Origin of the sequence: Streptomyces sp. NPDC015032, from assembly GCF_043080425.1 — a bacterium.
Taxonomy (GTDB): Bacteria; Actinomycetota; Actinomycetes; order Streptomycetales; family Streptomycetaceae; genus Streptomyces.
Genome location: NZ_JBIBVN010000024.1, coordinates 1 through 56,798 on the forward strand (window position 1 = coordinate 1; position 56,798 = coordinate 56,798).

Here is a 56,798-nt window from a genome sequence, read left to right on the forward strand (position 1 = left end):
CCGCACCCGAACCAGCCACTTCGCAGCACTTCGCTCCGCCGATCGCCAGATCGACGGAGCGAAGCAGACGGGCCCCGAATAAACCAACAGCATCCTGAAGGAGTGCGGGGCCTCACGCGCTGCGGGTGTCCGTCAGCCCTGCCAGGAGTGCGGGGCGCGGAAGCCCGGGGTGCGTTCCAGGCGGCGCCAGCCGGCGGTGCTGCGTCCGCGGTGGGCAGGGGTCGCGGCGGGCTGGGCGGCTGCGCGGGCGAGCAGGACCGCGGTTATGGCGGCCAGCTCCTCGGGGTCGGCAAGACCCTTCTCGACACGCAGCACGGACTCGGCGGCTGTGCTCATGGGTGGTTTCTCCGTCTTCTCGGCAGGTCTTCGCGGGTCCGGCAGGGGCGCTGCGAGGGCCGCGGACTACTGCGGGGGGTTGCCGTGCTTGCGGGACGGCAGGTCGGCGTGCTTGGTCCGGAGCATGGCGAGCGAGGCGATCAGCACCTCGCGGGTCTCGGCAGGGTCGATGACGTCGTCGACCAGGCCGCGCTCGGCGGCGTAGTACGGGTGCATCAGTTCGGCCTTGTACTCCTTGACCATGCGGGTCCGCATGGCTTCCGGGTCCTCGGCGTCGGCGATCTGCCGACGGAAGATGACGTTCGCCGCGCCTTCGGCGCCCATCACCGCGATCTCGTTGGTCGGCCAGGCGTACGTCAGGTCGGCACCGATGGACTGGCTGTCCATCACGATGTACGCACCGCCGTAGGCCTTGCGCAGGATCAGCGAGATCCTCGGCACGGTGGCGTTGCAGTACGCGTAGAGCAGCTTCGCACCGTGTCGAATGATTCCACCGTGCTCCTGGTCGACCCCGGGCAGAAAGCCGGGTACGTCCAAAAGAGTGATGATGGGAATGTTGAATGCATCACACATCTGGACGAACCGGGCCGCCTTCTCCGACGCCTCGATGTCCAGGACACCGGCGAGGGACTGCGGCTGGTTGGCGACGATGCCCACGACCTGGCCGTCCAGGCGGGCCAGGGCGCAGATGATGTTGCGGGCCCAGCGCTCGTGGATCTCCAGGTAGTCGCCGTCGTCGACGAGCTCCTCGATGACCTTGTGCATGTCGTACGGGCGGTTGCCGTCGGCCGGGACCAGGTCCAGCAGGACGTCGCCGCGCCGGTCGGCCGGGTCGTCGCTCGCCACGGTGGGCGGGTTCTCCCGGTTGTTGGACGGCAGCATCCCGATCAGGTAGCGGACCTCGGCGATGCAGGTCTCCTCGTCGTCGTACGCGAAGTGCGCGACGCCCGAGGTCTCGGCGTGCACGTCGGCGCCGCCGAGGCCGTTCTGGGTGATCTCCTCGCCGGTGACCGCCTTCACGACGTCCGGTCCGGTGATGAACATCTGGGAGGTGTCGCGCACCATGAACACGAAGTCGGTGAGCGCCGGGGAGTAGGCCGCGCCGCCCGCGCAGGGGCCGAGCATCACGCTGATCTGCGGGATGACTCCGGAGGCCCGGGTGTTGCGCTGGAAGATGCCGCCGTATCCGGCGAGTGCGCTGACGCCCTCCTGGATACGGGCGCCCGCGCCGTCGTTCAGCGAGACCAGCGGGGCGCCGGCCGAGATGGCCATGTCCATGATCTTGTGGATCTTGGTGGCGTGCGCCTCGCCCAGGGCGCCGCCGAAGATCCGGAAGTCGTGCGCGTAGAGGAAGACCGTACGGCCGTCGACCGTGCCCCAGCCGGTGATGACACCGTCGGTGTACGGCTTCTTCGCCTCCAGGCCGAAGCCGGTCGCCCGGTGCCGGCGCAGCTGCTCGACCTCCTTGAACGACCCCGGGTCGACCAGCAGCTCGATGCGCTCACGCGCCGTCAGCTTGCCCTTGGCGTGCTGCGCCTCGGTCGCCCGGTCACTCGGTCCGCGGCGGGCCTGCTCGCGCAGTGCCAGCAGTTCGGCCACACGGCCACGGGTGTCGCTCGGCTCGCCCGGGGTTTCGTCCACAACGGTCATGTGTCGACCCTACGAAGCCCGGCAAGTAAATCCTGCCGTCGACTCCGTACAGTCTCCTGACCCGTTTCCTGGTGGAGCCTGACAGAAGTTCGGCTCCATGCAGTCGAAGTACCAGCCTCCGCGGGTCCGTCTTTGTAGGGGACCGACAAAGGCTCACTGTGGTCTGCTGCACACTCTTGTCAGCCTCGGGGTGTCCTCCGGTTGGGCGTCCTGCACCCTCGGCTGGGCGTCCTGCACCTTCTGGATGGCCGCCAGACGCGGCCGCACCGGGTCATCGGGGTGAGCGATCGTCAGCAGCACCGCCTCGTAGAACGCGTCCCGCACGGCGGCCGGCATGACGTCGGAGGCGTCCAGGCAGAGGGGCACCCGGTGGTCGGTGAGCCGGCTGCTGATCTGCTTCTCGACCGCTCCGTTCTTGGCGTGCACGGCGGAGTTCGGGGAGAATACCCCGGCCTTGCGGCCCCACTCCGCCTGGGCCTTGCGCGAGGTGAGCCGCCTGAGCAGCTCGCGGGCCTGTACGGACCTGCCGAACAGGGCGGCGAAGTCGGCGGACACCTCCCGGCCCTTCAGCGAAGGGCCGCCGGGCAGCAGCCGCGCGGAGTCCGTGAAGGCGGCGCGCTCCTTCAGGTCCCCGTAGAACGAACGGGCGAACGAGCCCTGGTGTTCCAGATCACAGCCGCCGCCGAAGAGCAGCCCGTGGCCACCGGGACCGCCCCGGTGGTCGGAGAGCAGGGCTCGCTCGGCGGCCGCCGGATCCTGGGCCAGCAGCCCGGCCCATCTGGTCCAGGCGTCGGCCACCGGGGCGTCCGTCCATGCGATGTCCCCGGTCGCCCATCGTTCGTACAGCACCGGCCCCGCGCTCTGCAGTATCAGGTCCTCGATCCAGTCGCTGCCCGCCCAGCCGGAGGCGCCGTCGTCGCCCATGCCGATGCACCAGGAGGCCAGCGGCGCGGGGGAGGAGGGCGGGGGCCGGTCCTTGCGGTACCAGACGATGCTCTTGAGGTCGGCCTTGAGCGGCACCCACAGGTCGTCGGCGACGCCCCGCGCCTCGGGCTGCCAGGGCTTGCCGTACTCCTCCGGCTCGTACAGCCCGCGCAGGGAGCGCAGCCGTTTCTCGGCGGCGTACTCGACGAGTTCCCCGACGCCCGGCAGGATCGCGATGTCGGGCGGGTTGCCCGCCTGCACCTCGGCGAGCAGGACTTCCCGGGTCGCGGCGGTGCCCTGATAGGTGTAGGGGATGCCGAGCCCGTCCAGGACGTCCTTGAACTGGTTCTCCTGGCTGTCGGTCCAGGGGCCGAGGATCGTCACCTTCGGCTGTTCGTCGCTGCCGCCCGGGGCGGCGAGCCCGCAGCCCGCCGCGGCCAGGACCAGGGCCACCACGAGCAGGAGCGCGCGGGTGCGCGGGATCATCCGGCCCTCCAGTAGTCGGCGTTGAGGCGCCTTCCGATACCGACGGCGGGCAGCAGGACGATCAGCGCGGAACCGCCCAGCGCCCCGTAGTAGGTCCAGCTCTGCCATGTCCGGGCGGCCAGATGGGCGCGCACACCCGCCGATTCGTCGGTGACGTACTGCTGGGACCCGGCCAGGTCGTGGTGGCCGCGGGCCCGTTGCTCGATGCCGACGAGACCGGTGTGGGCCGTGCTCAGCCGGTGCTGGGTGAGGGTGGTCGCCCACAGCGGGAACACGGCCAGCGCCACCGTGGCCAGCAGCGCGGTCAGCAGCCAGGGGTCGAGGCTGCGCCCGCAGCGGCGGCGCAGCACCCGGAGCGCGGACAGTGTGATCAGCGCCATGACCAGCAGGGCGAGCTCGGCGATCGCCCAGCCGGTCCGCTGGAGGGTGCCCAGGGAGCTGACGTGGTCGATCCGTTCCATCTGGTGTTTCTGGAGGACGTCGAGGCGGGGCACCACACCGGTGCCGTCGCGGCTGAGGATCGTCCTGGCCTCGGCGAACTTCTCGCGCTGCATCCGGTCGTCCGACACGTACTTCACCGCGCCGGGGGTGATGGAGCTGCTGTACGAGGTCAGCAGGCCGTTGACGGTTTCGAGCACCCCGCGGCCGCGGTCCCCGTCGATCTGTACGTCGTTGAGCCGGGAGAGACCCTGGGCGGCGGCGGAGAGCTGGTTCTCGTACCGCGCACCGGCCCCGACCACGTTGTCGATGTCCTGGTCGACGGAGTGCCGGGCCTCCTGGTGGGCGCGCAGCAGGGCGAGCTGGGTGGCGGCCACCCCCTGTACGGCGGGCGCGCCACGGGTGCGCATCTCGCCCGCCGAGATCTGTACTTCGCGGTACGAGACGAGCAGGACGCTCACCGAGACCAGGGCGGCCGCGAGCATCGCGGTCAGATGCCGCTCCAGGAGCCGCCGGGTCCGTGACCCGTCAAAGCGGCGGGTCCGCAGCGCCCGGATCCACCGGGTCGGGCCGGGCATCACAGCCGCCTCCCGCAGGCGATGCAGAACTGGGCGGCGTGGCCGGCCGGGTGATCGCACTGCGGGCAGCGGGCCGTGGCCCCGGCCGGGCCGTCGGGCGGTTCCACCAGGTGGGCGGAGGCGATGCTCAGCCGCCCCCGGCGGACGGTGCCCCGGTCGACGGTCGGCCCGATCCTGACCCGCCCCTCCCGCTCGTCGACGATCTCGGCGATGTTGCGGACCTCGGCCGGAACCCAGGTGGCACCGATCCCGGCGGCCAGCCGCACCGCGCGTCCGAACTGTTCCTCGGCCTCCCCGCGCCGCTCCAGGTCGAGGGCGTCGTACGCGCGCCTGAGGGCGGTCCTTATCTCGGTGGAGGCGTTCATGGCGTGGACGCTCCGGTCCGCGCCGCCGGAGTGCCCCGCCGTGGCCGCCGCGGCTCCCGCGGACAGCCAGCGGATCACGACCGGTTCGGTGATGTCGCCGACGGTGACGGTGGCGAGCTGGAGCGGCACCCCGAGGGGGTCGTTGTCCGCGTCCACCCGGAGGGAGAGGAGGTAGTCACGGGCCTCCGGCTTCCACTGATGGGTGAGGAACTCCAGCCGGCGCGGATCGTCCCCGCCGCCGGCCGGGTCGAGCCGCTGCTGGCGTGGGGCGGTCTCGGTGAGGGTCACCTCGCGGACCGCCGGACGTACGGTGACCGTGACGGGAAGCGCGGGGCTGCGGATCCGGCGCAGTCGGCGGACGGCCGCGTCGACGGCGGGGGCGAACGCATCGGGTGCGTACGCGGCGTCGCCGTGCAGCCGCTCGGCGACGGCGAGCAGCGGTGCCGGGTCCCAGGACTCCCCCACGGCCAGCACGTCCGCGGTGAACTCTCCTTCGCAGCGGGCGAGTTCGGTGCGCAGCGCGCTGTCCTCGCGGTAGGCGTCGTCCCCCTCGCCGCGGCCGCTCCCGTCGGTGATCAGCACCAGATGCCGTACCGGGAGGGCGCTCTCGGCGAACCGTTCGCGCGCCTCGGCCAGCCAGCGGGTGTATCCGGCCGGACGGCGCCCGGCGGGGGCCGCGGCGATCCGGCCGACGCTGAACGCGGCGCGGCGCCGGTCGTCCGCATCGGCGGTCGCCCACCGGCCGTGCAGGGGGTAGCACCGGGAGGCTTCGCCGCCCAGCACCGTGTAGGAGATTCCGTCGGCCAGCGCGCCCACGGTGTCGGCGAGCGCGGCGACGGCCGTGGCGCGCCGCGACGCGGCGACGTCCACCGCGATGACGAGGGCGAGTTCGGCGGCGGGAATCGCGTCCCGGGGGCCGACGGCGACCGTCTCGATCCTCACGTGGGCTTCGATCCTGACGTCGCGGCCCGGCGGGTGCTTCTCGGGGACCTCGACGAGCAGACCGGGTTCGAGGCCGGGCGAGGGAGCGGTGCGGCCCATTGAGCTGCCTCCAGGGTTGCGGCGTCGGGTTCGGGTTCAGAAGCGGGTCTGCGGGCGGACCGCGTGCGAGAGATCGATCAGCCGCTCGTACTCGGCGGGATTCTGGCGCTGCCGGGCCAGCCAGCGGTAGCACTGCTCCAGTTCCTCGCGTACGGCCCGTTCCCCGGGGACCGGTGGCGGGGGCAGCCCGCGCCACTGCCGGCCGCGCCGTGCGCCGGGGGCGGCGGCCCGGACGACGTCGAGCTTCCACTCGAAGAGTTCGGTGCGCAGCAGCCGTGCCGCTTCGTCGCCCGACACCGCGGAGGCCGGGTCCGGGCCGCCCGCGCGGAGCGGGACCGCGGCGAGACTGGCGTCGATCTCCCGCGGCCCGGGCAGCGGCCGCTCCCCCGTCGCGAGCCGCGCCGCCCGGATGCGCAGTGCGGCCACGCGGGCGACGGCGTGGTCCCGCGACTCGTCGGGCACCCGGTCCAGGACCCCGGCCGCCGCTTCCCGGTCGCCGCGTGCCAGGGCCAGCCTGGCCAGTCCCAGCGCGGCACCGACGTGCGAGGGGTTGCGGGCGTGCACGGCCCGGAAGAGTTCGTACGCCGACGGGGCCACCCCGGCCGGGAGGTCCGGGCCGAGCTGTTCCGCGACGTACGCGAGCGCCAGTTTCGCCGCGTACTCGCCGGACAGCGCGCGGTGGACGGCCGCGAAGTGCTTCAGGGCGGCCTCCAGCATCTGCCGCCGGTCGTCCAGTACATCGGCGCTGCGCAGCGCGACGAGCCCCCAGTGCCAGCTGAGCCGCCACTGCCGCACCGGGCCGGGGCCCGGTATGGCGTTCGCCTCCTGGACCTGCCGGCGCGCCCCGGCCAGCGCTTCCGCGTCCTCCTGGCCGAGCAGCAGGCGGGCGTTGTGCAGACAGATCTCCACCGACCGTTCCCCCTCGGCGGGCTGGGTCAGCGGCCGGCCGGGGTCGTAGCTGCTGACCAGGAACCGGGCGGCCGCCGGGTCTCCCGGGTAGGGCCTCGGCACCGGCAGCCGCCGGGCGATCTCGGTGGGGGTGGGCAGCCCGGAGTCCAGGGCCGGGGCGTCGGGCGGCTCGTGGCGGCGGTAGAGGGGGCGGCGCAGCCAGTGCGTGTAGTCGGGTACGGAGCCCAGCCGCGCGCCGAGCAGTTCGGTGGACGGGGTGAAGTGGGCGGAGGGCTCGGGCTGGTCCCGTTTCCCGCGCAGCGCCCGGATCTCGCGCAGCACGCCGCGGAGCTGGCCGGCCATCTCGTCGGCGGCGGCGAACCGGCGTTCCGGGTCGCGGGCCGTGGCGCGTTCCACGACCAGCCGGAAGGAGCTGATGCCGAGGCCGGGCACGTCGTCGCCGACCGCCCAGCCGGCGAGTTCGGCCAGGGTCGTCCCGACGGTGTGGATGTCGTGGGCGACGGTCAGCGGTCTGCCGCTGTCCGTCTCGGGTGCCGCGAATCCGCGGGTGATCACGGGGGGTGGTTCGGTGGCCCCGCTCTTGCGCACCCCGCCGAGGTCGATGACCTTGATGCCGTCGTGCCGGTGGACCACATTGGACGGCTTCATGTCCCCGTACAGGAATCCCATGCCGTGCAGATGGGCGAGGGCTTCGAGGATCTGGCAGCCGTAGGTGATGACGTGCTCGATGTCGAGGACGAAGGTGCCCTGCCGGGTCGATTCGACGACCGCGGAGAGCGTACGGTCGCCGACGTCGTCCATCACGATGTAGCCGCCGGAGACCGTGCCGTCCTCTCCGCGGGTGCTGATGAAGTCCCGGATGCGGACGATGCGTTCGTGGCGGATGGCGACGAGGCTGCGGCGCTCCTCGTCGGCCTGGGCGGCGCCCCGTTCCGCGTAACGGTTGAGGAGTCCCTTCACGGCGACGTACTCCTCCAGGTGGGTGTCCTCGGCGAGGTAGACCCAGCCCTGGCCGCCGTGGGCGATGGGGCCGCGGATCCGGTACTGGTCCTGGAGCAGCGGCCCGTCCTCGGTGAGTTCGGGCCGGTAGGCGTACGGGGCACCGCACTTGGGGCAGTGGCCGGTGTCCGGGGGCGGGGCGGCGGTGTACGGGGGGATGAAGTAGGTGGCGCAGGACTTGGCCGAGCAGCTCATCAGGACGCGTACCTGCGAGGTGGCGGCGTCCAGCCGCTGGTCGGGGCCGCTCGGTTCGAGCGGGGGCAGTTCCAGCAGGCCGGCGGGGCCGTACTTCTCCGGGTCGGTGGGCAGCGGCGGGAGTCCGGGGCCGTTCCTGGAGCGGCCGCAGGTGTCGCAGTAGCCGGTGGGCTGTACGGCGCCGCCGCAGGGGGCTCCGGTAAACCGGCGGTGCGGGCAGTCGGTCCTCATCGGCGCTCCGTCCGTCCCCGGTCGGTACGCTGCCCCGGAACGTCCGCCCGGCCGGCCCGGGTGTGCCGGTCCAGGTCCTCCTCCAGCTCGCGCGACAGGGTGCGCAGGGCGGTGAGCTGTTCCTTCGGGTCGGCGAGCGCACGCAGCCGCTCCAGCTGTTGGTGGCGGCGGGCCGAGCCGGTCCGGGGCGGCGGGGCCAGCGAGGCGGATTCCACCATGCCGTTCAGCACGGCCCAGTTCCGCTCGATGGATTCCACGCGGCCCAGGAGTAAGGCCGCCCGCTCGTCGAGGGCCGGTACGAGCAGCTGCCGCGCCACCTCGCTCACGCCGTCGCCCGCGCCGTCCCGGACGACGACCAGCAGCCGGAAGCCGAGCGTCCGCACCCGGACGAGTAACGACACCAGCCGGCGCGGCTGCCGGTCCTCGTCGAGTCCGATCACGGCGAGGGTGGGCCCGGCGATCCCGGGGAGTCCGCCCGCCGCCCGGTCCGGCGGGGCGCCGCCGTCCAGCAGCCAGTCGCGGTAGGCCCTCAGCTGGTGGCGCGGCAGCCGCAGCCGCGCCACCAGCTCCCCGACGAACTCCTCGGGCGTGGTGCGGCCGCCCCGGTAGACCAAGTGGGCGCGGTACAGCTGGTGGCGCAGGGTCCGCTCGCGGCCGCCGCCGCGCGGCACGACGCTGAAGCGCACCGCGGGCTGCTCGCCGCCGGCGAACCAGTCCCGCAGCCGTCGGGCGAGGCCGGGGTCCCAGCCGTCCGGCCCGCTCAACTCGGCGACGAGCGGCACGAGTTCGGCGATCCGGTCGATCGAGACCATGTACGAGAACGCCAGGTCGTTGTCGCGGGGGACCGCCAGGTCCAGGTCGCCGCGCCGGCTGACCACCATGCCGACGACCCGCTCCGGCCGCCCGTCGCCGTCACCGCGCGCCTGGACGGCGGCACCGCTGAACCCCGGCCGCACCACCTGTTCGTTGCGCCGGGCGTCGAGCTGGATCCACCCGCCGTGTGCCCCGCCGATCCGGCCGGTCAGCCACATGCCGTCGGCGAAGTTCTGCGCGTACCCGCCGATCCACACCTCGCCGTTCCGCTCCAGTCTCCGGTCGAGCGTCGCGGGGGTGGCCTGCGGGCGCGGGCTGTCCAGGGCGAGCACGGCGATGTCCTCGCGGGTCGCGCCGAGGCCGGGCAGCCAGCCGTCCTCGGCGACCCGTGCCCCGACCGGGGCGATGCCGGGGTTCTCGGCGAACTCCACCCACATCCGGGCGTCCGGCGCGCCGACGACATGGGAGCAGGTCAGCGCCCGGTCCTGGGTGAGCAGCACTCCGGCGCCGCACACCAGCCCGTGCGGCCCACCGCGACGCAGCCGGAGCCGCCAGTCCGCCTTCAACTCCCCCATAGCGCATGAGGGTACGCGCGCAACCGGCACGGCTCCCAGTCCTCGGACATACTCCGGTCAACCGGTGTCTACCGGACGTCACACCGCAGGGTGCGTCCCTCCGTTCCCGGTTCGGCCCGGAGCACCAGGCGGCGGCCGGTGGACCGCACCTCGATGCCCGGGTCCGCCGAGACGACCTCGCGCACCGGCCGCTCCCAGACGAGGTCCACCGGCGCACCCGTCCGGTCGGGGCCGCTGACGCACACCGTCGTCGTGCCCCGCACCTCCCGTACGAGCACGCTCGCCGGGGCCGTGACGGAGAGCGGACCGGCCGCGCCGGGCTGCCAGAAGTTGGCGGCGGTCACGCCCGGCGAGCGGACGGCGACCGCCTGCGCGGCGGCCGTGTTGGCGAGCACGGTCAGCCACTGCCGGTCGGCGGCGCGGGCGGTGACGGTGCGGCGGGAGGCGCCGGGCATCAGCAGGTAGACATGGCCGGCGTCGACCGGGTCGGTGCCGTGGTCGAGCCAGAGGGTCTGGTAGCGGCGGGTTTGGCGCTCGGTGGAGCTGGTGGTGTTGATGTCGGACCAGGCGCCGGTGCGGTCCTCGCGCAGGGTGTGCAGGTCGGCGCCGCCGGGGAACACCCAGCCGCCGTGGCCCTCCAGGTGGGCCCAGCGCGGAGCGGTGCGGTCGTCGACGGTGAGCCGGTCCGTGCCGCCCTCGCCGAGCATGCGGTTGTCGACGATCGTCTCGACGGGCACCTGGTCGCTGCTGGTGATACCGGCGCCGAGGCAGACGACCGTGTCGGCGAAGCAGAACCACGACGTGCGGGCCTCCAGGGTCGAGCCGAGCCCCCTGAGGTGCTGGCCCACCGCGCCGAATTCGCCGTCCGTGGCGCCGCCGACCCATTTCGCGGCGGGTTTGGCGGCGCCCCATTCGCCGCCCGCCCGGTCGGCGAGCCGCTTGGTGGAGACGGTCGTCCCGGGCAGGCGATAGGGGTCGACGGTCGGCCAGAACCAGTCGGTGTACTGGTCGTTCTCCTTCTCGCCCGGCCACCAGCAGAGCATTCCGGCACCGGTGTGCCAGCCGCGCGGATTCTCTCCGTTGCCGCACTCGTAGTACGAGATCCGGTCCGAGGACATGGAGATGCCCGCGGCCCAGCCGGGGCGCCGGTGGACGGCGCGGGCCATACTGGCGAAGAGGTGGTGGCCCACCCGTTCGGGCGCGGCGGGCACGGCGGTGGCCTGGACCGCGTGCAGCCGGGACAGGTCCGCGATGCCGAACTGGCGGGCGGTGAGGATCGGGCTGACGCGGTCGCGGGCGATCCAGCCCTTGATCATGCCGTGCCACCGGTCGCGCTCGGCCGCCGATGCCCCGGAGGCGAGGAGGGCGATCCCGGCGATGATGCCCTGTCCGTGAAAGTGGTCGCTGCGCATCACCTTCAGATCGTCGTTCTTCAGGTAACCGCGGCTGATGGCCCGGCCGTTGACGCTGTCCATGACCAGGCCGTTGTGGATCAGCGGCGCGTAGGCGCGCTCGACGCTGTCCAGGATGATCTGCCGGTTCGGGTCGGTGACGGCCCAGGCCGATCCGGCGAGCAGGGCGAAGAGACGGCCGAGGCCGTCGAGCATGACCTGACCGTAGGTGCCGGAGTAGGCGACGGTGGTGTGCTGGATGAACGACCCGTCCGCGTACAGGCCGTCTCCCTTGGTGACGTACGGGAAGACGGGGGACAGCGCGTCCCTGGCCAGGGCGATCTTCGCGGGCGCCCGGCCGACGACGCCGCGCAGGGCGACGGAGCGGCACAGGTCGACGCGGTTGGCGCCGGTGGAGGTGCCGCTGTAGTCGCGGAGCACGGAATCCGGGATGAAGTGGTCGACGGCGGCGCAGGATGCCTCGACGCGGGCCGCGCCCAGCTGCTCGTACAGCACGGACGTGATGTCCATGAGGAGGCGCGGGCTGCCGATCTGCCACTCCCACCAGTTGCCGTACGGGGTGACGGAGGCGTGGTACGCGGTCGTGGCGAGGTGGTCGTGGCCGCGGAGGATGTCGGCGAGGAGGGCCGCGTCGCCGGTCGATCCGGTGCCGTCCTGGGCGTACGCCTGGGTCATCGTCCACAGGCGGCTGTAGCTCTGGGTGATGCCGGACGGCTGGTCGAAGGTGATGCCGGGCCACAACGAGCCGGCGGCCGGGCTCATCGAGGCCCGGAACCCGCGGGCGAGCGTGCCGATTTCGGCGAGGCGGGAGACGAAGGGTTCGGCGGTCGCGTCGAAGCCGGCGCCGAGCGTGATACCGGCCCAGCGCATCCGGAGCGCGTCGAATTCGTCGGCCCCGGCGGCGGTCGCGGCCGTCGCGGAAGCCGGGAGGGAGATCGCCAGTGCGGTGGCGGCCGAGAAAGCGAGCAGCGTGCGGCGTGACATTTCGGACGGGTTCGGCATGTGCGGCTCCGGATCGTGAGAGGGGGACGCCCGCGCGGGAGGGGGCGGGCCGGACGGACGCTCGCATGGAAAGGGGGCGGGGTGGGTCGACGCCCGCGTGCGAGAGGGCGGGGTGGGTGCTCGCCGTGGGGCACCCACCCCGCATCCTGTGGTCTCAGCCACCGCAGTGGAAGCGTGCGTCACCCCAGTCCGCGTGGTCGTTTCCGTTGCCGTCGCCGCCGTCGCCGACGATCAGTTCGACGTACTTGGCGCCGGTGGTGTCCGCCGTGAGCGACCAGGCGTCGTCGGCCGCCTTCAGGACCGGCGACTTCACCTTCTCGGTGCCGTCGGCCGTGACGCTGAACTGCACGCTGCCGCGGGTGGTCTGCGCGTCGTCCACGCCGACCTGCGCGGTGAAGGAGGTGCACCTGCCGCCCAGGTAGTAGCGGATCTTCGCCGGGGCGTGGCTGCCGAGGCCCTTGGTGTAGACGGTGCCGCCGATCTTCAGCGGGGTGCCGTCGCCGCTGCCCTGCTCACCGTTGGAGAGATCCCGCTCGACGGGGCCCCAGCCGTTCTCGGCGGCCGTCCAGTCGAGGTCACTGGCCCAGCTGTCCGTGGTGGGCGGCGGCGGCAGGGTCCGTACGGAGGTCTGCGCGCCGAGCGTGCGCCGTTCGCCGCCGACCGCGTAGGTCGCCTGCGAACTCAGCGCGTACGTCCGGTACGGGGCGTCGACCGGCGGGGTGACCCGCCAGCTGCCGGTGACCTCGGCGCCCGCCGCGACCGAGTCGAAGGTGACGGCGCCCGCGGGCTCCGCCTGCCAGCCCTCGGGGACGGTGAGGCTCAGCGCGACACCGGTCGCGGCGGTGGCCTCGTCGTTGGTGAAGCTCGCCCTGACGGTGTTGGCCGCGCCCGGCTCCAGGGTCTCGGCGGCGGAGGCGACCGTCAGCGTCCCGCAGGCGGCGATCTCACCGGCCGGGGCCGGGCCGAGGTCGGTCACGGTGAAGGCGTCGAGGACGAAGTCGGCGCCGTCGGGCGCGTCGCCCCGCTTGCGCAGCCCGGTCCAGGTGTCGCCGCAGCCCGCGGTGACGGTCTCGGCGAAGTGCCCGGTGGTGCGCTGCTGCCCGACGGGAGTGGTCCGGGTCTCGACCGAGTCGGCCTTGCCGTCGGCGGTGATCCGGTCGTAGCCGTCGACCCACTCGTAGGCGCCGGCGTGGCTGGACTGGTAGTCGTACTCGACCTTGTAGCGGTGGCCGTCGGTCATCGGCACGGTCCAGGGGGCGGTGCGGTAGACGAGCCCGGTGTTCTCCTCGTGGGCCTTGAGGGACTCCTTGCCGCCGATCACGTCGTCGATCAGCTTTCCGTTCCAGCCGGCCTGGGTGTACGGGGCGTGCAGCTGGGAGATGACGGTCCGGGGGTCGGTGGAGCCGCCCGCATCGCCCTTGAGGAAGGGGCCCCAGCCCTGGTCGACGTCCTCGAAGTCCTCGTACACGACGGTGTTCTTCCTGGTCGCCGGAGCGTTGGCGACGATACGCACGTCATCGGCCCGGACGCTCGCCGTGCTGCCCCGGGCCACTTCGATACGGAACGTGGCGCGGCCGTTCTCGGGGGCGGTGAAGTTCACCTTGGCGCGCTGGAAGTACGTGCCGTGCCAGTCGGAAGCGGCGACGTAGTCCTCGGCGGTGGAGCGGTCCACGGCGACGGACCTGTTGCCGATCGAGAGCGTCGTGTGCCGGGTCTTCCCGGGCTGGACCTCGATGAGCGCGGAGGCGGTGTAGCGCTTGCCGGGCGTGAGGCCGTGGATGCTCTGCGAGAGTGCCGCCGTGCCGGTGCCGGAGAGCCTGGCGCTGTTGCGGCCCTGTCCGTCGGTGTCGCGGACGACCGTTCCGGTCTTCGACCAGGCGTCGAGCCCGACGTCGTTGAAGCCGGGGTCGTCGACCGGGGCGCCCTCGCCCCACCGGGGGTCGGCGGCCTTCGGCGCGTGGTCCGGGTAGAGGACGTACGGCTGTCCGGCGGTGGCCGTCAGCGTGATCTTCCCGTCGACGGGCTTGACCGTACCGGTTCTGACCCGGCCGTTGTCGGTGAGCTCGTAGACGGTGTACGCGCTCGTGGACGGCACCGCCCAGCTGCTCGTGCCGCCGGACTCGCTGTAGTGGTACAGCTTCTTGCCGCCGTCCCACGGCAGCAGGTAGCCGGTGCCGCTCAGCACCTTGCGGCCGTGGTCGTAGAAGGTCCGCCTGCCGTCCTCGACCGTGCCCCGGACGCCGCCGGTGAAGGTGATGTCGTTGCCGTCCCAGCGGGTGATCTTCTGCTGCTGGAGATACTTCGCGGGCAGGTCGCGCTGCCAGATGTTGTCGTAGAAGGCGTTCCAGTCGGTCTCGTTGGTCCAGCCCTCGAACTCCTCGATGGCGGTCTGGCCGAGGACCGGGTCGTTGTTCCAGACGTCCTTCTCGTCGTTGCGGATGAACCGGATGATCTTCGAGTTGAGGCCCTTGTTGGTGGCGCCGCCGTAGTCGAGGTCATTGGCCCAGTGCGACCAGAGCGAGCCGCGCTCGAACTTGTCGGCCCACTCGGTGCCGACGTTCCAGCCCTGCTTCTGCACGGCCTGGAGGGTCTTGTCCGCGATCCAGCCGTGCGTGTAGTAGACGTCGATGTAGAGGAAGCTCAGATTGCGGTCCGTCTCGTCGCGCAACTGCTGGAAGCGCTTGGCCAGGTCGCCGCTGTTGATGTCGCGGCGCTGGTCGATGTAGTAGCTCTGGCCGAGCCAGTTCCAGCCGGGTCTGGTCTTGTCGACGAGCTTCTCGTCGAAGGCCCTGGCCTCCGGGTACGCCTCCGTGGCGTTGACGTGGACACCAAAGGTGGCGCCCCACTTCTTGCCGTCCCTCAGCAGCTCGTTGAGGTCCTTGAGCCCGCCGGCACGCTTGTTGTAGTCGCCGCCGTAGTCGGGGTGGGCGGAGTCGTGGCCCTCGGAGGCGTACCCCTTGAGGAGCGCCATCTGTCCGAGGCCGTCGGTGGCGAGCGAGATCCGCTTGACGTCGTCGAGAGTGCGCAGGAAGGGGTGCGTGGCCTGGCTGGCGAAGTTGAACGGGATGTGGGTGATGACCCGGTCCGGGGTGTCCTCGCTGCCGGGCGCCTTGACACCGATGGAGCGGAACGCGACGGCACCGTCCTGCCAGTCGACCTTCTGGTCGCCGTTGGCGTCGGGCGTGACGACGACCTTCGCCCAGGGGAGGTTGTCCCCGTTCTCCGGCTTCGGCGCCCCGTCACCGCGGTAGGTCCACTGCCCGGACCAGACACCGACCCGGACGCTGCCGTCGTCGGCCTTGCGGGCCTGGTGCCAGAACCGGGCGTCGTCGCCGCCGGTGGCTCCGGAGGGCTTGTCGTACGAGGAGTTGGACTCGACGGCCGCGGCGAGGGAGCCGGTGTTGACGATCGCGTACGAGGCACCGACCGGCGCCTGCTCGGCGGCGGTGTCCGGGGCCACCGCGGCAAAGACGTCGGCGGTCTTCGTCGAGTCGTTGTCCAGCCGGGTGAAGGCGGTGGCACCGCCGGTGTCCGTGGAGCCGACGGAGACGAGGTCGTGGCCGGGGATGTCGATGGTGCCGACGCGGAATGCCTCGGTGTCGCGGACGGCCGTCACCTCAAAGGTGGTGGCGCGGCCGGAGACGGAGAGCGAGGCGTCGATCTCGATGCCGGGCAGATCGGTGAAGGTCAGCGTGTAGCGGGCGGCGGAAGCGGTGACCACGGGGGCGCCCTTGAGCTTCACGGGGTGCGCGGTGCCGTTGAGGGTGACGGCGGTGACCGGCCGTGTACTGCCGAGCAGTTGGTCACCGCCGGCCCTGTCGGTGTACGCCAGGACGCGCGGGAAGTCGTCGGCGACGGCGACGGCGAGCTGCGCGGACCGGATGACGGTGGCGTCCGCCGGCACGGCCGACTCGACTGCGGCGGGTGAGGGAGCGGAGGAGGCGGCGGTGGCGGGGAGTGCGGTCCCCACCAGCGCCAGGACGGCGGCTGAGGCGGCGGCGACAGCGCCCGCCGAAGTGAATCTTCGCGACATGTGCTCTGCGTAGTCCCCGTGACCGGACAGCGTCAACGACGTGTGGCTGCTGGGAACCCTCCAGTCCAACAACCGCTTTGCGTAAGTCCAAGTGGACGGTACGTGTCCTGCCGGGTACGCGAGATCAGCCGGAGCGGTCGTCGGCGCTGTCGGCCGGTCCGGCTTCGGCCGGTCCGGCCTGCTTGCCTTCCGCCCAGGTCAGGGCGGCCACCATGGAGCGGAATGCGGTGCGGTAGACGCGCGGGCCGGTGCCCGTGTGGTGCCGGAAGTGGTGGCGCAGGTTGGCGGGTGTGCCGAAGCCGGTGCGTGCGGCGATGCGCTCCACCGGCTCGTCCCCGCGCTCCAGCAGCCGCTGCGCCGCCTGGACGCGGGCGCGCAGCAGGTACTGGAGCGGGGTGAGCCCGGTCTCGGTCCGGAAGCGCCGGTTCAGGCCGCGCACGGTGAGCCCCGCGTGATCGGCGATGTCGTTCAGCGTCAGCGGGCGGTCGAGGTGGGCCTCCATCCACCGGATCGTGGGCCCGAGGGAGTGCGGGCCGGCCCGGTGGCAGGGTGCCGGCCCCGTGGCGTCCTCGGCGTCGGCGGGCGCGTGGAGCTGCAGGAAGACCTGCCGCTCCGTCTCGATGGCGACCGGTGTGCCGTGGTCCAGGGTGATCAGGTGCAGGCAGAGATCGAGGCCGCCGAGCACTCCGGCCGCGCTGTGGAACGGGTCCGCGTCCACGACGGCCCCCTCCGGATCGACGTCGGTCAGGGGATGACGCCGCGCCAGCTCCGCCGCGTACTGTCGCCCGGTGGCCGCCCGGCGTCCGTCGAGGAGCCCGGTGGCGGCGAGGGTGAACGTCCCGGTGCCGAACGCGCCGATACGGGCTCCCCGGTCCGCGGCGGCCCGCAGGGCGTCGGTGACCCCCGGGTCCGGCTCGTCGCGGAAACCGGCGTGGCCGGGCAGCAGTACGGTGTCGGCGTCCGCCAGCCCTTCCAGCCCCCAGGGCGTGTCCAAGGCGAAGGGCGCCGGGGAGCCGGTCCCGCGGAAACCGGGAGCGGTGCAGTACCGCAGCTCGTACGCGACATGCGGGTGGTGCCGGGCGGCGGTGCCGAAGCACATTCCGGGCCCGGTGAGTTCATGGCCCGGCACCCCGTCAAGCGCGAGGACGGCGATCACTGGCATGTCCAGAATTTAGCCGAGGGTGACATCAGGACCGCTTTTTCCGCACGGGCCCGGTCCGCAGGATGGGTGTGGCGCGGCACCGCAGGCGAGATGTCGCCCGGCAGCCGGTTCGCACATCCACCACGCGCGCGACGCGCGTCGGACCGAAGGAATCCAGCCGTGTTCACACGCAGTTCGCCGTCCGTCGGCCCGTCCCGGTCCCGCACGTCCCGCTCCCTCCGTGCGGGGCGGTTCGCCACCGTCGCCCTCGCCGCGACGGCCTGCGTCACGGCGATGTCCGGCAGCGCCAACGCCATCATCAACGGGCAGGAGGCCACGCAGCGTTACCCGTTCATGGCCACGCTCCCGCAGTGGGCCGGCCCGGTGCACGGCCAGTGCGGCGCCACGCTGGTCACCTCGCGCTGGCTGGTGACGGCAGCCCACTGCGTCATCACCCCGGAGACGATGGACGGCATCGTCCGCATCGGTTCCCACGACCGCGAGTCCGGCGGCACCGTGCGCCACATCAAGCGGACCGTCACCCACCCCGCCTACGACATCGAGTCCGGCAGGAACGACATCGCACTCGTGGAGCTGGACCGCCCCGTCTCAAAGAAGCCCATCCGCATCGCCAAGTCGGTGGGCGAACCCGGCACCCCGACGCGCCTGCTCGGCTTCGGCACCGTCGTCGACACGAACGACCTCTCCAAGGCGGTGTTCCCGGACAAGCTCCAGCAACTGGACACCCGCATCGGCGCCGTGAACGAGTGCTCGCCCGGCCACGCCGACGAGACCCGGATCTGCACCATCAGCAAAACGCCGGGCGCCATGGCCTGCTTCGGCAACTCCGGCGGCCCGCAGATCCAGCGCGGCCGGGACGGACGCTGGGAACTGGTCGGCGCCACGTCGGGCGACGGCGACACCGACCCGACCTGCGGCACCGGCCCCGGCATGTACACCAACGTTCCCGCGTACTCCACGTGGATCGACAAGACCATCCACGCGCACCGCTGACGCGACACGTACCCGGGCGGGCCAAGGCTCCTTGGGCCCGCCCGGGTACGCCCCGACCGCCCCAGACGCCCCCGTCCCCCGTCCCCCGTCCCCCACCTTCGGATAGATTCTGCATATGTCCGTTATCGCCGTTCTTGTGCCCGACAGGCTCCCCGGACACCAGCTGACCACCCCCGGGCTGGTCTTCGGGACAGCGACGACCAACCACCCCGGCGTCGAGTACGAGGTGCGGCTCTGCGCCGCTCCCGGCCTCACCGCCCTGGGGGCGCCCGCACCGCTCCAGATCTCCGTCCCGTGGGGGCTCGACGGTCTCACCGACGCGGACGTCGTCCTGATCCCCGGCCAGGACGGCGACGGCCCCCGCGACGAGCCCACGCCCGCGGTGCTCGCGGCGCTCCGGGCCGCGGCCGCACGCGGCTGCCGCATCGGCGCGATCGGCTCAGGAGTCTTCACCCTCGCGGCCACCGGCCTCCTCGACGCACGCCGCGCCACGACCGGCTGGCGGTACGCCGAGGAACTGGCCCGCCTCCACCCTCGTATCGAGGTCGATCCGATCGGCACGGTCGTGACCGACGGCCGGTTCCTCACCTCGGCCGGGATCTTCGGCAGCATGGACGTCTGCCTGCGCCTGCTGGCCCAGGACCACGGCGAGCGGGTGGCCGGCGAGACGTCCCGGGAACTCCTCACCCCGCTCCTGAGCCACGGCGACCGCGTCCAGGAGTGCATCGACCGCGAACTCACGGAGAGCGCGGGCATCGAACCGACGCTGCGCTGGCTGGAGGCCCGCCTGCACCTCCCGCTGACCCCGGCGGACCTCGCCGCACACGCCGGGATCAGCGTCAGCAGCCTCAACCGCCGCTTCCACGCACAGACCGGCACCACCCCGCCCCAGTACCTGCTGCGCCGGAGGCTGGAGCGGGCCCGCGAACTGCTGGCGGACACCGACCAGGGCGTGGAGCAGGTGGCGGCCCTGTGCGGCTTCACCTCGCCGGCCAGTCTGCGCCACCACTTCTCCCGGCTGACGGGCACCACCCCACGCGCCTACCGCAAGAGCCGCAGAGCGGCGCGCCCGACGGCCGGGGCCTGACGGTGCCTCCTCACCAGCGGATGGCGGTGAGGTCGACCGGCTGAGGCCGCAGGAGCGCCGCGCGTTCCGCCAGTGCGCGCAGCCGCCGGGACATCTCGTCGGCGTCCCGGCGCTGCCGGTCGCCGTGGCCGGGCAGCACCCACTCGAACCGCAGGTGCCCGGCCGTCCGCGCCAGGGAGGCGGCCAACTCCTCGATGGAGTACCAGGTCACGCTCTCCACGACTTCGAGATCACCGGTCGTCCGCGACCAGTAGAAGCTGTCGCCGCTGAAGCAGTACCGGTCGTCCGCGAGGTAGAGCACGCTGCCCCGGGTGTGGCCGGGCAGCGGATGGGCGGTCACGCCCTCGCCGATCTCCACGGGGTCGAGCCCCCGGATCACCCGGTCCGCGTCCGGTGCCGCGTCGAGGTCGCCTTCGTGAATCCACAGCCGGGCGCCGTAGTGGTCGGCGTAGCGGCGCCCGTGCGCGGCGTGATCGCGGTGGGTGAGCAGCACATCGGTGACGGCACCCGACGCCGCGTACCGGTCGGCCAGTCCGGGGCTCCAGCGCGGGGTGTCGATCATCATGACGGTGCCGGAGGGACGCCGGAGCAGGTAGGAGTTGGCACCGGCGGTGCGCCGGGAATTGTGCCCGCATACGAGCACGCCGTCGTCCAGCGCCATCGGGAACGGGTCGAGCGCGGGATCCGGCTGCCCCGACGCGGGGCGGATCGAGCGGGTGTGGCAGGCGAAGACGGCAGCGTGTAAGCGCCGGGTCTCCGCCTCGTCCTCCGGCTGCCGCAGGATCCGTGACGTTCCGTTCTCCTCGCCGATCAGTTCGGGTGCGAACTGTCGGGCCACGTCACAGTTGGTGCAACGGTCGTCCACGTACCAGTCGGCCATAGCAGGGCTCCTTCCACGTCCATGGAAGCGACCCCGTCCGGGGCCGCCGTTCCAGAGATAGCCCACACGCGACCGGAACCGGTAGACCCCACCGACCCAGGGCTTGTGTCGAAAGTGGAACACGAAGGTGGGCATGGCGGACCACAACATCGTCGACCACGGGGATGAAACTCGCCCGCGCGAAGCTGTCCGCCAGAAGGCACGCGTTGCGAGCCCGCAGGAAGATCTGCCGGTCGGCTTCCGCGTTTTCGGCCGACGAGGGCCATTGCCCACCGCTGACGATCATCTGCTGGAGTGCGTCCACCTCAAAATGGGCCGACATCCCGAGCCGGCCGGTCAGCGCAGCAGCCACTGTGGACTTCCCACTCCCAGGGATGCTGGTCAGCAGGACAGCACCGGCGGCCGGCTCACGGTCCAACGACCGTGATGCGTGAATCCAAGTGGACGGTGTGCGTCCGTTGGCTGACGTCGCTTCACGGACCCGTGCGGTGTCCGGAGCGCCCCCGGCATTCACTCCGCCGCGTATAGCCGCCGCAGATCCACGAGGACGACCTCGCCGTTGGCCTGCGCGTTCCACAGGCCGTCGGTGAACCCGGCGCCGCTGTAGCAGGCCGGCCGTACGGCGGAGGTGTCGATCCCTCGTCCCGCAAGCAGTTCCGTGATGTGCCGCAGGCGCTCCAGATGCCCCTCCCCCATGACCTGGTCCCACTTGGCCTCCCCCAGGGAGAGCAATACCCCGTTGTCCTGTCCGACGGCCCCGCGCACGACCACGTCGACTTCGTGACTGGTGCGGGCCGCCGGGTCGGCGACCGTCCCGTACGAGACGTCGATCGGCATGCCGCCGAAGGTCTCCGGGGCTGCGAAGTGCGCCACCCACTCCCGGCAGATCTGCTCGAAGTGCGGCCCGACCACCGCCGACAGGAACCGGGCACGGGAGTTTTCCCAGACCTGCTCCGCCAGTCCCCGGTCGAGCAGGGCAAGCTTGGTCCGGGAGACGACATGATCGAACGCGATCAGTGGTTCACCGATGCGGTAGACACTCCGGTTCTTGCGGAAGGCGTCCACTTCACGGCGTACGAGGCCGCAGTCCTGGAGCACCGTGAGCGGATGCGTGATGTCGCCCGCCGGTCGCCCCAGGCAGCCCGCGATCCCGCCTGCCGTCGCATTTCCCGAGGCCAGTGCGGCAAGCACGGAGTGGTAAAGCGCCCGGTCCCGCAGATCGGATTCGTCGGCCAGCAGGTATCGCGCCTCCCGGTAGAGAGGCGAGCGCGGTGACAGGGCCGTGCGGCACACCCAGGCGTCGAAGTCGTCGAGCCCGGCAGGGACATCGTCGCGTACGAACTCGCGGCGGTACGCGGGGGTGCCGCCCACCACGCTGTGCACGAGAAGTGCGAGCCGGGGATCGTCGATGCCCCAGAAGCTGGCTGCCTGCCGGAAGTCGAGCGGCTGGACGATGAGTTCAAGGCTCGCCCTGCCCCGGAGCGGCGAGGTGCCGCCGAGCAGTCCGCCCATGAACGAGAGCGAGCTGCCGCACAGGAGCAGCCTGGTACGGGACTCCAGCCGCTCGGGGCGGCGCGGGCCGTAGGCAACCTGAACAATGGAGGGAAGGGACGGGGTGGCGCGCGCGAGGTAGGGAAACTCGTCGATCACCACCGGCACCGGCTTCTCCCGTCCCAGCGCGAGCAGTGCATCGACGCACTGCTCCCACCGGTCGAAACGCAGCGGCCCGGCCGCCCCTGTGTACTGGCCCAGCTCCTCCCCGAACCGGCGCAGCGACTCCGCCTCCGTGGCCTCGTACGCGCAGAAGTAGAAGCCACCCGCAGCCCGGGCGAGCGAGTCGAGGAGGAATGACTTTCCCTGCCGCCTCCGCCCCGACACGACGCCGAGTGTCGCCTCGGGGCCAGGGTCGGCGGCGAACGCAGTGAGCTCGCTCCACTCCCAGTCCCGGTCGAACATGTCGGACGGCTTCGCGAGATTGCGGGGTTTCCCGGCCATGAGGAACGACCACTTTCGTGCTGGCTTACGGAATCACATTTCCCAGAAGTACGTTTCCGTTAACGATTCCGTCCGGCCCGGGACACGGGGCCGCCCCGCGCACCTTGAACTCGCACCACACCACCTTGCCGGGGTCCCGCTCCCCCACCCCCCACTTGTCGGCGAGCGCCGCCACCAGCAGCAGCCCGCGCCCGCCCTCCGCGTCGGGAGCCGGGTCCGCGACGACGGGGCGCACCTCCCCGTCGCCGCTGTCGTGGACCTCGACCCGCAGGACACCGTCGGCCGGCTCCAGACAGAGATGGATGCGGAAACCGCGACCGGGCGGGACACCGTGCAGCACGGCGTTGGTGGCGAGTTCGCTCACGCAGAGCAATACGTCGTCGGCGCGGGCATCGCACGTCCAGTCGACGAGAGCCTCACGGACGAACTGCCGTACGAGCGGCACGGCACGGCGTTCGCGCCGGTAGAACGCCTCGCGGAAGTACGGGAGTTGAGTTGGTTCGTTCACCCGGCCAAGGTCACACAAAGTCACTAGCGTTGATCAGCGCGTCGGGTCGTACAACGCAGCTGTACGGCTCCTGACGGGTCATCCGGGTTTCACGACGGGGAGAGGCAGTTCATGCACTCGGCAAAGAGGAACAAGCGGATCACGTCCTGGCATCTGATCGGCGCCCAGTTGGCGACGTTCCGCAAGGCGGCACGAATGACACAGACGGCCCTGGCCGATCAGTGTTGCGTGGGCGAGGACACCATCGCGTCGATCGAGCAGGGACGCAGGCCACTGCAGGCGGACTTCGCGGCTCAGCTGGACGAACTCTTCGACACGAGGGGGGTGTTGCAGGTCGCGGTGTCGAAGGTACCGAAGAAGGAGCGGTTTCCGGCGTTCGTACAGGATTTTGTGGAGTACGAGCAGGACGTACTGACCCTGCTGTCGTACGAGAATCAAGCGGTGCCGGGGATGCTCCAGACCGAGGAGTACGCCCGGTTCGTCTTCTCCTGCCTCTATCCGCCGATCGAGCAGGACCAGCTGGAGGAGTGGGTGGCAGGCCGACTCGACCGGCAGAAGCTCCTCGAACGCAAGCCCCGCCCCATGCTGCACTTCGTACTGGAGGAGAGCATTCTGCGCGGCGAGATCGGGAACCCCGCCATGCTGCGGAATCAGATTCGGCATCTGCGCCAATGCATGGAACTCCCCTTCCTGGGACTGCAGATCATGCCGATGAAACTCCCGAAGCACGCCGGGCTCGCGGGACCGATGGTGCTGCTGGAGACCCCCGATCACGACCACCTCGCGTACGTGGAGGGTCAGCTGACCAGCTACCTGCATGAAGATCCAGATGACGTCAGCGTCCTCCAGCAGAAATATGGGATGCTGCGTTCGCAGGCGCTTTCCGTCGAGAAGAGCGCGCGCCTACTGGACGAACTGCTTGGAGAGTCATGACCCGCGCAGCACACCCGGACCCTCGCTCGACCGCCCTCGTCTGGTTCAAGTCCAGCTACAGCGGCAGCCAGGGCGGCGACTGCCTCGAAGTCGCCTACAACTGGCGCAAGTCCAGCTACAGCAGCGACCAGGGCGGCAACTGCGTCGAGGTGGCCACCCACCCCGCCGCCGTCCACATCCGCGACTCCAAGGTCACGGACGGCCCCGTCCTCACCGTTCCCCCCGCCGCCTGGGCCGCCTTCGTCGGCGCCACGGTCTGAGGAGCTGCCTTCTTATCGTTCTCGGGGGCTGTGTGGAGTTCGGTCGTTGGTCATGGTCATCGGGCGGGCTCCTTGTGTTGGCTTCGGCTGTGCAGTGGCAGAGCGGCAAACGCGAGCAGAATGGCAAGGCCGATTAGCACGATCGCCTCGGACACGAATTGCCTGGCGCGCCAGAGCTGGGCCGGCAGCCCGACCCAGGGCACGCGCAATCGCGCTACGCCTTTGAGTGCCCTGGGCCGAACCGGGGTGGAGTCCGGTACTGAATTGGCGTCACCTTTGGTGATCAGGTCGTTGTTGGGAAGTACCTGGTAGACCCGATGGGTGAGCAGATGGCTGGGTCGGGTGGGGTCCTGAGCCAGCACGATTTGGCCCACCGTCGGCGTACGGTCGTGCGGTGGAGGCTGGTAGAGAACGACATCGCCTGGCATGAGGGCGGGGCGCATGGAGCCGGACTGCACCACACCCGCTGTCCAGCCCAGCGTCACCACGGGCAATTGCGCCCACACCAGCAACCCAACCACCGAGCCGACCACGGTACGTGAAATAACCGCGGTGACCACGCGGATCGGGTGCGGGGCGCCCTCGGCCGTGGGTTGGCGGAGCGCGTCGGCGGCTGGATCACTTGATGGAGTCACTTTTCTTCCCGCGCTTCCCAGGTGAAAGACGCCTCGTTGGTGTCCACGCTCTGCGAGCTGTTGGGTGCGCTCCGGCTGAACTCCCACGCGAAGCGGAAGCTCAGCGAGTTGGGTGGCTTGCCGGGCAGGGTCCAGGGACCCACCCCCGTGCGGAAGTCGGTGTACAGAGCGATGAACTGGTCCAGGGTGCCGTCGAAGGCAGTCTTGTGCGCAGTGAAGCCGTTGCAGTTTCCGAAGGTGCCGCCGCTGCCTACCTCGATTTTGAGGTTGATGAAGGATTGGAAGTTGCTGGGCCAGTTCGGTGAGTTGCTGTACAGCTTGAGCGCGGTGGGGAAGTCGGCGTTCGACTTGATCCTGATGCAGTTGGAGCCTCTGTCGCCAGGTCGCATGTCATCGATGCGGAACATGGGCACCGTGCTGTCGTTGGCCAGCCCCAGCGAGCCGGCGGACCACGTGTTGCCGCTGTTGCTGCTCGTCCCGCTCCAGTCGGCGTTGGTGGCACCCCAGACCAGGCCACCGCTGAGCAGTAACCCGAGCGGAACGGGCACCACCTTCACCAGCACGTTCAGCCAGGGACGCGTCATCGCCCACTCCGTTCGATTCCGTCGCTGGTGCAGCTTATGGTCTCGCCCTGTCTCACCTGCGGTGGTGCAGCTCCGTGTCGCAATCCGGGTCTGGTGGAGGCTCGTCTCCCTGAGGAGGGTCGGGAACCGGAAACGGAGCGTCCGTCACCGCGCCAGGTCGGCGGCGATCCATGGCGGCCGCCACTACCGGCCCACACAGGCGGCGCCGTCTGCCTCTCCACGTCGGTTTGCTCGTCGCGGGTGGTGTACCTCACCTGGGGAGGCCAGCCCTGGACACGCTGAATCCGTCCCGTGCGTCTCTGGATGCCCTGGCCCCTTGTACTGCACACGATCTCCCCGGTTGCGCTCCATCACTGTCTCCTCCTTCCGAGGCCGAACTGCACGTGTTCGCCTGTCTGAGGTGCGAAACCCGCCGCACATCCGCTCCGAGCACAGGTCGCACTGCCATGACATCGCGGCTGATGACCACCAGCGACCGCTGTCGGCCGAACGAGGTAACGCGGTCCACGGCGGTGGGTGGCCCAGGCTCGGGGTTGAAGACGGTGCGGTCGCTGATGCGGCGACGGCAGCCCAGCGGGTGGGCCGGATCGAAAACCCACCACGGCGACGACCGACCCGCGCTCTCAGCCACAAGCCTTGACGCCCACCGCGGCCGTCACGAGAGTGGTGCGCACCGCGGACTCCCCACAGCGTCACTCCCCCGCACGATCACCTCGTCCGCGGCCCCCCACACCTCGGGAGTCCTCTCGTGATTTCGCGCAGACTGTTCCTGACGGGCAGCGCCGCCGCCTCCGCGACCGCGCTCACCTACCCCTTATGGGGAAGCGCTCTGAGCCCCCACACCTCTGCTGCCCCCGCGACCTGTGAACTCGCCCTGGAAAACCGCTCGTTGCCCGGCAGGGTCAACGCCTATGTGACCGGCCACGAGCAGGGCACCGACCGCTGGGTGCTGCTGCGGGCCGACGGCAGCGTCTATCGTCCCGACTCCCCCGCCGCGCCGCAGACGCCGCTGCCGGTCGACTGCGCCATCCCCCTCAACGCGGCGGGCGGCGCACCCGTCGTACTGGCGCTTCCCCAGATGTACGGTGCGCGCGTCTACTTCGTACGCGACGACACCCTCACCTTCTACCTCAACCCCGGCCCTGCCCTGGTCGAACCGGCGTTCGCGACGTCCACGGACGCCAACTACGGGCGGACCTGGTCCTTCTGCGAGTTCACCTTCAATGCTCAGCAGCTGTACGCGAACATCAGCTACGTCGACCTGGTCACCGCGCTGCCGATCGGCCTGACCCTGGAGGGCGACTCCACCCACACCGTGGCGCCGCTCCCCGACGGTGCCGTGCAGCGGATCGCCGACGGTCTCGCCGCCCAGGCCGCCACCGACGGCCAGCCGTGGGACAAGCTGGTCATCCGCGGCGCGGACGGCAACGTACTGCGCGTGATCTCACCGCAGAACCTGATGGCACCGTTCTTCGACCGCCCGGACGAGATGCCGTTCCGGGACGTGTTCACTTCCTACATCGACCAGGTCTGGGAGAAGTACCGCTCCACCGATCTGCGCATCGACCTCCAGGGCGGCCGCGGCGTCCGCACCGGCCGGGTCAACGGCGACCTCCTGACCTTCGAAGGCGGGCACACCTTCACCAAGCCCGTCTCGAAGGACGTCTTCACCTGCAACCACGGCCCGTTCGCCAACAACCCGGACGACCCGGACGACAAGAAGGCCCTGCTGGCCCGCCTGGCCTCCGGTTTCAACCGCTCCCTGATGCTCACCCACCCCGACCAGCCGAACGGCACCTCGACCGCCGACTACTACCGGGACCCGGCCACCAACCACTGGTCCCGGGTCGTCCACGCCAACACCCCGATCGGCTACGCCTTCCCCTACGACGACGTCCGCCCCGACGGGCAGCCGGACGTCTCGGGCGCCGCGAACGACGGCAACCCGCGGCGCTTCACGGTGAGCGTGGGGGCCTGAGTCCGCCCGACGGCCAGGGGGGCCGACCACCTGGCGGCCCGGTGCCCGCGCCCCTGGCCGTCGTGCGGCGGCCGGCTGTCTGACGACCGCTTGGTGGTCGCCCCGGCCCCTGGCGCCGGGCCCCCACGTGGCTCCCAAAGCCGCTATCTATGCGAGCTGATGCTCGACCAAGGTGACCAAGCCCTCGATGAGGGGGCCGGGATCGAGGTCCGGGTCGAGCATGCGCTGGAGCAGGAAGCCGTCGATCGCCGCCGTGAGGGTTACCGCCACGGGGAGCGGGCGTGCGACCCCTCGCTCGGCGAACCAGTCGCACAGCCACTGCCGCAACTCGGCCAGCGAAGCCGCGATCTCGGCGCGCAGTTGGTCGTCCCGGCTGGCCGCGACGAGGGACTCGTACAACAGCAGCAGTTCCGGATCACGCGGTCCACCGGCGGACAGGACGCGGAGCATGGCTTCGACGGCCGCCGCAGGATCTGTCCGTGTCAGGGCATCGCCGATCCGGTCGAGGAAGAACGTCCGGATCTTGCGCACCGCGGCGATGCGCCGGAGTTCGTCGATGCTTCCCACGTGGTAGTGGATCACGCCGGTGTTCACGCCCGCGCGTTCCGCGACCCGTCGGCTGCTCACGCCGCCCCAGCCCACTTCGGGGATGAGGGAGGCCGCAGCCTCGATGATCTTCTCGCGGGTGTCCGTCCGGGGGGAGGGATTGCTGTTCACAGCCGCATCCCCTGGATCGCGACCACGGCACCCACGCCGGCCGACGCCAACGCGATGGCTTCGAGGACGAGCAACTGCACGGGCAGAGGGTCGGGGACGACAGGGAAGACCGCGCCGAGGTCAGCCGCGAAGACCGCGATGTAGCCCAGGCTCAGCACCAGTGCCGCCGCGAAGGCCCAGTGCTGGTTCGCCAAGGCGAACCCGGCCACCACGAAGCTGGCGAGCCCCAGAGAGGTGAGACAGACGTTGAAGCTGTTGTACTGCCAGCGGGGAAGCGACGAGAAGTCCCTCGTGTCGACCAGCTTCCCCGGGACCATGGGAATCAGCAGAAGAGCTTCCCAGACCAGGAACGCCCCGGTCACGGTCGCCAACAAGGATTGACTCATCACACGCCTCCAGCGCTGTAGATCCATTCATTCCTTTTGGACGATAGTCCTGGACGGTCGTCCAAATCAAATGGAGGGTACTGCGACCAGCACGGTCGCTTCGTGCGGGCGGCGAGTCAGGTCAGCCTCTTCTGGATCGAATCGGGAAAGACATACTGGGGTACGCTCCCCGGTCCCGCCGGTACAGCAGCCTGCGCCGCTTCCCCGTCCTCCGCACAGAAAGCCGCCCATGCGCCCCGTGCCCACCTGCATCCTCAGCAGCAGCGAAGCCCCCCAAGCCGTGCATGGACATGCCGTCGACGCATACGTCCAGATCGGATCTCTGAGCAAGACGCTCACCGGAACCGCGCTGGCCCAACTGGCCGCCATGGGCGTGCTCCAGCTGGATGCCCCACTGGAGCAGTTCCTGCCCGTCCCGCGGGGCACGGGCATCACCTTGAGGCATCTCGCCCAGCACACCTCCGGGCTGCCACGGCTCCCGCCGCACGTGAAACGGCGCGACCCGTACTCCGCCTTCGACGATGCCGCCCTGCACGCCGTGCTCCAGGGACTGGACGCCCTCACCACTGCCGCCCCGGGCCATACCGAGGAATACTCCAATCTCGGATACGCCGTCCTCGGAGCCGCGCTGACTTCCGCCGCGGGTATGTCCTACCAGGATCTTCTGGACCACTACGTCCTCGCCCCTCTGGGCATCACCGAGGTGACAAGCACTCCGCCGCCGGACAGGCGCCTCTACAGCCGCGGGCTGTTCGGCCGCCCACGCCGTCCCTGGACCATGACCGGCGCCATCCTGCCCGCAGGCGGGCTCTGGGCCACCCCGCGGGCCGCTGCCGACCTGGTGGCCGCGCTTCTCGTGGACCGGAAACTGGGGGAGCCCGCCATGTCCTGGCAGAGAGCCGGCACCGTGCTCTGGCACAACGGCGCCACCGGCGACGCCTCCGTTTTCGCCGGCGCCGTGCCGGACGGCAGATGGGTACTGGTCCACCGTCTCACCCGACAAGCCGACCGCACCGACGAACTGGGCATCGAACTCCTGCAACAGGCCACACCTGGCCCCCACCGGCGGCCATCGCCGAGCTGACCAGCCTGCTGGCCCCCGGCGACGGCCGGCGGTGAGCCAGGACCTTGATCAACCTGCGCACTGACGGCAGGCGAGGCTGGAGCGGACTCGTGCGGCGCGGATCGCGCGCCGCCCGCCGGTGCTCGCTGCGCAGGGAGTTCGTCCGCTCACCGGGACGGTGCCACCAGGCCCGCCTCATAGGCCAGGATCACCAACTGCACCCGGTCACGGGCATCGAGCTTGGCGAGCAGCCGGGTCAGGTAGGTCTTGGCGGTGGCGATGCTGATGCAGAGCTCGCCTGCGATCTCCGTGTTGGACAGGCCCCTGCCGACCAGGGTCAGCACCTCGCGTTCCCGGTGGGTGATGCCGCCGAGCTCCGCCCGCCGCGGCAGTGGCGTTACGGGCCGGGCGGTGAACTCCTTGATCAGCCGGCGGGTGACAGCCGGTGCGATCAGGGCGTCCCCGGCTGCGACGATCCGGATTGCTGCGAGGATGTCGTCCAGGGCCATGTCCTTGACGAGGAATCCGGAGGCGCCGGCGTGCAGCGCCCCGTAGACGTAGTCGTCGTCGTCGAAGGTCGTGAGGACGACGACGCGTGCGGAGCCGGTGCCCGTCGTGATCAGCCGGGTGGCCTCGATGCCGTCCATGCCGGGCATCCGGAGGTCCATCACGACGACGTCGGGGGCGAGTTCCTCCGTCAGCCGCACCGCTTCCACACCGTCTGAGGCCTCGCCCACCACCTCGATGTCGGCGGTGTCGGTGATGACCATCTGCAGGGCGGCGCGGACCAGGGGCTGGTCGTCGGTGAGTACGACACGGATGGTCATCTGGCTCCCGTCTTCTCTTCCGCCTCGGTCATGGCCGGCAGCGGCAGTCTGGCCAATACCAGGAAGCCGCCCCCGGGTCGGGGTCCGGCCGTGAAATCGCCGTGCAGCAGGGCGGCCCGCTCGCGCATACCGATCAGGCCGTATCCGCTGTCCGTGCTGGTGCCGCCGCCTTCCCCTCGGTCCGAGATCTCGACCGCGAGTTCGTCCGCGCGGTAGTCGATGCGCACGAGGCAGGAATCGGTCCCCGAGTGCCGTACGGCGTTGGTCACCGCCTCCTGGACGATCCGGAACGCCGCGAGGTCGATGTCAGCGGGAAGCGGGCGGCGCCTGCCCTGCCGGCACACCTCCACGCGGACGCCGGCGGCCGTGGCCGTCGCGGCGAGTCGTTCCACGTCCGACAGGCCGGCGGCCGGTTGCAGGGACGCTTGTGCACGCCCATGGTCCTGGCCGGTGCCTTCCTGATCCTGGTCGGCCTGGCGCAGGGCGCCGAGCATCCGCCGCAGCCCGGACAGGGTCTCGCGCCCCGCCTTCTCCACAGTGAGCATCGCCTCCCGGGCCCTGGCCGGCTGGGTCTCGACGACCCGGGCTGCGGCGCCGGCCTGCAGGGCGATGATGCCGATGCTGTGGGCGACGGTGTCGTGCATCTCGCGGGCGATGCGCAGCCGTTCGGCGGTGACGGCCTGCGCGGCGGCCCGTGCGTACAGCTCTTCGGTGTGGGCGCGGGCTTGGTAGACCGAGTTGCCGATGAGCCAGGCGATGGCCACGGTCAGGGCCATGAAGGGCTCGGGAGCGATCCCGGAGTCGTCCCCCGTGAGCAGCCGCATCATGAAGTAACAGGTGAGCACGGATAGGGCCCCCGCGGCGGCCGTGAGCGAGTTCCGCCGGCATCGGACGGCCGCGATGTAGCAGAGGGCCACGTCCACTGCCAGGAACTGCAGGGGCGGGATCTCGTCCTGGCGCCAGGCCACCGTCGAGGCGACCGTACCGGCGATCACCAGTGCGTACGCCGTCGAAGTCCTGCGGCGCAGCACCGCACTGCCGGCCAGGACCAGCACGAAGGCGAGAGCGAGCAGAGCCCGGGCTCCCGGCGAATCGAGCCCGTCCCGGGGAAAGTTGAGCGAGTACCCCCGTCCCGGCGGCATCACGACGTACTCGACGATGGGCTGCACCGCTGCCACCAACCACGCCAGCGTCGTCCACAGGCCCGGCGGTATGCGCTTGAGCAGCGGCAGAGACAGGGAGACGGACATCTGGTGATCGTAACCATGGGCTGTTGAGTGGCCATCGGCCCGCGGTTGTACAACCGGGGTTGACACGCGCGCCCGACGATTGTCATCGCTTGGCCGACGACGGGCGGGGCCTCTCACCCGCACCGTTGTCCCCGTGATCGAAGTCAACGAGCTCACGAAGCGATACGGCAGCACGACGGCCGTCAAGGATCTGACCTTCACCGTGCGACCCGGTGAAGTGACCGGGTTCCTCGGACCGAACGGTGCGGGCAAGAGCACCACGCTGCGGATGATCCTTGGCTTGCATGAGCCCACCAGCGGCAGCGTCACCGTCGACGGCCGCTCCTTCCGCGATCGCCCCCGCGGTCTGCGTCATGTCGGCTCCCTCCTCGACGCCGGCGATGTGCACGGCGGGCGCAGCGCGGTAGCGCAGCTGTCCGCCCTGGCCCGCAGCAACCGCATCCCGCAGCGCCGGGTGGAGGAGGTGCTGCGGGAGGTCGGCCTCGCCGAGGTCGCCCGGCGCCGCATCGGCGGATTCTCGCTCGGCATGAAACAGCGGCTCGGCATCGCGTCCGCCCTGCTGGGTGACCCACCGGTACTGCTCTTCGATGAACCGCTCAACGGCCTCGACCCGGAAGGCGTGAAGTGGGTGCGGGACCTGTTCGGGCGGCTCGCCGCCGAAGGCCGCACCGTGTTCGTCTCCAGCCATCTCATGTCCGAGATGGAGCACACCGCCGATCAGCTGATCGTCATCGGCCGCGGCGAGCTGATCGCAGCGGAAGGTCTTACGGAGTTCTCCGCTCGCGGCACCCCGCAGAGCGTCACGGTGGGCACGCCCGCCGCAGCCGTCCTGAGAGACCTGCTGACGGCCGAGGGAGCGGCTGTGCACACGGCGGGCGACCTGCTCGCCGTGACTGGTCTGACCACGGTCCGGATCGGTGAGATCGCTTTGGAGCACCGCATTCCGTTGCATCACCTCAACACCCGGTCCGCCTCATTGGAAGAGGCGTTCATGGAGCTCACCGCCGACAGCGTGCAATACCTCGCAGGAGACCCGCAGTGACCACGACATACGCTCCCGCCGGTGAACTCGGCGCCGACGAACCCCGCGCCCGCTTCCACGACCTGGTGGCCGCCGAGTGGATCAAGCTTCGGTCGCTGCGCTCGACCTGGATCGCGTACGGGGCCGCCGCCCTGGCCGTCATCGCGTTCAACGCAGGCACCGCCTACGACACCTATCACTACTGGCCGGCGCGGCAGGCGGCGGACCGGGCCGACTACGTCCGGGCAGGAATTCCGCTGCAGGAGGCGTTCACGGCGAACGCCGCCATGGTCATGATGCTCGCCCTCGGTGCCGTCGGCGCCGTCGCGATCATCGGCGAGTACAGCACGGGCACCATCCGTACGACGTTCGCGGCCGTTCCGGCCCGCCGTTCGGTGATGGCCGCCAAGACGGTGGTCGTCACGGCGGTCACCACCGTCTTCGGCTCGATCGTCGCGGGGGCCTCGTTCGGCCTGACGCAGGCAATCCTCGGCGGCCGGGACGCAGGCGTCTCGATCAGCTACCCGGGCGCCCTGCGCGTCGTAGTGGCGTCCGCCCTCCTTGCGCCCGTGTGCGCGGTCGTCGGCATGGCCATCGGCTCCGTCATCAGGCACACCTCGGCCACCATGATCGCCTCGGTGGTGGTCATCCTCGTGCTGCCCCTCGTCTTCACCGATGGCCGCCACTGGTCGGCGGTCGCCGGGCACGCCACGCTCTACCAGGCGTGGTTGCGGCTCGTGGAGGCCGGCTCCCCCCGGACCGACTTTCCGTGGACGACCGGCGGAGCCTGGACCGTCTACGCGGTGTGGGCGCTCACCGCAGCCGTACTCGCCGTCACCAGCGCGCAACGGCGCGACCAGTGAGAGGGCCGGTCGGTCAACTGCCCGGGGGGCGGGACGGCCGCCCTCGCCCGGGATCAGTTGGGGGTCGGCTCCGCGGTGTGGGCGTCGCGCCATGAGCCGAGACCATCAGAATCAGAAGCCGCGGCCCCTGCGGACACAAATCAGTGGCGGGCTCAGGTCGTTGGAGACGAGGATGGAACGTATGAGTGATCAACCCGCACGATGGAGCCAGGCGACCGTCTACCCCGATATGTGGGCCGACCCGGACAACGACCCCCGCGAAAACGACGGACCCAGTCCGGACGGCGAGCTCGCGACGCTGGAAGACTTCCTGTCGGGGTTCCGCTTGACCCTGCGGATGAAGTGCGAGGGCCTGGACGCGGAGCAGTTGGCCCGGCGGTCGGTTCCGCCGTCGACGATGTCGCTGCTCGGTCTGCTCCGTCACCTCGCCGAGGCGGAACGGGACTGGCGCAACTGGATCAGCGACGGCGATCCGCTCCCGAAGCTGTACGGCGTGCGTGACGCGGACTTCGACGGAGCCGTCGCCGATCAGGCCCTGGTCGACGCCGCGTACGCCGATCTGGAGCGCGAGCAGGCCGCGACCGACGCCGCGCTGGCCGAGCATCCGGATCTGAGCGAGCGTCTGGGGAAGGACAAGATCGCGGTCCGGGAGATGATGGTGCATCGGGTCGAGGAATACGCCCGTCACTGCGGGCACGCCGACCTGTTGCGCGAGTGCGTCGACGGAAGGGTGGGCCAGTAAGGGCGGGCCGGTGACGAGGGCGAGCGTGAGGGTCTGAGCCCTGGGCCGGGGCGGCCCGCCGCGCCCCGGCACCGGCGCATCGCTCACCCGCCCCGGCCCCGGTGGCGGCGCGGGCCGACGGGCGAGGCGAGGCCGGCCCGGCGACCTGGTCGCTGTGCCCGAGCCCTCTCCTCAGTGCTCCCGCGTGTACGTCACGATCCACGCAATGACGATGACGACCCCGAGAACCCCCACGCCGAAGACGCCGAGGGCCGTCCAGATCCCCTTTCCGTCCACCGCGGAGCGCACCCCGCCGGCGAGCCCGCCGACAGCCATGCAGATACCGAGGACGAACGTCCGCGAAGTCCGAGGGCGTAGCCAGTGCCCCATGTTCGGGCTGCGACGACCGGGCGGCGGCGGGCCTGCGGAGTGCTTCACCGGTACCTCACCTTTCCTGGTTCTGCTGGTGCTACCACACGGGTGTCACCGGGTTCCTTCTTCGACGGGGTGTAGTAGAAGTCGATTCCGGTCGCCACCACGGCTACCGGCGCACCGAATATCTTCCCCCCGAACTTACCGATCGTGTTGATGAACGTGGGGCGGTGGTGTTTCCCCTTTACGTCGCTCAGGATCGATCCCTTCTCAAGATGCTTGCTGGCCTCGCCGGCGGCGTACGCGGGCGTGCCGCCGATGAATCCCTGCGCCGCGCCGTTGATGTCTCCGCGCAGGAGTGCTTCGCCGCCGCCCATCCAGGATCGGTAACTGAGGAACTCGGCAATGGGCTTGATGGTGCCGCTGCCCCACTTCTTGGGAGGCTCATACTCCGTCTTGTCCAGCTTTGTTCGTTGCTCTTGCACCATGCCCGTCTTCGCATCCTTCAACGAGCCGTAGTGCATGCTGCTGAACTCGTGCGGGTCCTTGGTGAGATCCCTCAGACCCCAGGCACAGAGTGCGTCGGCGTCGACCGCACGCTGGAGAATGGCCTCCAGCCGATCGACGAGTGCGTCGACGTCACCCGGGGCCGCATGGGAGCCCTCCGGGTGCGTGATGACTCCGTCCGGAGCGACTCTGAGGCCGTGCGGCGGATTGTCGTAGATCGCTTCGAGGTCGCCCTTGGCTTTCGTCAACTCACCGTAGGCGTCCTTGAGTATGTTGGTGATGCTCTCGGCCTGGGTCACCGCATCACGGAACTCGGCTGCCGTCCTCGTAACGAACGGCTTGGTGACGGAAGCGTTCTCGCCCTTCCAGGCCGTCCCTTCCGCATAGGAACTCATGTCCCCGGCATCCTTGGTCGGACGGTGCCGGGCCCGGGTCCGCCGTCGGCGCACTGTTGAGCTGTAGGCGGGCGGCGGCCTTGGCCTTGAGGTCGGCCCACTCTTCTTCGAAGGACATGAGGCCTCCTGTGATCGCGATGGCCGGTGCCGCTGACGCATGACATCCGGTTATTGACCGATCCTGCGGGACGCCGCATCCGGCAGCTCGGGTCATAACCTCGGGAATCGAACATGCTAATCCGTCACACGTTCGTGACGGCGACCGCCTCCAGGACAGCGGGAAGGGAGAGGCGGACAACTCGCCATCACCCCATCGAGTTCATGGGCCGGAGCCATCGGTCACCGCGTCCGTCACGGGCCGCGGAGAGCCGTGATGTGATGGCACCGTGAGCCGCGCCGCAGAAGAGACCAACCGCCGCATGCTCCGGGCACGGGATGCGATGGACCGTGCCTACGCCCAGCCGCTGGACGTCCCGGCCCTGGCCCGGATCGCCCATGTGTCCCCGGCGCACTTCACGCGCACCTTCCGGGCCACGTTCGGCGAGACGCCGCACCGCTATCTGCAACGCCGCCGGGTCGAGCGGGCGATGTTCCTGCTGCGGGGGACGGAGCGCAGCGTGACGGACATCTGCTTCGAAGTCGGCTTCGGCAGCCCGGGAACCTTCAGCCGCACGTTCCGCGACATCGTCGGCCGGTCGCCGAGGGCTTACCGCAGGGAAGCGGAAGCCACGGGCGTACCGACGTGCTTCACGATGGCGTGGACGCGGCCGAGCGCGTGACCGTCCGCCCCGGTCCGTCGACTGAGCAGTTTTGGATAAGTTTTCGTCCGGTCCGCCCCGTAGCGTGATGCACATGTTCAACACCATCACGCATTCGCAGATGTACGTCCTCGACCAGGACGAGGCCCTCGACTTCTACGTCGGCAAGCTCGGCCTGGAGGTCGCCGCCGACGTCGACATGGGCGTCATGCGCTGGCTGACCGTCCGCGTCCCCGGCCGGCCGGACCGCGAAATCCTGCTGGAGAAGCCGGGCGCTCCCGCAATGTCCGAGGAGACGGCGCAGCAGGTCCGCGAACTGGTGACCAAGGGCGCGATGGGCGGCTGGTTCATCCTCACCACGGACGACTGCCGCAAGACCTACGAGACGCTGCTCGCCCGGGGCGTCGAGTTCACCGAGGAGCCCACCGAACGCCCGTACGGAATCGACTGCGGACTGCGCGACCCCTTCGGCAACCGCATCCGCTTCACCCAGTTGAAGGCCGGCTGAAGGCCGCCTGAGAGCGGCCGGCCCGGCCGGCCGTCGCTCCGGCCGGGCCGGGCCCGTCGGCCGCTGAGCCCGCTCGCACGACTGCCCCCGTTCCGGTGGAACGGGGGCAGTGCCGTGAGCGGACGCGGTGCGCGGTCAGCAGCCGCCGCAGTTGTAGTACGTCACGTCCCAGTGGTTGCCCTCGTCCGCGTAGATGTTGCCGGAACCCGCCTTGTACTGGGGAGCGCCGTCGCCGCGCAGCCCTATGTACGTGAAGACGCCGTGGACGTAGTTCGTGAGGCAGGTGGACTTGGCGAAGTCGAGCTTGTAGCCGTTCCAGTGCGAGTACGTACCACCGGCGTGGCCCGTCTCGGTGCCGCCGGTGATGTTCAGCGCGCAGCCCGTGGCGCTCTTGAGGGTCTGGGCGCCCTGGGCGGTGGCCAGGTTGAGCTGGTCGAACGAGGTGCAGGTGGCGATATTGCGGTTGGAGCAGTTGCCGGAGGACGACCAGGTGACCCCGGAGGAGCTGAACCGGCCGGCGGCCTGGGCATGGGTGAGCTTCGTGTCGGCGTGGGCCTGGGTGGCACCGCCGCCGAGGACGCCGACGCCGGGGGCGAAGAGGACACCGAGGACGAGGGCGAGGGCGGTCAGGACGGGGCGCAGTGTCATACGGGACACCATGGGGGGACTCCTCCTGCTCATGACAAGTAAGGGCAGGGAAATACTGCCCGAGTTCTACGCGCGTCGCCAGAGGTATCGGGAGCGAATGACTCACCCTTCACGGCACCCCCGGACCCTTGATGTTGAACCTTGAACTAGATCGCGCTACAGTCAACCTCGTTGAAGGTTAAACAATCACTTTCGACCGCCGCTCGATCACGCCCCCCGAGGAGGAGCCATGGCTCTGTTCAACCGCAGGAACAACAACGCCCCGTCCGCCACCACCGCCGTCGCCGCCCCCGTGGACCCGGCCCTGGCCGCCCTCACGGGTGACTACACGATCGACCCGGCACACAGCAGCATCGGCTTCACCGTGCGCCATGCCATGGTCACCAACGTGCGCGGCACCTTCGGCGAGCACGAGGGCAGCCTGAAGCTCGACGGTCACCACCCCGCGAACTCCGCCGCCTCGATCGACGTCAAGATCGCCAGCGTCGACACCGGCATCGCCGACCGCGACGGCCACCTGGTGAGCGGCGACTTCTTCGACGCCGGGAAGTTCCCCCTCATGACGTTCCGCTCCACGCAGGCCGAGCAGCTCGGCGGCGACAAGTACCGCATCACCGGTGACCTCACGATCAAGGACGTGACGCGCCCCCTCGCCATCGACCTGGAGTTCAACGGCTCCGCCACCGACGTCTACGGCAACGAGCGGGTCGGCTTCGAGGGCAGCGCGGACATCCTGCGCTCCGACTGGGGCCTGACCTGGAACGCCGCGCTGGAGACCGGCGGCGTCATGGTCAGCGACAAGGTCAAGCTCAACTTCGACATCTCCGCCGTCAAGGCCGCCGCACCGCAGGCCTGACAGCCCGCCGCATCCGGCCCGGACCCGGTCGCCCGGCCGCACGGGTCAGGACCCGGGCCCGTGGTCGTCGCCCTCCTCCGATTCGCCGACCGTCTGCTCCGACCAGATCACCTTCCCCGTCTCGGTGTAGCGGGTGCCCCAGCGTTCGGCGAACTGGGCGACGAGGAACAGGCCCCGGCCGCCCTCGTCCATCGTCGCCGCGTACCGCAGATGCGGTGAGGTGTTGCTGGTGTCGGACACTTCGCAGATCAGGTTGCGGTCGTACAGCAGGCGGACCTCGATCGGTCCGGTGCCGTAGCGCACCGCGTTGGTGACCAGTTCGCTGAGGATCAGCTCGGTGGTGAACGCCTCCTCGTCCAGGCCGCGGTCGATGAGCCACTCGGCGACGTTCTTGCGGACTCCGGCGACGGCCGCCGGGTCGGTGGCCACGGACCACTGCGCGACCTGGCCGGGATCGAGCGTGTGGGTACGGGCCACGAGGAGTGCGACGTCGTCGGTCGGCTGGCCGGGCAGCATCGCGCCGAGCAGGTCGTCACAGGTCTCCTCCGGTGTCCGGTCGCGGCCGGCGAGGGTGCCGCGCAGCAGCTCCAGACCGGCGTCGATGTCGCGGTCCCGGTGCTCGACGAGACCGTCGGTGTAGAGGACCAGACGGCTCCCCTCGGGTACGTGGAACTCGGCCGCCTCGAAGGGCATGCCGCCGATGCCGAGGGGCAGGCCGGCCGGGATCTCGGGGAATTCGACGTCCCCGTCGGGGAGGACCAGCACGGGCCCGGGGTGGCCGGCCCTGGCCACCGCGCAGTTCCCGGAGACCGCGTCGTAGATCGCGTAGAGGCAGGTGGCGCCGGAGATCTCGACGGCGTCACCGGCGGCCGGTTCGTCCTGGTCGATCCGGGCGACCAGTTCGTCCAGATGTCCGAGGAGTTCGTCGGGGGCGAAGTCCAGCGCCGAGAAGTTGAGGATGCTGGTGCGCAGCCGCCCCATGGTGGCGGCCGCGTGCAGTCCGTATCCGACCACATCGCCGACGACCAGCGCGATCCGGGCGCCGGACAGCGGGATCACGTCGAACCAGTCGCCGCCGACCTCGGCCCGCGCCGGCAGATAGCGGTGGGCGACATCGAGGGCGTTCTGCTCGGGCAGGCCGCGGGGCAGCAGGCTGCGTTGCAGCGTCTCCACCATTTCGTGTTCGCGCGTGTACCGGCGGGCGTTGTCCACGCTGACGGCCGCCCGCGCCACCAGTTCCTCGGCGAAGGACTGGTCGTCGTCGTCGAACGGCTCGGCGCCGCCGGCGCGCCAGAAGTTGGCCAGGCCCAGAATGACGCCGCGTGCGTGCAGCGGTACGGACAGCACCGAGTGGAATCCGTAGTCGAGTATGGCCGCCGCCCGCTCCGGATCCCAGCGCTGCCAGCCCAGCTGTGCGATCACCTCGGGCCCCAGCCCGGTCTCATCGGTGTTCACGCGCATGGCCCGGATCCGGGAAGGGACGAATCCGACCAGCTGGCCGATCGGATAGAGGGGCTGGTCCGGGTCGGTCTCGGCGATGGCGGTACGGCGCATGTCCAGCGGATCGCTGGTCTGCGTGGCCGGCTGCACCCCGGGCACCGCGGGATCGGCCAGGTCGACGGTCGTGACGTCGGCGAATCCGGGGGTCGCGACATCCGCCAGCTCCTGTGCCGTCCGGGTCACATCAAGGGTGGTGCCGATCCGGGCACCGGCCTCGTAGAGGAGCAGCAGGCGTTCGTGGACGAACTCCGCCCTGCCCGTGATCTTGCGGAGCTCGGTGGTGTCGCGCAGGGTCGCCACCGAGCCGGACGGTCCGCCGACTGCCTCCATCGGCCGGAGGTTGACGACCAGCAGCCTGTTGCCGCTGCGCACCACCTTGTCGGTGACCGTCCCGTCGGAGGCGAGCAGCTCGGCGGTGTCGGGGGCCAGCCCGAGGTCCGTCACGGCGTGCCCCTCGGCGTCGGGGGGAAGGGCGAGGAGCCTGCGGGCCTCGTCGTTCACGAGCGTCAGCCGGTGGTCGGGGCCGACGATGAGGACGCCCTCGCGGACCGCGTGCAGCACCGCGTCATGGTGGTCGTACATCCGGGTCATCTCGGCCGCTCCGAGGCCGTGCGTCTGACGGCGCAGCCGTCTGGTCAGGAGCACCGCGCCGCTCGCGGTGACCACGAGGGCGACCACGGCCACTCCCGCGCTCACCGGGATCGAACGGGCGGCCGCGCTGTTCACCGTCTTGTCGGTGAGCCCGACGGAGACCACACCGGCGACCGATCCGTCGGGCCTCGGCACGGGTACCACCGAGTCGACCGCGGGTCCCAGGCTGCCGCGGAAGGTCCGGGTGAACCCCGGTCCGGTCAGGGCCTCCTTGTAGGGGCCGGTGATGTACTTGCCGATGAGCGCGGGGTCGGGGTGGGTGTAGCGGATGCCCTCGGGGCCGGCCACCACGACGAACTCGACATGGGCCTCCTTGCGGACCTGCTCCGCGCGTGGCTGAAGGATCGCGGTGGGGTTCCTGCTGTCCAGCGCCGCCGCGACCCCCGGCGAGTGGGCGAAGGTCTCGGCCACGCTGAAGGTACGCATCCGGGCCTCCTGCAGGCTGTCGCTGCGGCCCTGCACCACCAGGGCGACCGCGAAGCCGGTGATCACCAGGAGCACCAGCCCGAGTACGAAGCAGAAGACCTGACCGGCCACGGTGCGGACGCTGAACAGGGACAGCACGTCGCGAACCGGGGAACGGCGGGTCATGTCCCGGCGCGGCGGCGCGGGGGTGGCTTGGCCCGAGCGCCCCCCATCGTGCCGATGTGGTCGCCGGACGGAGCGTCGCAGCCTCGCCCGGAATCGGCCGATACCAGACATAGTTTCAGGTCTAGCATGAATCGCACCTGCCCGAGAGATCGCCCGGGAATGCCGGGATCGCCGGTCGGCGGCGACCCCGTCGGACCGGAACCCGTAGCCCCGGGCCCCCGGCTCAGAACCCGCCGCCGTCGAAGCCGCCACCGCCTCCGAGGTCGCCGCCCCCGCCGAAGCCCCCACTGTCGAAGCCTCCGCCGTCGAAGCCGGACGAGTCGAAGTCGGAGCCGGTGAAGTCCCCGCCGCTCCCGTCACCGCCCGGGCCGAAGTCACCGCCCCCGTACTCGTCCGCGTACGCCGGGGTGGACAGCATCGAGCCGAGCACCGTGCCCACCAGCAGGCCGGGGAGCAGGCCGCCGCCGAAGTAGCCGCCCGCCCAGGGGCCGTACGCCGGACCCGCCTCCCAGTACGGGCGGCGGCGGCCGTCGCGCGTGTCGACGGTACGGCTCAGCGGTTCCTCGCCCTCGCGCAGCCGGATCTCGTCCGCCGCGCAGACGGGGACCTCGCGGCCCGTGCCGCCGGACGGGGACCACCGCACGTCGGCGACCGAGGGGCCGTGGCGCGGGTCGAAGAAGCACGGCGGACGGCGGACGGGCAGTTCACCGCCCGTGCGTCGGGCCTCCAGCACCGCGAGGGAGAAGCGGCCGTCCTCCAGGGCCTGGGTGACCCCGCGCACGTCGGACGGGTGCCGGGCCCGGGACATGCGCGTCTTCGCGCTCTCGTAGGAGTCGAGTGCCCGCTCGTAGTCGGCCCGCATGTTGTCGTCGGCGCCCGGCTCGGCGGGGTGGAAGTCGAGACGGTCCAGGGTTTCGCCGTACGTGGTGATGTCCTCGTCCACGACGACGCGGAGCTTGTCGAGTGCGGCCCGCTCCTCCGCCTCCTTGCGCCTGCGGTTGCGCCGGACGACCGTGTACGCCGCACCGCCGCCCACCACGAGGATCGCGGCGACCGTGATCAGTCCGGCGGAGGACGACGGTCCGCTGCCCGCGGAGGCACCGCCCCAGGAAGCGGGGGCGCTGCCCCGGGCCTGTTCGACGGCCCGGTCCACGAAGGCGTTCAGCTGGGTCGCCGCGTCGGTGCCGGTGCCCGGTGCCTTCACCGCGGCGGTGAGGTTCCGGACCGCCCGGGTGGGCATCACCCGGGGGTCGGCGCCCGCGTTGAACCCGTCGCCGAGGCGGACCGCGTAGACGCCGGTGATGCCGGTGTCGGCGCGCAGGGTGGTGAGCAGGCTCTGCTCGGGAAACGCGGCGGTCCGCGGCAGCACTGCCACGAACACGGGTTTGTCGGCGTCCTTGATCTTCTTCGTCAGGGCGGCCGCCCGGCCCGGGGAGAGCTGGTCGGCGGCGGCCGGGTCGACGTACACCGGCCCCTTGCGCAGCGCCTGCGCGACATCGTTGATGGTGGATGCACCGACCGCTGTGGGCGCAGCCGGTGCCAGGGCGAGCACGGCTGCCGAGAGAATCAGCAGCAGGCCGGCCAACAAACTCGGGAACAGCCTGTTCCGCATATATCGAAGCTAACCCAGGTGGGTGCCGCCTGCGCGGTCGCCCACCCGGGCCGGCTCCTCTCCCGGCCGGTATCAGCTGCCGGTGCCGTTGCGGGTGTGGCGGATCGTGTCGCAATACCACTCGGCACTGTCCTTGAGCGTCCGCTCCTGCGTGTCGTAGTCGACGCGGACGATGCCGAACCGCTTGTCGTAGCCGTAGGACCACTCGAAGTTGTCCATCGGCGACCAGGCGCCGTCACGCGGACGTTCGCCCCGACGAGGCCGGCCGTGGCCTGGTTCCGGCGCGAGCGATCGCGACCGATGTGATCCACATCGCGTGCGGCGGCAAGAACCCCGGCTTTGCGATCAACATCCTTGATCTCGTCAACGACGTTCCCTCGTAAAGGACTTGCATGAACCGCCGTCGCATTTCCGCCGCCGCCCTGCTGAGTTCCGCCGTGGTCACGCTGACCACCGTCTGCGCACTCGGCACCTCCGCCTCCGCGGCTCCGGCCGCGGGAGGCGACGGGGGCACCATCGCCGCCTCCGTCGACAAGCCCTGCTACCACCCCGCCGGCTACGACCACTTCCTCAAGCTGGAATCCGCCGAGGCCGACCAGGGCGACACCCGCCTGAACGTCACCGAGGTCAGCTGCACCGTCGACCCCGACAACGAGGAGGACGTCCGCTACACGACCATCCGCAGCGCCTCGATGCTGGTCCACGCCGACGCCGAGGTCCAGGTGATCAGCGACACCGGAGCCCCGCGCACCGTCCAGCCCGGCTGGCTGGTGGACCACAAGCTGTCCAACAGCCCGTACTTCTACTACCGGGCCGACACCCAGGACCGGATCACCGCGATGCAGGAGATCTACCACCCCTGACCCGCCCGGCGCCCCGGCCCCGCCGCCGCGAGCTCGACGGCGGTGATCAGGCCGGGCCCGACGGCTCGGCACGGGCACCCACGAACGGTGTCCGCGACAGCCCTACGACCGCGCGGGCAGGCCCACCGCAACCGTGCCGTGGGCCCGCCCGCGCGAGGGCTACTCCGTCGGCTCGATCCCCGCCCGCAGCAGCCCGTACGTGTACGCGTCCTCCAGCGCCTGCCAGGACGCCGCGATGACGTTCTCCGCGACACCGACGGTCGCCCAGTCCCCGTTGCCGTCCCCCGTCGTGATGAGGACGCGGGTGGTGGACTCGGTGCCGGTGCGGCCTTCCAGGATGCGGACCTTGTAGTCGACCAGTTCCATCTTGGCGAGCTGCGGATAGATCCGCTCCAGCGCGACGCGCAGCGCCCGGTCGAGCGCGTTGACCGGACCGTTGCCCTCGGCGGTGGCGACGATGCGCTCGCCCTTGGCCCAGAGCTTCACCGTCGCCTCGTTGGCGTGCGTACCGTCGGGGCGGTCCTCGACGATGGCGCGCCAGGACTCCGTACGGAAGTAGCGGCGTACCCGGCCCTCGGCCTCCGCGCGCAGCAGCAGCTCGAAGGAGGCGTCGGCGGCCTCGTAGGTGTAGCCCTTGAGTTCGCGCTCCTTGACGCGCTCGACGACCCGGCTGACGAGTTCGCGGTCGCCGCCGAGGTCGATGCCGAGCTCCTTGCCCTTGAGCTCGATGGAGGCACGGCCCGCCATGTCGGAGACCAGCATCCGCATGGTGTTGCCGACCAGTGCGGGGTCGATGTGCTGGTACAGGTCCGGGTCGACCTTGATCGCGGAGGCGTGCAGTCCGGCCTTGTGGGCGAAGGCGGAAACACCCACATAGGGCTGGTGGGTGGAGGGCGTCAGGTTGACGACCTCGGCGATCGCGTGCGAGACACGGGTCATGTCGGCGAGCGCGCCCTCGGGGAGGACCGTCTTGCCGTACTTGAGTTCCAGGGCGGCGACGACGGGGAAGAGGTTGGCGTTGCCGACCCGCTCGCCGTAGCCGTTGGCGGTGCACTGGACGTGCGTGGCGCCCGCGTCGACGGCGGCGAGGGTGTTGGCGACGGCGCAGCCGGTGTCGTCCTGGGCGTGGATGCCGAGCCGGGCGCGGGTGTCGGCGAGCACGGTGGAGACGACGGCCTGGACCTGGGCGGGGAGCATGCCGCCGTTGGTGTCGCAGAGGATGACGACATCGGCGCCCGCCTCGTGGGCGGCGCGGACGACGGCCTTGGCGTACTCGGGATTGGCGCGGTAGCCGTCGAAGAAGTGCTCGCAGTCCACGAAGACCCGGCGGCCCTGTTCACGGAGGAAGGAGACGGTGTCGCGGACCATCTCCAGGTTCTCTTCGAGGGTGGTGCGCAGGGCGAGCTCCACGTGGCGGTCGTGGGACTTGGCGACCAGCGTGATCACGGGGGCGCCGGATTCCAGCAGCGCCCTGACCTGGGGGTCCTCGGCGGCCTTGCCGCCGGCCCGGCGGGTCGCCCCGAAGGCGACCAGTTCGGCGTTCTCGAACTCGATCTCCTGCCGGGCGCGGGCGAAGAACTCGGTGTCGCGGGGGTTGGCGCCGGGCCAGCCGCCCTCGATGAAGCCCACGCCGAAGTTGTCCAGGTGCCGGGCAATGGTCAGCTTGTCCGCGACCGTCAGGTTGATGCCTTCACGCTGGGCCCCGTCGCGCAGTGTGGTGTCGAAGACGTGGAAACTGTCGTCGGTGGGCTTGGCCTTGGTGGTCATGCTGGTCTGACTCCTGTCGGATGAGTGGATCCGGACGATCTGACTCCACTTGCCCCCATCATCCCGCGCGCCTCGGCCCGGCCGTGGTGAGGGCCGGAAAACGAAAAAACCCCTCGCGGGTGCGAGAGGTCTGCGCGCGGGTCTGGGGCACGGTGGCCGCGCCGTACATGGTGGTACGGGACGGTCACTGCGGACCGGCGCGCCTGTTGCCAATAATCATGACGAACGAGGGCACGGAGGCAGTCTTGCACAAGGCCGCCTCCGCGCCGTGCCGCGTCTCAGGATGCGGGCGTGGCACTCGTCGCGCCGGTCGGCTCCGACCGCCCCCGCGCGGACTCGTCGGCGCCGACCCGGCCCAGGTCGATGTCGCGGGTCTCGCGCATGGTCAGGTAGACGACCAGGGAGACCGCGGCGCACCCCGCGACGTACCAGTAGAAGCCGGACTCGGCGCCCGCCTTCTTGAACCAGAGCGCCACGTATTCGGCGGTGCCGCCGAAGAGCGCGTTGGCGATGGCGTACGGGAGGGCGACGCCCAGGGCGCGGATGCCGGTCGGGAAGAGTTCGGCCTTCACGCAGGCGTTGATCGAGGTGTACCCGGTGACGACGACCAGGGCCAGGAGCGCCAGGCCGAAGGCGGGCCAGAAAGTGCCCGCGTGCTTGAGCATCGTCATGATCGGCACGGTCAGGAAGGTGGAACCGACGGCGAAGGTGATCAGCAGCGGGCGGCGGCCGATCCGGTCGGAGAGCAGTCCGGCGAGCGGCTGGATGCACATGAAGACGAACAGGGCGCAGAAGCTGACGAGCGAGGCGGTGGACTTCTCCATGCCGGCGCTCTTGGAGAGGAACTTGGTGAGGTAGGTCGTGTACGTGTAGTAGGCGACGGTCCCGCCCATGGTCAGGGCCATCACCAGGAACGCCTCGCGCTTGTGCCGCCACAGCGCCGTCAGCGTGCCACGGTCCTCCTGCTCGGCGGCACCGGACTCCGCGTAGACCTCGGTCTCCAGCATCGAGCGGCGCAGGTAGAAGACGACCGCGGCACCGAGCGCGCCGACGATGAACGGGATGCGCCAGCCCCAGCTGTGCAGGGCCGCGTCGGACATGTTGCGCTGCAGGACGATCTGGAGGCCCAGGCCGATGAGCTGTCCCGCGGTCATGGACACGTACTGGAAGCTGGAGGCGAAGCCACGCCGGTGAGGTGCGGACGCCTCGGTCAGATAGGTGGCGCTGGCGGCGTACTCGCCGCCGACGGACAGGCCCTGGAGCAGCCTGGCCAGCAGCAGGACGGCGACGCCGCCGTATCCCGCCACGTCGTACGTCGGCGCGATGGCGATGAGGACCGCGGAGGCCGACATGAGGGTGACGGTGAGGGTGAGCGCGGCCTTGCGGCCCCGGCGGTCACCGATCCGGCCGAGCATCCAGCCGCCGACCGGCCTCATGAAGAAGCCGACGGCGAAGATGCCCATGGTGTTCATGAGATTGGCGGTCTCATTGCCTTCGGGGAAGAACGAGTCCGCGAAGTAGACCGCGAAGGTCGCGTACACGAACCAGTCGAACCACTCGACCATGTTGCCGGCCGAGCCGACCCAGATTTTCTTCCACTGCTCTCGTCCCATGGTCCGTCACCGTGCCCGAACAGCCGGGAGCACAACAAGAGCGCAACGGGCAACGATCACGCGTACTTACGTGCGTTTCGTTCGCCTCGTTCCCGGACCGCCGGTGCGCTCCGCGGCGGTGAGCGAGTCGTCGATGAACTCCCCGACCCGGACGAGGGCTTGCTCCCGGCCCATACCCGGGATGCCGACGGCGACATGGACGCTGAACCCGTCGAGCAGGGCCCGCAGCCGAGTCGCGAACCGCTCGGCGTCGACGGTACGGAACTCGCCGCACGAGGTGCCCTCCGCCAGCAGCGCCACCAGGTCGCGGTGCCAGGCGCCCTCGATCGCGGCCTGCCGGGCGCGCGCGTCGTCGTCGGCGTTCCGCGAGCGGTTCCAGACCTCCAGCCAGAGCGTCCAGTGCGGGTCGTGGTCGCCGTCGGGGAGGTACAGACCGATGTACGCGTCGAGCCGTTCGCGGACCGCCGTCCGCCCCGACAGCAGGGCGCGCCGTTCCGCGCCGAGCCGCCCCTCGCTCCATTCCAGGGTCTGGAGCAGCAGTTCGTCCTTGGTGCGGAAGTAGTAGAGGAGGTGCCCGCTGCTCATGCCGACCTCACGGCCCAGCCCGGCCATGGTGAGGCCGTCGAGGCCGCGTTCGGCGATGGTGGCCATGGCGGCGGCCAGGAGTTCCTCGCGGGGCGGGGCGGTGTTGCGTCGGCGTGGAGCGGGGGGCACGGTTCAGACCTTCGGCTGCTGCTGGGTGATGCAGTGGATGCCTCCACCGCCGGCAAAGATCGTACGGGCGTCGACGAGGGTCACCGTACGGTCGGGGAAGAGCTCGCCGAAGATCGCCGCCGCTTCCTTGTCGCGCGAGTCGTCGAAGGCGCAGAGGATCACGCCGTCGTTGCAGAGGTAGTGGTTGATGTAGGAGTAGTCGACCCACTCGCCGTCGGCCTTCAGCACGGTGGGCGCGGGGACCTCCACGACGTCCAGGGAGCGGCCCCTGGCGTCGGTGGCGGCACGCAGGACGCGGAGCGTCTCGCGGGTGATCTCGTGGTCGGGGTGGGCCGGGTCCGGCTGGACGTGGGCGACGACGGTGCCGGGGCGGGCGAAGGCGGCGACGATGTCGACATGGCCGAGCGTGCCGTACGTGCCGTAGTCGCCGGCCAGTCCGCGGGGCAGCCAGATGGCCTTCTCGGTGCCGAGCCTGGCGTGGATCTCGGCCTCGGCCTGTTCGCGGGTCAGCCCGGGGTTGCGCTCCTCGCCGAGCTGGACGGTCTCGGTGAGCAGGACGGTGCCCTCGCCGTCGACGTGGATGGCGCCGCCCTCGTTGACCAGGGCGGAGCTGTGCACGGGGACGGCGGCGAGCTCGGCGACGGAGCGGGCGATGTGCTGGTCGTGCTCCCAGCGGGCCCAGCTCTGCGCGCCCCAGCCGTTGAACGTCCAGTCGACGGCGGCCAGTTGGTTGCCGTCGGTGACGAAGGTCGGCCCGATGTCCCGCATCCAGGCGTCGTCGAGCGGGCGGACGGCCAGTTCGATGTCCGGGCCGAGGAGTCGGCGGGCGCTGTCCTCCTGGCCGGGTCCGACGACCATCGTGACGGGTTCGAAGCGGCGGACGGCGCGGGCGACGGCGGCCCAGGCGTCGCGGGCCCCGTCCAGTTCGGCGTCGGTGTCGAAGGTGGGGTTGGGGCCCGGCCAGGCCATCCAGGTGCGTTCGTGCGGGGCCCACTCGGGCGGCATGCGGAAGGTCATGAGGTGTTCCTGAAGGCGTGTCGGATCAGGTGATACGTGTCGGGTGAGGCGATACGTGTCGGATGAGGCGTCAGAGGAAGTAGAGGCGGTTGAGGGAGACGGAGTCGGCGGGCTCGGAACGCAACGGGTCGCCGTCCAGGGTGACCAGGCCGCTGCGGGCGTCCACGGCGACCTCTCCGGTACGGGAGTTGTGGACGAGGTCGCCGGGACCGATGCCGCGGGTGCCGCGTACTCCGACGCGGCGCCGGCGCGTGGGCATCAGGTCCGCCCCGAGCTGGGTCGCCGCCTGGGAGACGAAGGCCACGGAGAGATCGGCGGCAGTGGCTCCGTACGCCCCGAACTGCGGTCCGAGGACCAGGGGTTCGCAGGTGTCGGTGGCGGCGTTCGGGTCGCCCGTGACCCCGTACGCCGGGAAGCCGGCCTTCAGTACGAGCTGTGGTTTCGCGCCGAAGAACTCGGGCCGCCACAGCACGATGTCGGCGAGCTTGCCGGTCTCGATGGAGCCGATCTCGTGCGCGAGGCCGTGGGCGATGGCGGGGTTGATGGTGAGCTTGGCGATGTAGCGCAGCACCCGGGCGTTGTCGTCCGCGGGGCCGTCGCCGTCCATCGGGCCGAGCTCCGCCTTCATCTTCCCGGCCATGGCGAAGGTGCGGCGCACCGTCTCACCGGCGCGTCCCATGCCCTGCGCGTCGGACGAGGTGATGCCGATGGCACCCAGGTCGTGCAGGACGTCCTCGGCGCCCATCGTTCCGGCGCGGATGCGGTCGCGGGCCATGGCGGCGTCGCCCGGCAGGTCCGTCTTGAGGTCGTGTACGGAGACGATCATCCCGTAGTGCTCGGCGACGGCGTCCCGGCCGAAGGGCAGCGTCGGGTTGGTGGACGAGCCGATGACGTTCTCGACCCCGGCCATCTTCAGGACGTTGGGGACATGCCCGCCGCCGCAGCCCTCGATGTGGAAGGCGTGGATCGTGCGGCCTTCGAGGACGCGCAGGGTGTCCTCGACCGACAGGCACTCGTTCAGCCCGTCGCTGTGCAGGGCGACCTGGACATCGTGCTCCTCGGCGACGCGCAGGGCGGTGTCCAGGGCGCGGGTATGGGCGCCCATGTCCTCGTGGACCTTGAAGCCGCAGGCCCCGCCCTCCGCGAGCGCCTCGACCAGCGGCGCCGGGTGGGAGGACGAACCGCGGCCCAGGAAGCCGATGTTGACGGGCCAGGCGTCGAAGGCGTTGAAGGCGTGGCGCAGCGCCCAGGGCGAGTTGACCCCGACGCCCCAGACGGGGCCGAACTCCTGGCCGATGACCGTGGTGACGCCGGAGGCGAGCGAGGCCTCCATGATCCGGGGCGAGAGCAGATGGACATGGGTGTCGACGGCGCCCGCCGTCGCGATCATGCCCTCGCCGGAGACGATGGTGGTGCCCGTGCCGACGACGACATCGACGCCGTCGAGGGTGTCCGGGTTCCCGGCCCGCCCGATCGCCGCGATCCGGCCCTCGCGGATCCCGATCGACACCTTGCGGATGCCCTGCACGGCGTCGATGACCAGCACATTGCTGATGACGACATCACAGGTGTCGCGGACGGCCGCGGCCTTGAGATGCAGCCCGTCGCGAGCGGTCTTGCCGAAGCCTGCGAGGAACTCCTCGCCGTACCGCTGCGCGTCGGACTCGACGCGGACGGTCAGCCCGGAGTCGCCGAGCCGGACCCGGTCCCCGGCGCGCGGGCCGTGCACGCAGGCGTACTCGTGACGATCGATGCTCATCGCCCGGCTCCCAGGTATCCGCAGGCCGCCGCGCGCCGCAGGGCCTCTTCGCGTGCGCCGGGGGCGTCGAGCGGACCGTCGACCAGACCGGCGAACCCGATGGCGATCCGGTCGCCGCCGATCGGCACCAGCCCCACGTCCACGGACTCCCCGGGCCCGAAGCGGACGGAGGACCCGGCGGGGACGCAGAGCCGCATCCCGTACGCGGCCGACCGGTCGAAGTCGAGCCGCGGGTTGGCCTCGAAGAAGTGGAAGTGCGAGGTGACGGAGACCGGCACGGTCGCGGTATTGCGGACGGTCAGCCGCGCCGCGGGCTCGGGTTCGGGGGTGGCGGGGCCGGGGACGACGGCTCCGGGCGCGTCGTCGCCCAGCCCGCCGCCCAGCGGCCGGGAGACCACGGCGAGCCGCGAACCGTCGTCGAAGACGGCCTCCACATGGACCTCGGTGACGACATCGGCGACCCCCGGAAGGACGTCGTCGGGGCCGAGCACGGAGCGCGCGGCCTCGATGGCCTCGGCGAGCCTGCGCCCGTCGCGGGCGGCCTCGCAGACCGTGTCCGCGATCAGGGCGGTCGCCTCGGGGACATTGAGCCTCAGTCCCCGGGCGCGGCGGGCCCGGGCCAGTTCGGCGGCGCCGAAGAGGAGCAGCCGGTCACGTTCCGTCGGGGTCAGTCGCACGCCCGAACACCTCCTGTTTAGAGCAGCACTCTAACCATGGATCAAAGGCATACGGAAGGATGACTCCGTCACTTTTGAGCAGCACTCCAATACTGCGGAGGGTCCGGGCACACGACATCCGGGCACACGGCGAAGGCCGCGCCCGGCAGAACCGGGCGCGGCCTTCGCGCGTACGTGGAACGGGTCGGACCGGGTCCTGGTGCCGCGACCCGCAATGTCTGCCCGGAGGGGCACTAGCCGAGCGGGTGCATCCAGCCGTGGGCGTCCTCGGCGGTGCCGCGCTGGATGTCCAGCAGCCGCTCGCGCAGCTTCATCGTGACCTCACCGGGCACGCCCTCGCTCTGGACCCACTCGCCGCCCGCGGACTTGACGGTGCCGACGGGGGTGATGACGGCGGCGGTACCGCAGGCGAAGACCTCGGTGAGGGTGCCGTTCTCGGTGTCGGCACGCCACTGGTCGATGGAGACACGGCCCTCCTCGGACTCGTATCCGAGGTCGCGGGCGACCTTGAGCAGCGAGTCACGGGTGACGCCGGCGAGCAGGGAGCCGGTCAGGGCCGGAGTGATGATCTTGTTCCCGTACACGAAGTACAGGTTCATCCCGCCGAGCTCCTCTACCCACTTGTGCTCGACCGCATCGAGGTAGGCGACCTGGTCGCAGCCCTTCGCCGCGGCCTCGGCCTGGGCGAGCAGGGAGGCCGCGTAGTTGCCGCCGGTCTTGGCATCGCCCATGCCGCCGGGGACGGCGCGGACGCGGTCCTCGGAGAGCCAGATGGAGACCGGCTTGACGCCACCGGGGAAGTAGGCGCCGGCGGGCGAGGCGATGACGACGAAGAGGTACTCGTTGGCGGGCTTCACGCCGAGACCGACCTCGGTCGCGATCATGAACGGGCGCAGGTAGAGCGACTCCTCGCCGCCGTGCGCCGGAACCCACGCCCTGTCCTGCTGGACCAGCACATCGCACGCCTCGATGAACGTCTCGACGGGCAGTTCCGGCATGCCCAGCCGGTGCGCCGACGCCTGGAAGCGCTTGGCGTTCGCGTCCGGGCGGAACGTGGCAACGCTGCCATCGGGCCGGCGGTACGCCTTGAGGCCCTCGAAGATCTCCTGCGCGTAATGCAGGACCGTGGTCGCGGGGTCGAGGGAGAGGGGGCCGTAGGGGACGAGTTGGCCGTCGTGCCAGCCGCGGCCCTCGGTCCACCGGATCGTCACCATGTGATCGGTGAAGTAGCGGCCGAATCCGGGCTTGACCAGAATCGCCTCGCGCTCCGCGTCGGACAGCGGGTTCGAGGAGGGCTTGAGCTCGATCGTGGGCGTCGTCATGAGTGCATGTCCTTCACCGGTTGTGTGTGTTGGACCGCGCTCGCGCCGCTCCTGCCAGACAGGTACTAGGACGTCCGAGCTTCAGTGCGAGCCACGGCCCCGTTCGATTATCGCTCCCGGGTGGCTGTGCACGAAATGACGCGAATGCGGTCCAGTGGTCGATGGTGGCACCCGAGGCCGCACAGGAGAAGCCGCCGGGTGCGATTGCGACCCGGCGGCTTCGAAACGGAGTCGTCGGGTCAGCTCGCTACGCGTACCGCGAGCGCGTCACCGATCTGGTCGGTCGTACGGGTCGTCGTCCCGTCGCGCTCCGCGAGGTCGGCGGAGACGGCGTCCTCGATGCGCACGGCCTGGGACTCGTAGCCGAGGTGGCGCAGCAGGAGGGCGACGGAGAGGACCGTGGCGGTCGGGTCGGCCTTGCCCTGGCCCGCGATGTCGGGGGCGGAACCGTGGACCGGCTCGAACATCGACGGGAAGGTGCCCGTCGGGTTGATGTTGCCGGAGGCGGCCAGGCCGATGCCGCCGGTCACGGCAGCGGCGAGGTCGGTGAGGATGTCACCGAAGAGGTTGTCGGTGACGATGACGTCGAAGCGCTCCGGCTGGGTGACGAAGAAGATCGTCGCGGCGTCGACGTGCAGATAGTCGGTGGTGACCTCGGGGTACTCGGTCGCGACCTTGTCGAAGATGTTCTTCCACATGTGGCCCGCGTACACCAGGACGTTGTTCTTGTGAACCAGCGTCAGCTTCTTGCGCGGGCGGGAGTTCGCCCGCTCGAAGGCGTCACGGACGACGCGCTCGACGCCGTACGCGGTGTTGACGCTGACCTCGGTGGCGACCTCGGCCGGCGTACCGGTGCGCAGCGAACCGCCGTTGCCGGTGTACGGGCCCTCGGTGCCCTCGCGGACCACGACGAAGTCGATGTCCGGGCGGCCGGCCAGCGGGGTCGAGGTGTTCGGGAACAGCTTCGACGGCCGCAGGTTGATGAAGTGGTCGAAGGCGAACCGCAGCTTCAGCAGGAGGCCGCGCTCCAGGACGCCGGACGGCACGGAGGGGTCACCGATCGCGCCGAGCAGGATGGCGTCGTGGCCCTTGAGGGCTTCGAGCTCCGCGTCCGGGAGGGTTTCGCCGGTACGGTGCCAGCGCCGGGCGCCGAGGTCGTACTCCCTGGTCTCCAGCTTCACATCCTGCGGGAGAACAGCGTTGAGGACCTTGAGGCCCTGGGCCACGACCTCCTGGCCGATACCGTCACCGGGGATCACTGCGAGATTGATGCTGCGAGACATGTCCGCACCTTACTGCGCGTCCCACCCCATGACACGTCACGTCCACCATACGGACACGCGGCAAGCTGTACGTGTACCGCTCACCTACTCGGTGGGACGGAGTCGCACGGCAGGTGGATGTTCTGCTCCAGGGGCATCCCCTGTTTCGGAATCCCCGAGAAGCTCGCAGGCCGTACGAGCATGGCCGAGCAGCACATACGCGACCTGCCCCGGCCGCAACCGGTCTCAGTGGCCCGTGGAGCCGCCGTTGTCCCTGCGGTCGAGGGCCCGCTGCAGGGCGGCGGCGGCGTTCCGGCGCTCCGACTCGGTCGGGCGGTGGGTGTGACGGACTCGGCGGACAGTCGTCTCGGCCATGGTGGATCGACTCCTTGAGATCGCGAGGATTTCGAGATCGAAAAAACGTGAGGGTGATGTCGAGATCGGGATTTCGAGGTGCCGGAAGGGCGGGGAGCGGGCGCCGCAGGGATTGCCTGCACGGGGGCGCGACTCACGACCGCCAGTCGCTGGATCGAGCGAGACGTTCGGCTCCTACAAAGCTAGGACAGCTCGGCCGGTCTGTCTCCACAATTACTCGGACTTCCTACTATCTGAGACGGAGGTTTACGACCGCCCGCCCTCAGTTCCCGGATCAGAGCCCGCACGCCGAGCGATCGTGCCTGCTCAGGGGTGGTGACATAGCCGATCGAACGCGTCGGACGCTCCGGCCCGAGCGTGGTGATCCCGGCCACGCCCGGCGCTCCTTCGAGTGACAGCTCATCCGCACCGCCGGCTGAGAGCCGCCCCTCATCGGCCGGACGGGCCCCGGGACTGTCCGGCCGACGGGATCCGGTCAGAGCACGTCCCCGTCCCGCCAGTCGAAGATCAGCGTCCCGGACGTGGGCATCGGCGCGCGGCCGGCCGCGCCGCGGACATAGGTGCCGCCCTCCTCGTCCGGCAGCCGCTCCACCCCGTGCGCCCCCTGGACCGCGATCCGCCCCGGCCACACCTGCCAGCCGCGTCCGGTGTACATCGCGGCCCCTTCGGCCGAGGCGGACAGGGCCCCGAAGGCGTACGCCCCGTCGATCACCTGTTCCAGCGCGGCCATCACCCGCCCGCCGAGCCCCTCCCGGCGGCGGTCGGCGCGGACGGCCACGGCCTCCACGTAGCCGATCCGGTACGAGCGGCCCTCGTGGACCACCCGGCGCTGGACGACACTGCCGTGCGCCAGGAACCCGCTGCCGTCCCGTACGTACGCGTGGACGCCGCCGAGGGCGTGGTCCCAGTCGTCGTCGCCGAAGTCGCCCTCGAAGGCGGTGTCCAGGAGGGTGCGGATCTCGCCGAGGGCGGCCGGGGCCAGCTGGTAGGTGTGCTCGGTGTGCAGGATCGGCCCAGTCATGCCCTCCAGCCTCCCAGTACCCCGCGCCCACCAGGTAGTCAGCCCCCCATCCGAGTACCTGTCACGTGTCGAAATCATGTGTGCCGCACGAGAGTTGGAACCATGAACGGCCTCTACGCGGCCGGGCTGTCGCCGATCGTGTTATCCGGCCGACGACTGCCAGGTGCCGGACCTGGTACGGAAGTCGATGAGCCAGGTGCTCGTGGAGATCTGACCCGGCGGACATGGAAACCGCCTCCCGGCCGGCAGGGGAACCGGGCGGGAGGCGGCAGTCGTGGCGGGGCGCCGGGGTGCGGCGCCCCGGGGGGTCAGCCCTGGTGGGGGTAGGTGTAGTCGGTCGGCGGGACCAGCGTCTCCTTGATGGCCCGGGTCAGGGTCCAGCGCTGCAGGTTCTGCGGGGCGCCCGCCTTGTCGTTGGTGCCCGAGGCACGGCCGCCGCCGAAGGGCTGCTGGCCGACGACGGCACCGGTCGACTTGTCGTTGATGTAGAAGTTGCCCGCGGCGTACCGCAGCTTCTCCATGGTGTGCGCGGCCGCGGCACGGTCGCCCGCGATGACGGAACCGGTCAGCGCGTAGTCGGAGACCGACTCCATCTGCTCCAGCATCTCGTCGTACTTGTCGTCCTCGTAGACGTGCACGGCGAGGATCGGGCCGAAGTACTCGGTCGTGAAGACCTCGTTCGAGGCGTCGGTGCACTCGATGACGGTCGGACGGACGAAGTAGCCCACCGAGTCGTCGTACGTGCCGCCCGCGATGATCGTGCAGGACGGGTCGGCCTCGGCACGGTCGATCGCAGCCTTGTTCTTGGCGAACGAGCGCTCGTCGATGACGGCGCCGATGAAGTTCGACAGGTCGGTGACGTCACCCATGGTGATGGAGTCGACCTCGGCCGCGAACTTCTCCTTGAAACCGGAGTTCCAGATGGAGGCCGGGATGTACGCGCGGGAGGAGGCCGAGCACTTCTGGCCCTGGAACTCGAAGGAGCCACGGGTCAGCGCGGTCTTCAGGACGGCGTGGTCGGCCGACGGGTGGGCGACGACGAAGTCCTTGCCGCCGGTCTCGCCGACGAGCCGCGGGTAGGTGCGGTAGTTGGCGATGTTGTTGCCGACCGTCTTCCACAGGTGCTGGAAGGTGGGGGTCGAGCCGGTGAAGTGGATACCGGCCAGGTCGCGGTGGTTCAGGGCCACCTCGGAGACGGCGATGCCGTCGCCCGTCACCAGGTTGATGACGCCCTTGGGCAGACCGGCCTCTTCCAGGAGCTGCATCAGCAGCACGGCGGCGTGCGTCTGCGTCGGGGACGGCTTCCACACCACGACGTTGCCCATGAGGGCGGGGGCGGTGGGCAGGTTGCCCGCGATCGCCGTGAAGTTGAACGGCGTGATCGCGTAGACGAAGCCCTCCAGCGGGCGGTGGTCCATGCGGTTCCACACGCCCGGCGAGTTGGCCGGGGGCTGCTCGGCCAGGATCTGGCGCGCGTAGTGCACGTTGAAGCGCCAGAAGTCGACGAGCTCGCAGGGGGTGTCGATCTCGGCCTGCTGGGCGGTCTTCGACTGGCCGAGCATCGTGGACGCGGCCAGCGTCTCGCGCCAGGGGCCGGACAGGAGCTCGGCGGCGCGCAGGATGATCGCGGCGCGGTCGTCGAAGGACATCGCGCGCCAGGCCGGGGCGGCGGCCAGCGCGGCGTCGACGGCGTCCTGCGCGTCCTTCTGCGTGGCGTTGGCGAAGGTACCGATGACGGCCTTGTGGTTGTGCGGCTGCACGACGTCGAAGCGCTCGCCGCCGCCCATCCGCTTCTCGCCGCCGATGGTCATCGGAAGGTCGATCGGGTTCTGGCCGAGCTCCTTGAGCTTCGCCTCCAGGCGGGCACGCTCCGGGGAACCCGGGGCGTAGGAGTGCACCGGCTCGTTGACCGGCGCGGGGACCTGGGTCACAGCGTCCATGAGTGCCTTGTCTCCTTGTGTCGGGGGGGTGGGGGTCAGCCGGGCAGGTCAGCCCTTGGTGAGGATGGAGCGGCCGAAGAACAGCAGGTTCGCCGGCTTCTCCGCGAGGCGGCGCATGAAGTAGCCGTACCAGTCGGTGCCGTACGCGGTGTAGACGCGCATCCGGTGGCCCTCGGCCGCGAGCCGGAGGTGCTCGTCGCTGCGGATGCCGTAGAGCATC

General features: G+C 70.6%; 49 protein-coding genes and 3 pseudogenes (1 of these 52 running past the window's edge). 13 read left to right on the forward strand and 39 right to left on the reverse strand.

Annotation, left to right across the window (positions count from 1 at the left end; translation table 11 throughout):
* Positions 1-132 precede the first annotated feature (132 nt).
* The 10 genes from ACF08M_RS27785 to ACF08M_RS27830 form a co-directional block, all read right to left on the reverse strand.
* Positions 133-336 (reverse strand): acyl-CoA carboxylase subunit epsilon, encoded by a 204-nt coding sequence (locus ACF08M_RS27785; RefSeq protein WP_093897832.1) that lies wholly within the window; start codon positions 334-336, stop codon positions 133-135.
* Positions 337-402: 66 nt separating this feature from the next.
* Positions 403-1,986, reverse strand: a complete 1,584-nt coding sequence (locus tag ACF08M_RS27790; protein WP_392187996.1) for an acyl-CoA carboxylase subunit beta — start codon at positions 1,984-1,986, stop codon at positions 403-405.
* Between the two features lie 153 nt (positions 1,987-2,139).
* Positions 2,140-3,396, reverse strand: a complete 1,257-nt coding sequence (locus ACF08M_RS27795) for a carbohydrate ABC transporter substrate-binding protein (protein WP_392187997.1) — start codon at positions 3,394-3,396, stop codon at positions 2,140-2,142.
* Positions 3,393-4,412: a hypothetical protein gene (locus tag ACF08M_RS27800; RefSeq protein ID WP_392187998.1), complete on the reverse strand. Its 1,020-nt coding sequence runs from the start codon at positions 4,410-4,412 to the stop codon at positions 3,393-3,395. Before ACF08M_RS27800 ends, ACF08M_RS27795 begins: the two co-directional genes overlap by 4 nt.
* Positions 4,412-5,818 (reverse strand): hypothetical protein, encoded by a 1,407-nt coding sequence (locus ACF08M_RS27805; RefSeq protein WP_392187999.1) that lies wholly within the window; start codon positions 5,816-5,818, stop codon positions 4,412-4,414. The genes ACF08M_RS27800 and ACF08M_RS27805 overlap by 1 nt, the downstream gene beginning before the upstream one ends.
* A gap of 36 nt (positions 5,819-5,854) precedes the next feature.
* Complete coding sequence (locus ACF08M_RS27810) at positions 5,855-8,152, reverse strand: tetratricopeptide repeat protein (RefSeq protein ID WP_392188000.1); 2,298 nt, start codon at positions 8,150-8,152, stop codon at positions 5,855-5,857.
* On the reverse strand, positions 8,149-9,540 hold the full coding sequence (locus ACF08M_RS27815) for a serine protease (RefSeq protein WP_392188001.1): 1,392 nt from the start codon (positions 9,538-9,540) through the stop codon (positions 8,149-8,151). Before ACF08M_RS27815 ends, ACF08M_RS27810 begins: the two co-directional genes overlap by 4 nt.
* 68 nt (positions 9,541-9,608) lie before the next feature.
* Positions 9,609-11,954, reverse strand: a complete 2,346-nt coding sequence (locus ACF08M_RS27820) for a polysaccharide lyase 8 family protein (RefSeq protein ID WP_392188002.1) — start codon at positions 11,952-11,954, stop codon at positions 9,609-9,611.
* 154 nt (positions 11,955-12,108) lie between these two features.
* Positions 12,109-15,987, reverse strand: coding sequence for an endo-alpha-N-acetylgalactosaminidase family protein (locus ACF08M_RS27825; protein WP_392188003.1), 3,879 nt, complete (start codon positions 15,985-15,987; stop codon positions 12,109-12,111).
* A gap of 124 nt (positions 15,988-16,111) precedes the next feature.
* Complete coding sequence (locus ACF08M_RS27830; RefSeq protein WP_392188004.1) at positions 16,112-17,149, reverse strand: GlxA family transcriptional regulator; 1,038 nt, start codon at positions 17,147-17,149, stop codon at positions 16,112-16,114.
* Between the two features lie 159 nt (positions 17,150-17,308).
* On the opposite strand from ACF08M_RS27830, the gene ACF08M_RS27835 reads away from it, so the two are divergent.
* Both ACF08M_RS27835 and ACF08M_RS27840 read left to right on the forward strand, forming a co-directional pair.
* Positions 17,309-18,142 carry a S1 family peptidase gene (locus tag ACF08M_RS27835; protein WP_392188005.1) on the forward strand — a complete coding sequence of 278 codons (834 nt, stop codon included), beginning with the start codon at positions 17,309-17,311 and terminating at the stop codon, positions 18,140-18,142.
* A gap of 115 nt (positions 18,143-18,257) precedes the next feature.
* Positions 18,258-19,229, forward strand: coding sequence for a GlxA family transcriptional regulator (locus ACF08M_RS27840; protein WP_392188006.1), 972 nt, complete (start codon positions 18,258-18,260; stop codon positions 19,227-19,229).
* Positions 19,230-19,239: 10 nt separating this feature from the next.
* Here the strand turns inward: ACF08M_RS27840 and ACF08M_RS27845 are convergent, their stop codons facing one another.
* The 4 genes and pseudogenes from ACF08M_RS27845 to ACF08M_RS27860 form a co-directional block, all read right to left on the reverse strand.
* On the reverse strand, positions 19,240-20,109 hold the full coding sequence (locus tag ACF08M_RS27845) for an MBL fold metallo-hydrolase (RefSeq protein WP_392188007.1): 870 nt from the start codon (positions 20,107-20,109) through the stop codon (positions 19,240-19,242).
* 124 nt (positions 20,110-20,233) lie between these two features.
* Positions 20,234-20,527, reverse strand: a pseudogene (locus tag ACF08M_RS27850) (phosphotransferase); the annotation flags it as partial.
* A 92-nt stretch (positions 20,528-20,619) separates the two neighbouring features.
* Entirely contained in the window at positions 20,620-22,104 is a 1,485-nt protein-coding gene (locus tag ACF08M_RS27855; protein ID WP_392188008.1) for an ATP-binding protein, read from the reverse strand.
* 25 nt (positions 22,105-22,129) lie between these two features.
* A complete protein-coding gene (locus tag ACF08M_RS27860) occupies positions 22,130-22,612 on the reverse strand; it encodes an ATP-binding protein (RefSeq protein ID WP_392188009.1) in 483 nt (160 codons plus the stop codon).
* Positions 22,613-22,723: 111 nt separating this feature from the next.
* On the opposite strand from ACF08M_RS27860, the gene ACF08M_RS27865 reads away from it, so the two are divergent.
* A complete protein-coding gene (locus tag ACF08M_RS27865) occupies positions 22,724-23,545 on the forward strand; it encodes a helix-turn-helix domain-containing protein (protein WP_392188010.1) in 822 nt (273 codons plus the stop codon).
* Positions 23,542-23,805: a DUF397 domain-containing protein gene (locus tag ACF08M_RS27870; protein ID WP_392188011.1), complete on the forward strand. Its 264-nt coding sequence runs from the start codon at positions 23,542-23,544 to the stop codon at positions 23,803-23,805. The genes ACF08M_RS27865 and ACF08M_RS27870 overlap by 4 nt, the downstream gene beginning before the upstream one ends.
* Before the next feature lie 56 nt (positions 23,806-23,861).
* Here the strand turns inward: ACF08M_RS27870 and ACF08M_RS27875 are convergent, their stop codons facing one another.
* Positions 23,862-24,365, reverse strand: coding sequence for a signal peptidase I (locus tag ACF08M_RS27875; RefSeq protein WP_392188012.1), 504 nt, complete (start codon positions 24,363-24,365; stop codon positions 23,862-23,864).
* Between the two features lie 71 nt (positions 24,366-24,436).
* Entirely contained in the window at positions 24,437-25,024 is a 588-nt protein-coding gene (locus ACF08M_RS27880) for a hypothetical protein (protein ID WP_392188013.1), read from the reverse strand.
* A 748-nt stretch (positions 25,025-25,772) separates the two neighbouring features.
* On the opposite strand from ACF08M_RS27880, the gene ACF08M_RS27885 reads away from it, so the two are divergent.
* Complete coding sequence (locus ACF08M_RS27885; RefSeq protein ID WP_392188014.1) at positions 25,773-27,002, forward strand: glycoside hydrolase family 64 protein; 1,230 nt, start codon at positions 25,773-25,775, stop codon at positions 27,000-27,002.
* Between the two features lie 147 nt (positions 27,003-27,149).
* On the opposite strand, the gene ACF08M_RS27890 is transcribed toward ACF08M_RS27885, so the two are convergent.
* Positions 27,150-27,719: a TetR/AcrR family transcriptional regulator gene (locus tag ACF08M_RS27890; protein WP_392188015.1), complete on the reverse strand. Its 570-nt coding sequence runs from the start codon at positions 27,717-27,719 to the stop codon at positions 27,150-27,152.
* Positions 27,716-28,105, reverse strand: a complete 390-nt coding sequence (locus ACF08M_RS27895) for a hypothetical protein (protein ID WP_392188016.1) — start codon at positions 28,103-28,105, stop codon at positions 27,716-27,718. The genes ACF08M_RS27890 and ACF08M_RS27895 overlap by 4 nt, the downstream gene beginning before the upstream one ends.
* Before the next feature lie 229 nt (positions 28,106-28,334).
* On the opposite strand from ACF08M_RS27895, the gene ACF08M_RS27900 reads away from it, so the two are divergent.
* Positions 28,335-29,189, forward strand: coding sequence for a serine hydrolase domain-containing protein (locus ACF08M_RS27900; protein ID WP_392188017.1), 855 nt, complete (start codon positions 28,335-28,337; stop codon positions 29,187-29,189).
* A gap of 146 nt (positions 29,190-29,335) precedes the next feature.
* Here the strand turns inward: ACF08M_RS27900 and ACF08M_RS27905 are convergent, their stop codons facing one another.
* Both ACF08M_RS27905 and ACF08M_RS27910 read right to left on the reverse strand, forming a co-directional pair.
* Positions 29,336-29,995, reverse strand: coding sequence for a response regulator (locus ACF08M_RS27905; protein ID WP_392188018.1), 660 nt, complete (start codon positions 29,993-29,995; stop codon positions 29,336-29,338).
* Entirely contained in the window at positions 29,992-31,245 is a 1,254-nt protein-coding gene (locus ACF08M_RS27910) for a sensor histidine kinase (protein ID WP_392188019.1), read from the reverse strand. Before ACF08M_RS27910 ends, ACF08M_RS27905 begins: the two co-directional genes overlap by 4 nt.
* Positions 31,246-31,378: 133 nt before the next feature.
* Here ACF08M_RS27910 and ACF08M_RS27915 point away from each other — a divergent pair, with 133 nt between their 5' ends.
* The 3 genes from ACF08M_RS27915 to ACF08M_RS27925 all read left to right on the forward strand — a co-directional run bounded on the left by ACF08M_RS27915 (position 31,379) and on the right by ACF08M_RS27925 (position 33,871).
* Positions 31,379-32,287: an ABC transporter ATP-binding protein gene (locus ACF08M_RS27915; protein WP_392188020.1), complete on the forward strand. Its 909-nt coding sequence runs from the start codon at positions 31,379-31,381 to the stop codon at positions 32,285-32,287.
* The gene (locus ACF08M_RS27920; RefSeq protein ID WP_392188021.1) at positions 32,284-33,129 is read left to right on the forward strand and encodes an ABC transporter permease; all 846 of its coding nucleotides are present in this window, start codon (positions 32,284-32,286) and stop codon (positions 33,127-33,129) included. The genes ACF08M_RS27915 and ACF08M_RS27920 overlap by 4 nt, the downstream gene beginning before the upstream one ends.
* Before the next feature lie 172 nt (positions 33,130-33,301).
* On the forward strand, positions 33,302-33,871 hold the full coding sequence (locus ACF08M_RS27925; protein WP_392188022.1) for a DinB family protein: 570 nt from the start codon (positions 33,302-33,304) through the stop codon (positions 33,869-33,871).
* A 171-nt stretch (positions 33,872-34,042) separates the two neighbouring features.
* On the opposite strand, the gene ACF08M_RS27930 is transcribed toward ACF08M_RS27925, so the two are convergent.
* Positions 34,043-34,288 (reverse strand): hypothetical protein, encoded by a 246-nt coding sequence (locus ACF08M_RS27930; RefSeq protein WP_392188023.1) that lies wholly within the window; start codon positions 34,286-34,288, stop codon positions 34,043-34,045.
* Positions 34,285-35,124, reverse strand: a complete 840-nt coding sequence (locus ACF08M_RS27935) for a hypothetical protein (RefSeq protein ID WP_392188024.1) — start codon at positions 35,122-35,124, stop codon at positions 34,285-34,287. Before ACF08M_RS27935 ends, ACF08M_RS27930 begins: the two co-directional genes overlap by 4 nt.
* Before the next feature lie 386 nt (positions 35,125-35,510).
* Between ACF08M_RS27935 and ACF08M_RS27940 the strand changes: the two genes are divergently transcribed.
* Together ACF08M_RS27940 and ACF08M_RS27945 are read left to right on the forward strand one after the other, a co-directional pair.
* On the forward strand, positions 35,511-35,903 hold the full coding sequence (locus tag ACF08M_RS27940; protein ID WP_392188025.1) for a helix-turn-helix domain-containing protein: 393 nt from the start codon (positions 35,511-35,513) through the stop codon (positions 35,901-35,903).
* Between the two features lie 73 nt (positions 35,904-35,976).
* Positions 35,977-36,390 (forward strand): VOC family protein, encoded by a 414-nt coding sequence (locus ACF08M_RS27945; protein WP_392188026.1) that lies wholly within the window; start codon positions 35,977-35,979, stop codon positions 36,388-36,390.
* A gap of 135 nt (positions 36,391-36,525) precedes the next feature.
* Here the strand turns inward: ACF08M_RS27945 and ACF08M_RS27950 are convergent, their stop codons facing one another.
* On the reverse strand, positions 36,526-37,050 hold the full coding sequence (locus ACF08M_RS27950; protein WP_392188027.1) for a hypothetical protein: 525 nt from the start codon (positions 37,048-37,050) through the stop codon (positions 36,526-36,528).
* Between the two features lie 217 nt (positions 37,051-37,267).
* Here ACF08M_RS27950 and ACF08M_RS27955 point away from each other — a divergent pair, with 217 nt between their 5' ends.
* Entirely contained in the window at positions 37,268-37,894 is a 627-nt protein-coding gene (locus ACF08M_RS27955) for a YceI family protein (protein ID WP_392188028.1), read from the forward strand.
* 45 nt (positions 37,895-37,939) lie between these two features.
* Here the strand turns inward: ACF08M_RS27955 and ACF08M_RS27960 are convergent, their stop codons facing one another.
* The 3 genes and pseudogenes from ACF08M_RS27960 to ACF08M_RS27970 form a co-directional block, all read right to left on the reverse strand.
* Positions 37,940-40,636 carry a SpoIIE family protein phosphatase gene (locus ACF08M_RS27960; protein WP_392188029.1) on the reverse strand — a complete coding sequence of 899 codons (2,697 nt, stop codon included), beginning with the start codon at positions 40,634-40,636 and terminating at the stop codon, positions 37,940-37,942.
* 223 nt (positions 40,637-40,859) lie between these two features.
* Positions 40,860-42,248 carry a hypothetical protein gene (locus ACF08M_RS27965; protein ID WP_392188030.1) on the reverse strand — a complete coding sequence of 463 codons (1,389 nt, stop codon included), beginning with the start codon at positions 42,246-42,248 and terminating at the stop codon, positions 40,860-40,862.
* Positions 42,249-42,320: 72 nt separating this feature from the next.
* Positions 42,321-42,479 (reverse strand): annotated as a pseudogene (locus tag ACF08M_RS27970) (family 1 glycosylhydrolase); the annotation flags it as partial.
* Between the two features lie 161 nt (positions 42,480-42,640).
* Between ACF08M_RS27970 and ACF08M_RS27975 the strand changes: the two are divergent.
* Positions 42,641-43,111 (forward strand): hypothetical protein, encoded by a 471-nt coding sequence (locus ACF08M_RS27975; RefSeq protein WP_392188031.1) that lies wholly within the window; start codon positions 42,641-42,643, stop codon positions 43,109-43,111.
* A 159-nt stretch (positions 43,112-43,270) separates the two neighbouring features.
* Here ACF08M_RS27975 and cimA read toward each other — a convergent pair whose 3' ends face one another.
* From cimA to ACF08M_RS28040, 13 genes and pseudogenes are all read right to left on the reverse strand, one after another.
* On the reverse strand, positions 43,271-44,878 hold the full coding sequence (gene cimA, locus ACF08M_RS27980) for a citramalate synthase (RefSeq protein ID WP_392188032.1): 1,608 nt from the start codon (positions 44,876-44,878) through the stop codon (positions 43,271-43,273).
* 278 nt (positions 44,879-45,156) lie between these two features.
* Entirely contained in the window at positions 45,157-46,491 is a 1,335-nt protein-coding gene (locus ACF08M_RS27985; RefSeq protein ID WP_392188033.1) for an MFS transporter, read from the reverse strand.
* 66 nt (positions 46,492-46,557) lie between these two features.
* Positions 46,558-47,205: a TetR/AcrR family transcriptional regulator gene (locus ACF08M_RS27990; protein ID WP_392188034.1), complete on the reverse strand. Its 648-nt coding sequence runs from the start codon at positions 47,203-47,205 to the stop codon at positions 46,558-46,560.
* Positions 47,206-47,208: 3 nt separating this feature from the next.
* The gene (locus ACF08M_RS27995; protein WP_392188035.1) at positions 47,209-48,222 is read right to left on the reverse strand and encodes an agmatine/peptidylarginine deiminase; all 1,014 of its coding nucleotides are present in this window, start codon (positions 48,220-48,222) and stop codon (positions 47,209-47,211) included.
* Between the two features lie 70 nt (positions 48,223-48,292).
* Positions 48,293-49,981 (reverse strand): urease subunit alpha, encoded by a 1,689-nt coding sequence (locus ACF08M_RS28000; protein WP_392188036.1) that lies wholly within the window; start codon positions 49,979-49,981, stop codon positions 48,293-48,295.
* Positions 49,978-50,658, reverse strand: a complete 681-nt coding sequence (gene ureA, locus ACF08M_RS28005) for an urease subunit gamma (RefSeq protein ID WP_392188037.1) — start codon at positions 50,656-50,658, stop codon at positions 49,978-49,980. The genes ACF08M_RS28000 and ureA overlap by 4 nt, the downstream gene beginning before the upstream one ends.
* Before the next feature lie 233 nt (positions 50,659-50,891).
* The gene (locus ACF08M_RS28010) at positions 50,892-51,980 is read right to left on the reverse strand and encodes a branched-chain amino acid aminotransferase (RefSeq protein WP_392188038.1); all 1,089 of its coding nucleotides are present in this window, start codon (positions 51,978-51,980) and stop codon (positions 50,892-50,894) included.
* 239 nt (positions 51,981-52,219) lie between these two features.
* The gene (locus ACF08M_RS28015) at positions 52,220-53,263 is read right to left on the reverse strand and encodes a 3-isopropylmalate dehydrogenase (RefSeq protein WP_392188039.1); all 1,044 of its coding nucleotides are present in this window, start codon (positions 53,261-53,263) and stop codon (positions 52,220-52,222) included.
* 225 nt (positions 53,264-53,488) lie between these two features.
* A complete protein-coding gene (locus tag ACF08M_RS28020) occupies positions 53,489-53,617 on the reverse strand; it encodes a hypothetical protein (protein ID WP_266748797.1) in 129 nt (42 codons plus the stop codon).
* Between the two features lie 182 nt (positions 53,618-53,799).
* Positions 53,800-54,015 (reverse strand): annotated as a pseudogene (locus ACF08M_RS28025) (hypothetical protein); the annotation flags it as partial.
* A gap of 77 nt (positions 54,016-54,092) precedes the next feature.
* Positions 54,093-54,638, reverse strand: a complete 546-nt coding sequence (locus tag ACF08M_RS28030; protein ID WP_392188040.1) for a GNAT family N-acetyltransferase — start codon at positions 54,636-54,638, stop codon at positions 54,093-54,095.
* Between the two features lie 308 nt (positions 54,639-54,946).
* Positions 54,947-56,578 carry an L-glutamate gamma-semialdehyde dehydrogenase gene (gene pruA / locus ACF08M_RS28035; RefSeq protein ID WP_392188041.1) on the reverse strand — a complete coding sequence of 544 codons (1,632 nt, stop codon included), beginning with the start codon at positions 56,576-56,578 and terminating at the stop codon, positions 54,947-54,949.
* 48 nt (positions 56,579-56,626) lie between these two features.
* Positions 56,627-56,798, reverse strand: the final stretch of a protein-coding gene (locus ACF08M_RS28040; protein ID WP_392188042.1) for a proline dehydrogenase family protein. Its footprint extends 809 nt past the window's final position; 172 of the gene's 981 nt are visible here — the last part of the coding sequence; its start codon lies off the right edge, out of view; its stop codon occupies positions 56,627-56,629.

Bases quoted from the DNA above. Each gene is read 5' to 3' on its own strand.
- ACF08M_RS27785 (WP_093897832.1), bottom strand. From the start codon at position 336: ATGAGCACAGCCGCCGAGTCCGTGCTGCGTGTCGAGAAGGGTCTTGCC.
- ACF08M_RS27790 (WP_392187996.1), bottom strand. From the start codon at position 1,986: ATGACCGTTGTGGACGAAACCCCGGGCGAGCCGAGCGACACCCGTGGC.
- ACF08M_RS27795 (WP_392187997.1), bottom strand. From the start codon at position 3,396: ATGATCCCGCGCACCCGCGCGCTCCTGCTCGTGGTGGCCCTGGTCCTG.
- ACF08M_RS27800 (WP_392187998.1), bottom strand. From the start codon at position 4,412: ATGCCCGGCCCGACCCGGTGGATCCGGGCGCTGCGGACCCGCCGCTTT.
- ACF08M_RS27805 (WP_392187999.1), bottom strand. From the start codon at position 5,818: ATGGGCCGCACCGCTCCCTCGCCCGGCCTCGAACCCGGTCTGCTCGTC.
- ACF08M_RS27810 (WP_392188000.1), bottom strand. From the start codon at position 8,152: ATGAGGACCGACTGCCCGCACCGCCGGTTTACCGGAGCCCCCTGCGGC.
- ACF08M_RS27815 (WP_392188001.1), bottom strand. From the start codon at position 9,540: ATGGGGGAGTTGAAGGCGGACTGGCGGCTCCGGCTGCGTCGCGGTGGG.
- ACF08M_RS27820 (WP_392188002.1), bottom strand. From the start codon at position 11,954: ATGCCGAACCCGTCCGAAATGTCACGCCGCACGCTGCTCGCTTTCTCG.
- ACF08M_RS27825 (WP_392188003.1), bottom strand. From the start codon at position 15,987: ATGTCGCGAAGATTCACTTCGGCGGGCGCTGTCGCCGCCGCCTCAGCC.
- ACF08M_RS27830 (WP_392188004.1), bottom strand. From the start codon at position 17,149: ATGCCAGTGATCGCCGTCCTCGCGCTTGACGGGGTGCCGGGCCATGAA.
- ACF08M_RS27840 (WP_392188006.1), top strand. From the start codon at position 18,258: ATGTCCGTTATCGCCGTTCTTGTGCCCGACAGGCTCCCCGGACACCAG.
- ACF08M_RS27845 (WP_392188007.1), bottom strand. From the start codon at position 20,109: ATGGCCGACTGGTACGTGGACGACCGTTGCACCAACTGTGACGTGGCC.
- ACF08M_RS27855 (WP_392188008.1), bottom strand. From the start codon at position 22,104: ATGGCCGGGAAACCCCGCAATCTCGCGAAGCCGTCCGACATGTTCGAC.
- ACF08M_RS27865 (WP_392188010.1), top strand. From the start codon at position 22,724: ATGCACTCGGCAAAGAGGAACAAGCGGATCACGTCCTGGCATCTGATC.
- ACF08M_RS27870 (WP_392188011.1), top strand. From the start codon at position 23,542: ATGACCCGCGCAGCACACCCGGACCCTCGCTCGACCGCCCTCGTCTGG.
- ACF08M_RS27880 (WP_392188013.1), bottom strand. From the start codon at position 25,024: ATGACGCGTCCCTGGCTGAACGTGCTGGTGAAGGTGGTGCCCGTTCCG.
- ACF08M_RS27895 (WP_392188016.1), bottom strand. From the start codon at position 28,105: ATGAGTCAATCCTTGTTGGCGACCGTGACCGGGGCGTTCCTGGTCTGG.
- ACF08M_RS27900 (WP_392188017.1), top strand. From the start codon at position 28,335: ATGCGCCCCGTGCCCACCTGCATCCTCAGCAGCAGCGAAGCCCCCCAA.
- ACF08M_RS27905 (WP_392188018.1), bottom strand. From the start codon at position 29,995: ATGACCATCCGTGTCGTACTCACCGACGACCAGCCCCTGGTCCGCGCC.
- ACF08M_RS27910 (WP_392188019.1), bottom strand. From the start codon at position 31,245: ATGTCCGTCTCCCTGTCTCTGCCGCTGCTCAAGCGCATACCGCCGGGC.
- ACF08M_RS27925 (WP_392188022.1), top strand. From the start codon at position 33,302: ATGGAACGTATGAGTGATCAACCCGCACGATGGAGCCAGGCGACCGTC.
- ACF08M_RS27935 (WP_392188024.1), bottom strand. From the start codon at position 35,124: ATGAGTTCCTATGCGGAAGGGACGGCCTGGAAGGGCGAGAACGCTTCC.
- ACF08M_RS27945 (WP_392188026.1), top strand. From the start codon at position 35,977: ATGTTCAACACCATCACGCATTCGCAGATGTACGTCCTCGACCAGGAC.
- ACF08M_RS27950 (WP_392188027.1), bottom strand. From the start codon at position 37,050: ATGGTGTCCCGTATGACACTGCGCCCCGTCCTGACCGCCCTCGCCCTC.
- ACF08M_RS27955 (WP_392188028.1), top strand. From the start codon at position 37,268: ATGGCTCTGTTCAACCGCAGGAACAACAACGCCCCGTCCGCCACCACC.
- ACF08M_RS27960 (WP_392188029.1), bottom strand. From the start codon at position 40,636: ATGACCCGCCGTTCCCCGGTTCGCGACGTGCTGTCCCTGTTCAGCGTC.
- ACF08M_RS27965 (WP_392188030.1), bottom strand. From the start codon at position 42,248: ATGCGGAACAGGCTGTTCCCGAGTTTGTTGGCCGGCCTGCTGCTGATT.
- ACF08M_RS27975 (WP_392188031.1), top strand. From the start codon at position 42,641: ATGAACCGCCGTCGCATTTCCGCCGCCGCCCTGCTGAGTTCCGCCGTG.
- cimA (WP_392188032.1), bottom strand. From the start codon at position 44,878: ATGACCACCAAGGCCAAGCCCACCGACGACAGTTTCCACGTCTTCGAC.
- ACF08M_RS27985 (WP_392188033.1), bottom strand. From the start codon at position 46,491: ATGGGACGAGAGCAGTGGAAGAAAATCTGGGTCGGCTCGGCCGGCAAC.
- ACF08M_RS27995 (WP_392188035.1), bottom strand. From the start codon at position 48,222: ATGACCTTCCGCATGCCGCCCGAGTGGGCCCCGCACGAACGCACCTGG.
- ACF08M_RS28000 (WP_392188036.1), bottom strand. From the start codon at position 49,981: ATGAGCATCGATCGTCACGAGTACGCCTGCGTGCACGGCCCGCGCGCC.
- ACF08M_RS28010 (WP_392188038.1), bottom strand. From the start codon at position 51,980: ATGACGACGCCCACGATCGAGCTCAAGCCCTCCTCGAACCCGCTGTCC.
- ACF08M_RS28015 (WP_392188039.1), bottom strand. From the start codon at position 53,263: ATGTCTCGCAGCATCAATCTCGCAGTGATCCCCGGTGACGGTATCGGC.
- ACF08M_RS28020 (WP_266748797.1), bottom strand. From the start codon at position 53,617: ATGGCCGAGACGACTGTCCGCCGAGTCCGTCACACCCACCGCCCGACC.
- ACF08M_RS28030 (WP_392188040.1), bottom strand. From the start codon at position 54,638: ATGACTGGGCCGATCCTGCACACCGAGCACACCTACCAGCTGGCCCCG.
- pruA (WP_392188041.1), bottom strand. From the start codon at position 56,578: ATGGACGCTGTGACCCAGGTCCCCGCGCCGGTCAACGAGCCGGTGCAC.